Here is a 57,671-nt window from a genome sequence, read left to right as displayed (position 1 = left end):
ATGTTTGGGACGACTTTGGACTCTCTTTCGTGCGCTTTTTAACTGAAGCGGTTAACCACGAAGAAGCCCTAAAACGATTTACTTCGAACGAATAAAACTAAAATATAACAATTTAAACCCAAACAAGATGAAACACAATCCCTATTACAAGCGAATGCAAAAGGACGCATTCAGAACTGTAGCTATTGCATTACTAATCTTGTTATTCTCACCTACTGCGTGGTCACAAAGTGAAAAGTCAGTTGGCAACACAGGTGATGCATATATTGAACGTACCCAAGAGAAGAAGACTCCTCTTATTCTTCCTGGTGCTGGAAAAGTCAATATTGAAAAATTGAAGGGTAAGATTGATACGCAGATGGATATCTCTAAACTCAATCTTGTAGAGCTACGTGCAATCAGAAACGCCTTTGCTGCAAGGCAGGGATACCCTTTCAAAGATGCAACCTTACGTGCATTATACAATACAACAACATGGTATAACGATGCACTTTGGGATGTTGGTGAAAAAGAAGAGACCACTGGTAAGAAGTTCTCACCAAGTTATACGAAAGAACAACTTGCCTTTACAGAGCGCATCCGTGCAAGAGAAGCTGAATTACGAAAGCTGAACTTTAAACCCGCGAACAGTAAGGACGTGGTGAATATGAAGAATCTTATCAACCCTTTCCAGCTAAAAGAGTTTGACCCAAAGCTATATAGCATGTTGGGACAGAATGGTTTTGCTATCGTTCCTGCTGAACATAATCAGCTTTTCCACGTATATGAGAAGAATGATTATGCTGATTTCCCAAGTTTCGTTACCACCGATCTCTATCTACAACTTTTCCATCTCTATTTTGATTGTGTGTTGCGTGATGTGGAAGAGAAGCACTTGGACTCCCTAATGATTGTCTTTTCTTCCAAAATGGGAGCAGAGATGAAGACGCTGACAAGCAGTCAGAATACAGAAATAAAGGCTGCTGCGGAATATGGTCAGGCATGGTTTACCGTCGCATCTTGGCTCTTTAGCCATGATAAAGCTCCTACGTCAACTGCCACATTGAATGTTCCTGAAGCCTACAAAACAATGGTAATGGAGGAAATTAATAAGGCTTTTGAGGCTGAGAATGGGTATTCAGAGATGCTGGAATATGCTCCTCCAGGAGGATTGTTTGCTTATTCGCTCTTCCGTCCACGCGGTCACTATACCCGATCTAAGGTTTGCAGTCGTTACTTCCGTGGTATGATGTGGTTGCAAACAGCCCATTTTGGCACGGACAAGCTTGCAAAGATGAAGCAGATTGCACTTATTGCCAATGTCTTCAATCAACAACCAAAGATCAAAACCATATACAACAAGGTAAGTGAACCTATCACTTATCTTATGGGAACACCTGATAATGTTACCCTCATACAGGTTGCAGAACTTATTAAGGAAACGAACTTACCTATAGAAAAGCTATTGTCTTCAAAAAAAGATATGGCTAAGCTGACAGAAGACATCGAAGAAATTGCAAAGAAACAAACACGTATCGAGTTGAAGAAAACACATGGTAGCAAATATGTCGTAGACATTATGCCACAGCGTTATCAACCTGATGCAGAGGCATTGATAGCTACTACGGACCAAGATAGCCCTGTTTCCCTCCGTCCATACCCTAAGGGACTCGACTGGATGGCTGTGATGGGACTGCCAGGTGCCGAACCTATTCTCATGGATGAGCTGAAAGAAGCACAGAAGTGGGCGGATTTCCCTAAGGCATTAACCACAGCTCGTAAGAAAGTTGCTGATACTCCGTGGGAGGCTTGTGTAGCAAATCAATGGATGTACACGCTCCAGTCATTAGGTGACACCGCACAGTCACTTCCTTATTTCATGCAGACACCACAGTGGCAGAAGAAGAATTTGAACACAGCACTTGCTTCTTGGGCAGAGTTAAAGCATGATGCTATCCTCTATGCAAAGCAGCCGATGTTAGCAGAGTGTGGTGATGGTGGTCCAGAACCACCTGTAGTGAAAGGTTATGTTGAGCCTAACATAAAGTTTTGGGAGAAAGCTATTGCACTTGTAACAAGAATGGATAAAGTCCTCACAACTTATAATTTACAGACAGAAAAAGCAAAGACTGTATATGAACGAATAAAGGAAATGGCTGAATTCTGCCGTGATATCAGTAAGAAAGAACTGAATGGTGGGAAGATAACTGACGAGGAATACAACCAGATTGAGATTATTGGTTCGACCGTGGAGAATATCTCTTTGGAGCTTGTCAGCGAAGATAACCAGATGTTACAGGGCTGGTCGGATGTGGTGAGTACAGACAAAAAAGTCGCTGTTGTTGCTGACGTATTCACAGCTGCAGGTGAGAATGTTGCCATAGACGACATGTGTGTACTTTATGAAGGTGTTGGTTCTGCTTACGAAATATACGTAGTTGTTGAGATAGACGGCTCCCTTTATCTCACTCGTGGCTCTGTTTTCTCTTACCGTGAGTTCACTCGTTTGATGTCAGATCCACGCATGACGGACGAAGAATGGCAACAAGAACTGAAGAAGTCACCAACAGGTGGAACGCCATCATGGATGAAAGAGATCATAGCTCCAGTAAAAGGAATGAGTGCTGATGATGAAGAGACATTCTATAGCTCAGGCTGTTAAAGTTATTATATGCTTATTAACTCCTATCCTACTATCTTTCAGCGGGATAGGAGTTAATGATATAGACAAAAAGAAGTCTACTTCTAAAGAGGTAAACGACACCTTACGTATCGTTATTACAGGTGACCTTCTACTTGACAGGGGGGTAAGACAGAAGATTGATATGGTGGGAGTCGATGCTCTCTTCTCACCTACTATCGACTCGTTGTTCCACTCTTCCAACTATGTAATTGCCAATTTAGAGTGTCCAGTGACCAAAATAAGGGAACGAGTGTTCAAACGTTTCATCTTTAGAGGCGAACCCGAATGGTTGCCAACACTACGTCGTCATGGCATAACTCACCTCAACTTAGCCAATAATCATAGTATTGACCAAGGAAGAAGAGGACTTTTAGACACGCAAGAACAGATAAAAAAAGCAGGAATGATACCTATCGGGGCTGGTAAGAATATGGAGGAAGCAGCAGAACCAGTACTCATTTCTACAAGTCCACGCCATGTTTGGGTAGTTTCATCCCTACGTTTACCCTTAGAAAACTTCCTCTATCTTCCTCAAAAACCTTGTATTAGTCAGGAGAGTATAGATAGTCTTATCATGCGAGTTAAACGCTTACGAGCCACAGATAAGAATTGTTATATTCTCCTTCTACTACATTGGGGATGGGAACACCACTTCAGAGCCACTCCACAGCAGCGTGAAGATGCACACAAACTAATAGATGCAGGGGCTGATGCTATTGTTGGTCACCATAGTCATACACTCCAAACAATAGAGACATATCGAGGAAAACCAATCTATTATGGTATTGGAAACTTTATCTTTGACCAAAGAAAACCGATGAATTCACGGGCTTGTCTTGTGGAGTTAAGCATCACTGCAGAGAAGTGTAAAGCAAAGGCTTTACCTATAGAAATCAAGAACTGCACACCCTACCTTAGTAAATAGCGTTTTCAAATTATGCTTATTTCTCACTTTTGGATAACTTTTCAGCGAAAAAGTTTGGAAGTTTACGTTTAAGTATATACTTTTGCAGCAGGTCTGAGGGTATGGCTTTGCACAAAGCTATACCATAAAGCAAAATGAAAAAGTAAACACAATATGAAGCGACAAGGACAAGCACTATCGTTAAAGAATCTAACAAAAAGCAATGTGTGGGACATTCAGGAAAACGATGTCTTCCGCCTTTGGGCACAAGCAGAACGTGACGCCGACTTAAGGGATAATGAGCGTCATTATATTGATGTAATCAAAAGTGCCTTTACCATAGAAGAAGTTAAGGTTGATAAGCCTGAAGTTATCAAGAAATACGAAGAACGTGGCTGCCAAGTTGGTCAAGTTAGACTTGATGAGGGTACCACTGTAAAATGGGCTTTAAAGAAAAAATCAATCCAACGTATTACTGATTTAACTTGGGAAAACATCCATCATATATCAGCTCAAAAGCTAATAGAAGTACTTGAGCGTAACTTTGGCGGTGGTTGGGAGAGCCTTCCACAGAGCGTACAGGATATTATCTTAAGTGGATTTGATATAAGTACAACTACGCTTCCGACTGCTCGTCTGAAGAAACCAGGTGGTCTTTATGAGAAGAAAGTCGCTGATGGCTTCGAAGTTCTTGAGATTTCAAAGGGCTCATGGACAGAAGCTATCTTTGCTAAGGAAAAGCCAATTTCAAACGTAGCTACTACTAAACTTTCATCATTTGATGAGATTGGAGAAGAAGAAAACTTGAAGGATTTGGATGATGAAGACGAAATGATGCCTGAAGAAGATAGAGGTACAGATGATGAGGACGATGAGGATTTCGATGAGGACAAGCTCACTGAAGAAAGCTATCGTACCACATTCGACACCAACCCAGAGGATTTGGAAATGCAAGCCGATGAGGTTGGAGAGGATGTCGACTTCTAAACAAGCATAATAAATATAGTAAGTGATTAACTAAATCACTATAAGAAAAGAGGGTGTGTCAAAATGCAAATATCATTTTGATGATCTTACAGTTTGAAACAATCCAATAAAAAATGACCATTTCTATACTCGATTTTGAGTAAAGAAATGGTCTTTTCTTTGCCTTTAGAAGAATCCTACTTATAGATTGAAAGTTGTCAAGTTATTAATTTGCATTTTGACACACCCTCTTTTCTTGCTTTCTAAGATTAATCTTCTACACGTTTTCTTACCTAATTCGCATTACCGAGCTACGAATAGCCACGAACGCGAGGCGTTTGTTTTAGTGCTTTTTAGCCTTCTGAGCCAAAGCCTGACGACGAGCATTCTGAATCTCGAGGAAACGAGCATCCATACTGCTGTCAAACTCTTGGTTCTTAATAATGAGCCTATCCATAAATGTATGTTATCTTAAATACTTAATCGGTTGCAAAGATACGTTTTCTAAGTAATCATAACAAATTTATACGACCTTTTTTGAACTCTTTTTAGTTACTTTTTGACCATAGTCAATACTATTGACTTACATCAAGCATCCACGTGTTATATTGCAAACAAGACTAAAAAAGTTGGCTATGTCAAATATCATTCCTACCTTTGCACGGAATTTGCAAAGAAAAATAAGTAATAACCGCAGAACCAAAGGGGTTCCGCACAAAAGAAGAAAGGATAACATTATGTTGACATTTGGTATTGTTACTATCGTTGCAGCAGTAATTGCAGAGGCATTGATTGTTTCAAAGAAGATTAATCTTGATTAGTAATTATCAAGTAACCAAAAGACCAGAAATCAAATCGTAAGCTGTTGAAATCGATTAACAGCAGACAAATAAAAAAGAAAAGAGGGTGTGTCAAAATGCAAATATCATTTTGATAATCTTACAGTTTGAAACAATCCAATAAAAATGACCATTTCTGTACTTGTTTGTGAGTAAAGAAATGGTCTTTTCTTTGCTTTTAGGAAAAACTACTTATAGTTTAAGAGTTGTCAACTTATTAATGTGCATTTTGATACACCCTCTACTTGCATATAGCTCTCGCTACCAGCTCCCCTCTCTTTCATCACCAACTAAACCATTTAGTTTCCATCCTCCTCTAGCAAACTGCGCATTTCACTCCCCTCTCCTCTTGGAGAGGGGCTGGGGGTGAGGCCTTTTATCCCGCCTCTGGTCCTCCACCTTCTTTCTTTTTCTTTTCTTCCTTTCCCTCTTTAGTCTTCCTCCTCGCAGGATTATCCACATCCACTTCAATCTTCTTCAACGCTTCTGTGACGGCAGACTTCCAGCGAACAAGGACACGGGGACGTTTCAAGGATTCGGCGGTGACATCTTTCTCGTTGTCGACCATCTTTGAAGGTATCGTGGTACGGAACGAGAAGAGGTCGCCAAGGTCTAGTGAACCGCCAAGGCTAATCACCTCAATAGTAATATTACGCAGGGTGATAATCACGTTTCTTACGTCTCCCTCACTCAACGAGGTTTCGCGAACAATACGGTTAACAAGCCAATCAGATGAAAACTTCATCGGCGCTTTTGGCACGGCATTAAAGGCTTTCTGACCTTTCTTTGGACCAATCCTGTGGACGGTCTCAACTACTTTAAATGAAATCATAAAATAATAAATTTAAGTTTTTAAAATATGGAGCCTCGCCTTTCAGCAAGGCTCCGATAGTTATATTTTGTATTTCTTAGTGTTCCTTATATCAAGGCGTTTCTTTTCATTATATGAAGACCGTTGCCTTGATATAAGGAAGACAAGCCTCTTGATATAAGGAAGATAACTGCCTTCATATAATGAACACAAACATCATCTAACTTAGAATGGGCGGTATTCATCTTCATTGGAAGATTTAAAGAGCTTTCCTCCTGCATTTCTCGCAAACCATGCTATAAATATATTATGATCGGAAAAGCTAAATCCTGCAGAAGCATTATTCCCTGTACTAGGAGTACTTCCCCAATAGTAGCCCGCTTTATCAATGTATAATTTTCCGAATGAATTCTGACCTAAAGCAGGAAGATAAAAATAATTATTAATATTCGTTGGTATCCCTTGTGCTATACTATTAACAGTAAAACTACCCGAACCTTTCATCGTTGCGGATGGCGTAGATGTTAAGTCTCCTCTATTATCATATCCAAAAGGATCTTTGTCTTTTAACTGCAGAACAGTTTTGCTATTTTCGGAAGCAATTACACTTTGCTTTTTAATCCATAAACCTCCTATACGAAGATGTCCCATCGTAGCCCAAAGTGTGTTGCCGTCCCAATGTGGATCGCCTTTCTCTGCATACCAAATCATTTCATTGATATTAAAAGTTCCTACTGCAGAGTAACTTGGATCTTGTAGTATTCCCAACGAAGAAAGACCCATAATATCGTTATAATCACGCGGAGTATGTGCTGAAGCACTATATGTGCTTTGTGGTGCATCAGTACTATTTTGTTGTCCATCTAATGTAGGCTGCTTTGGATTAGCACCATCCCATTCATATCCTGCCCAGTAATGCTGCTGTGCATCCCACATGTAATAGTCATTAGCAGGGTATATCTTAACTTTTAAGTCTGCCCTTACTGGCGTATTCTTACCAGCATCAAGAGTTACAGAAGGATATGTTTTCGTTATCACTCCCGTAACATTGGTTACAGCATCGTGTAAAGTGTATTCTATTGTCAGATTACTATATGTACCAGGATTAACAACCATCGTTGCAGCATTAGTTGCATAAGTAGAAACACTAGGAATAGAAAAGTTGTTTACATTCAGCTCTACACTGTTTGATGTGGTTGCACCATTGCTTAGTGTACCATTATCTGCTAGATCGAATGTGCCTGCAAGTTGGTCAGAAGTGTTGCTTGTGTAAATGCGAATCTTTTGAAGTTTAGCAGCAGTCGTAATGACACTTTGTGTAGTATAAGGCATGAAAGTAACATACGCTGCCTTGTGATTCAGTGTAAAGTTATACGAACCACTGCCCGTTGCATCAGCTACACCGAAGTCTCCATCCTCTGCTATGTGGGCAGCATCGTTAGGAGTGCTTTGGGTTTGCGAAGCCTTGATGGTTACTTTGTCCTTTGTGCCGTTCTTACCTGTATAACGTACCTTGTGTGTGGAACCTGTATAGCTTCCATTTACCCAGAATTTCGCCTTGTCGGTAGTTGTGCTGCCAGGTACGGCAGCGATGCGACTGCTGATATCGTCAGAGGCACTCTGATTGTAGTTCCCGTTGTCATCCTTTACCCAAATCTTATCGCTTGCTGTCCAATAAAAATCGAGACCGCTGCCTGTGTAAGTGGCAGATGTGCGAGTTGAAGGCTCTGTTTCTGATGAGAATACGGTTCCTGTCTTTGGCGTATCCTTACCTGCTGTTTTGTCTGTGGCTGTATCGTCGTTGGCGCAACTGCCTAGGGTGAGTGCTGCCAACACGAGTGTACCAAAATAAATACTTTTCTTGTCCATTGTTTGTTCTTTTTTAATTTAGTTTGTTACTTGTGGAGTTGGCAGACTTACCACCAGCTAGCTTCTCCACCTTTCTTCTCGTCTTCGAGGCTTTCCTCTTCAGTAAATGTACTTGCTTTTGCGTTCAGTCCTCCCGTGTCACCAGCGTGGGCATGACCGCTACCGCTACCTCCAGGGTTATTGAACGAGGTTCGCATGAACCCTTCGTTTTCGACTTTCAGAAATGAGCACCAAGGTGCTTGATAGTCCTTTCTTTCTTTTGTTTTCATCATCTTTTTGATTTGATTAAAAATAGTTGTTATCTACTCTCTATGTGGCTTCTTTTCGTCACCTTTTATATTATAAACATCCTGATAACCTTATCATCTATCCCTCTTAACCATCTACACGTTTCCTCTCTACAGGCAGACAGTATCTTACCACTGCCTGCCCGAGAAATCAACGAGAGAAAACAAACTATTATCAGAGAATTACAATTACTTGTTACGATAAAATCTGTGCTTAAAACGTCCTTATTTTGCTTTCTTGACAGCTCACAAACGGGCACAAAAAAGCGAACAAAGGAAACTCCGAGAAGTCCTTTGTTTACAAGGATTACGACACGCTTCGCGCGCGCGTAGGATGACAGAAAAAAAGTATGATTAAACGCTAGGTGCGCCTGTGTGTGTGTGTGTGTGTGTGTGTTAGCAAAATTTCTGAAACTACCAAATATAAAGCACTAAAAAAGGCAAAGAAACTAAGATTTCTTTGCTGTGCTAAATTTATCTGATATGTCGTTGCTAATTTGTTCACGGCCGCAAAGGTAAGAAGAATAAATTGAATGGGCAAGGAAAAGAAGAAAAAACTCACCCCGCGAGGAATGTGTCGAAATGCAAATACCCTTTTGATAATCTTACAGTCTGAAACAATCCAATAAAAAATAACCATTTCTGTACTCGATTTTGAGTAAAGAAATGGTCTTTTCTTGCCTTTAAAAGAATCCTACTTATAAATTGAAGGTTGTCAAGTTATTAATTTGGATTTTGACACATCCTCTTTTTCTATGGGTAATATTACTCTTATCTAACGATTATCTTCTCTCAATTCTACACCCTATTCTATCGTATTTTGTCATCAATATCATTGGTGTCAAGCATCCGCACATGTCGTGCTAAGCATGCGCACATATGGTGTTAAGCATCCGCACCACATGTGCTAAGCAGCAATATGCCATTTGAAAAGTAGCTATACGTTGGTAGAGCATAGGAAAAAAGACTGTAATAGTTCTTCTAACAAAACATTATAAAGCCTTAAAAAGAAGACATCCTTACTTTAGCTTATTGATAAAAGAGTAGTTTTTCGACTATCACTTTATATTAAAGGATATTAAGATCAGCAAGCGCTTTCTGTGCTATAGTATCGAAGTCTTCTCCTAATTCGCAGAAACTTAGAACACAATTATATGCAGCATGTCTCAATGGTAGGCTCTCACCTGCTAACGTTGTGTGTGCCTGATCAAGGAACTCATTAATCCCTCGCTCATTAGGTTCCATACCACGAGCAAACAAACGAGCAAGCAACTGATAGCCACAAAGCTGATACATATCACGGTTTGAAGCTATCCATTTGTATGCCAAAGCTGGTGCGAAGTCAAGATACTGAAGAAGATTAAATGCCAACAACTCAGCCATTTCCTGTGTGCGAAGGCGCTCCATCCATACGTCCACAAGGTCTTCATCCATTTTCTCAGCTGGCATAATAAGCGTAGCTAGTACCTGACACTCACGAATATCCTCTTTCCATAGTTCTATAGCAAGCTCATAATCCTTACCATATTCAGCTGCCATCTTCTGCAAATCAGGGATTGGCACTCCCCAGTTTATCTTATATGTAACACCCTTTTGACGCATAGAGTGCGATGCAACTCCATTCATCAAGAGGCGGAAAGACTGTTTAATCTCTTTCAGTTTCTCGTGTATCTGTTCATTCATTATCCTATTAATCTATATAAATTGATAAATTATATTGTGGTTTTTCTATACCACAACAGTTTAATTATTAAGTATTTGAACACCTATTGATAGTTGATATTAACCAACTAAACTCAACATTAAGAAGCAGTCAGTTTCAGAAATACCGTACATCTCCAATGTGTCAGCATCACTACGGAACTCTTCTAATAATTGTTCAGTACTCTTTCCACTCTTTACCATCCATTCTCGGAACAGCTCAACAGCACGTTGGACGTTGCCCATAGCCCACTGACAATAACCTGCATTCAAATAATCCTCATGCGCTGGAGTTGCTGCAAGAAGGGTGTCATATAACTGTGAAGCCTTATCAAGGCTATTATCCGACAGCATTGCCCATCCAAGAACACGCTTCACATTCATGTCTTCCGGATATTGATAGTCAAGACGGAATAACTCTTCACGCACCTCGCTCGTCCTACCTAACTTCAAAAGAGCAACACAACGGTTCATTGTGTAATTCTTATGACCTGGTTCTAATTTCAGCAACTCAGTATACACCTCTTCTGCAGTTTTATAATCCTCTGCGTCAAGCGCTGCTCTTGCTTTTCCTTTCAGCGCCCACTGATTATCAGGCTCAGCCTTCAACGCATAGTCGAAGAACTGATAAGCAAACTCAGCCTTACCCATATGGATATTCGTATAGCCCATTAAGATGGCACATCGTGGGTCTGCACTCTGGAAAGTAGTGAGCAATTCTGCAAGTTCCGTCATCTGCTGATGCTTATACAAGTGTGAAGCCAAGCGCAACTTGACATCATCGAGCCCTGTACCCATGAAGGATTTATACGTAAAGAAGAAGGTGTCAGCTACAAAGTCCCCCTTACCATTATCCTCAAATGGATTGATAAAGTCATGAGCTGTATGATAAAGGCGGAAGAAACGGTAAAGATCTTGTAAGTAGGTACGACGAATACTGATAGCATCTTCCATATCATCACTTTCTGCCAACGGTCCTAACATTGCATCAGAACCTATTACCTCCTTAATATCAGATGGTAACTGATTGATGATTTGTTCTAAAGCAAAAGCAAAAGAGTATCTGTCCGACTCACAGAAATTACTTCTTTCCATGAGAGTATTTAAGAACTTCGTATCACCTAATTTACTTATCACAGGACGTAAAGCAGGGTGATTCAAGTAGAAAGGAGTAAACCAATTCACCATATCATTGAAGAAAGGGAATCGTTTCATCTGACTGAAACCACCAAAATAGATATCAGAACCTTGTTTCTGCATATCCATCATCTTGCGCACCTTCTCTTCCATCTGCTCCATGCGCTTCTCATCAGCATCTTGGTGAAGAATACTCTCTATCGCATCTTCTTCCTTTTCCATAATACCAAGACGCCCGATTGTCAGATTAGAGTTACGCATGATATCAGGCATAATATCACGCTGAATCTTGTCATTATCCTTCTCAGCATCCTTACTATAGAAGAACTGAATCTGTAAAGTCAGTAATTCACGAGTGATAGTAGGGTTTTTACAGAGCTCACGTATCATCGCATCTTGCTCTGGGAAGATGTCCATTCCTTCGAAGACTGCCAACACCCAGCCCACCAATGCACGCTGTCTTACATGCTCGTCTGTAGCCTGCTGATACACATTGACAAGTGTTTTGAACTTATTAATATCAAACTGATTCATTGCGCCAAGGCTAATTGCACTTACAATTACCTGCTGATCTGTTGACATAACAGTAGGAGAAAGGAGCAATTCTGTATAGAATTTACAATCATCATCAGTCCATTGACACGATGTCCATAAGGCACTAAAAAGACGATTCATAAACGATTGGTGACGATCATATAACTCAGTACTCTTCTGTTCTCTTGTTTCTTCTGGTTGAAGTGAGAGCATAGCGATGTCTGAAACAAATGATTCTAACACCGTACGAACGAAGTCATGGCTGGTATTTAGATGATCGATTACCCTAAAAGAGTTAACGTATGCACTAACATTCTTGCATCGCCAGCTGATTTCAAGGTCAGCTGCAACACGGTAAAGTCGCTGCAACAATGTGCTGTAGAGTGATTCACGATGACTATCTGAGAAGCCCCTTCCCATATAGTCTACCATCAACTGATAATCAGTTTTGATAGCTTCAAACTCACTGTGTCCCATAAGTGATGGACGCTGAACATAAAGTTGCTCTAATACCTCAATGGCATTACTCAATCTTCTGTCCATTAAACAGTTTATAGCCTTGCTAAGAATCTCCTCTACATTCACTTCCCTACTCCTTTATATGATTACTATTCAGTTCTTACTTAAACCTTACCACTGCTAAGAAAGTTGCGTGCCATGAGCAAGTCTGCCTTACGTGGTGGTCCAATCTTCGTATATTTGATATCAGGTAATGCACGTACAAAAGATTCATCAACCTTCATATACTTCTGAATCAAGGCAGAATAATACTTCACACCATTCTTATTGATTTGCTCTACAGCCTTATCATAAGCCGCTGCAAAGGCAGCTTCTTCATCTTGACGACGCACTTTATCCATTATAGCCACCACACCAAGGTGTACACCAGCATCTTCCGAATTGAAAAGGGAGTTATTATCTGCTGATAAAGCCTTTGTTATCTGTGGTTCAGCAAACCAGTAAGCATCAATCTCATGGTTCTGCAACATAGCAAGTCTCACCAGTACATCATTAACCTGTACACGAAAGACTTGATACTTAGGCTTAGCCTTCTTCACCGCCATATCAGTCAGAAGGTCAGTTCCAGAGAAACGAGTCATAGCAACAATCTTATCACTTAGGTCAGAGAGTTGCTTCAACTTCGAATCCTTGTCAGCAATCAGTTGCCAATTAAGATTCGTATCTGTCAGATAGTGCATCAGCACCTTGTTTCTATGTTTCAGTCTTTCTGTACGGACGAGGTCACTAAAAGCAGCTTGTACACTTCCCCCAATCATAGCCGTATCACAATCCATCTGTGCATTAAACCAACAAAGTCTAATGTCAACCTTCGCTGTATCATACAACAAGCTATCCTTCAATAGATACGCCGGAAGGCAATCCATCGTAGGCATCACAGCTATTTTATAAGCTTTCTGATAAGCTTCACGCTCAGCCAACTTCTGTGCCTGACGTTCAGCTTGCAGTTCCTTGTCGCTCTTACCGCAGCTGACAAAGGTAAGCACAGCCAGTATGAGCAGGTAATTAATACGTTTCATATAGTTGCAAAATTAAGAATAAATTTTGTAACTAAGAAAAATCTTATTACTTTTGTCTTACTTATGGCAAAGGACAAGATAGCTTTCGTCTGCAGTAATTGTGGACAAGAAAGTCCAAAATGGATTGGTAAATGCCCCAACTGTGGGCAATGGAACACATTCAAGGAGTTCCGTATCGCTGCTGATACGGGTTCACTGGCTGCACGCAATGCCGCAACAACATTGCGCAATGCGGCTTCTGGTGGCTCTGTTTCGGCTTTAGCAAATAAGCCACAGCGCCTTCGTGACATTTCATCTCACGATGACCCACGCATAGACATGCACGATGGTGAACTTAACCGTGTGTTAGGTGGAGGCTTGGTACCGGGTAGTATCGTACTACTTGGTGGCGAACCCGGTATTGGTAAGAGTACACTGACATTGCAGACAATACTCCACATGACGCAACGTGTACTCTATGTCAGCGGTGAGGAAAGTCCTCATCAGATAAAGATGCGTGCCGAACGTATTTCCAAAGATATTGCAGAAAACATCATTATCTTGTCGGAAACATCCTTAGAACACATCTTTGAGCATATTCGTGACGTACAGCCAGAGCTTGTAGTTATCGACTCTATCCAGACTATCTCAACGGAAGACGTTGACAGCAGCCCTGGTAGTATTACCCAAGTGCGCGAATGTGCATCAGCCCTTCTACGCTTTGCCAAGACAAGTGGCGTTCCTGTGATTCTCATTGGTCATATCAATAAAGAAGGAAGTATTGCTGGACCGAAGATATTAGAGCATATTGTTGACACCGTGATTCAGTTTGAAGGCGACCAACATTATATGTATCGAATCCTCCGAAGCATTAAAAACCGCTTTGGTTCTACTTCAGAACTCGGTATTTACGAGATGGAACAGCAGGGACTTCGTAAGGTTAGCAACCCTTCCGAACTTCTACTTACCGAAGATCATGAGGGATTATCGGGCGTTGCTATCTCAAGTACTATTGAAGGCGCACGTCCTTTCCTTGTTGAGACACAAGCACTTGTATCATCAGCTGCCTATGGAACTCCACAGCGTTCAGCCACAGGTTTCGATCAACGCCGCCTTAACATGCTCCTCGCTGTCTTAGAGAAGCGTGTCGGTTTTAAGCTGATGCAGAAGGATGTCTTCCTGAACATTGCAGGTGGTTTACGTGTGACAGACATGGCGATGGACCTCAGCGTCATTGCAGCCGTACTTTCATCGAATGTTGACACACCAATAGAACAAGGTTGGTGTATGTGTGGTGAGGTCGGATTGAGTGGCGAAGTACGTCCTATCAGCCGTATTGAACAGCGCATTGCAGAAGCTGAGAAATTAGGTTTTAGCCATATCATTATTCCAAAGTATAACCTTTCTGGACTTACAGGTAAGTACAATATACAACTTCACCCCGTAAGAAAGGTTGAAGAAGCACTTAGAGCATTGTTTGGCTAAAACGAAAATGAATACTTTGAGACGAACTCTCACAACACACAACATCTCACCTTTGTAATAAAAATTCAGTGCCCAATATTCTAAGTGGTGCTTAATTGGACTTGAATTAAGGCTTAATTGGCTTTCAAAAGACGCCCTTTTGAGGTCTAACTAACGCCCTTTTAAAGTCCAACTAAGCACCTTTTCGAATGGCGTCTTGTAACATCCTTATTACAAGAGAATTACAGAGGTGTACGAAATGACATGATTTTGCCATTTTACGAGTAAAAAGCAAGAGGGTAAATGTAAAGAAAATTCACTATACAAAAAACGGAATTACACACTAAATAAAGCATCATAACCTTCTAAACAGAAGTAAACAAAGAAAGGCAGTAGTCGACGGATAAACCGCTGCTACTGCCTTTAATATTTTTCTTTTAATACTATTGCTTTAGAACTTAGCCATCTTTATAGCATCAATCGCACACTCATCACCCTTGTTTCCAAGTCTGCCACCACTGCGATCCTTAGCCTGCTGGAGGTCATTGGTTGTCAGAAGACCATAGATAACAGGAATATTTTGTGATGCGTTGAGATGAGCTATTCCGTATGTCACACCCTCACAGATATAGTCAAAATGAGGTGTTTCACCGCGGATAACACTTCCAAGAATAATAACAGCATCGAAACCGTCATTCTTAGTCATCATCTGTGCACCATAAATGAGTTCAAAGCTACCAGGAACAGTCTTAATATGAATATTCTCTGGAATAGCACCATGCTTCTCGAGTGTCTTTACAGCACCATCAAGCAAGGCACCAGTAATCTCCGGATTCCACTCAGCTACAACGATACCAAAGCACATGTTACTTGCATCTGGTACACTCTGCGCATCGTAGTCGGATAAATGATGAAGTTCTGTTGCCATGTTTGCTTAGTTAGAAGCACGCTCAATATACTTGTCAATATCCTGATAGATAGGAGAGTTGACGTAAGTCTTCTTGATATCCTTGTAAATCTCAAGTGCTTCAGCCTTCTTACCTTCGCTCTCGAGGAGGATACCAGCCTTGCGCAATGCTAATGGAGCAATAGTGAGATTGGTGTTATCAGCAGCCTCAGAGTTAGCCATCTTTGCAGCTTTCTTGAAGCACTCAACAGCCTTATCATTCTGGTTGTTGTTAGCATAGATATCACCAAGTGCCATCTGAGAAGCCGGACTAATCATCTCATCGTCGCTTGTGCTAAACTTCTCTGCATTCTCCAACGCCTTTGTCCAGTTTGGCTTAGCCTGATGTGCATAGCAAAGTGCAACATAAAGGTTTGCAAGGTTGCCAGCATCAGTGCTGCTATAGTCACTCTGAACCTTCTGGAAACCAGCGAGAGCCTGGTCATACTGCTGACTGTTGAAGAGTGTCTGACTCTTAGCCAACTCAGTACTTGCCTCTGCCTCACGTGGAGCAGAAATGTAGTTTTTGTAAAGGATAAAGCCAGCTACAACCACTACGATAGCAACGATAGCGATAAGGAAAGGCTTCTTGTACTTCAAGAACGTAGCCTCTGATTTGTTAAGGGTATCTTCGTATGTACCCTGTTCTTTGTTGTTTACCATTTTTACGTTATGATGTTTTTATTTTATTCTAAACTGTAAGGTGCGCATTATAGCGGGACAAAATTAATCAAAAAGTCGCATATATTGAAATTTATCAACGACTTTTTTCTTTTATTGAACGGAAATGAGTTAACTTTGCAGAGAATGGAAAGGAATAATATAGCGTTTAAAGGTTAATCGGATTAACTCTACTTTTTATTCTCTTAACAGAGGAGGAGCTGTTTCTTTACAGTTCTTTTAGTCATAAGGAGCATTCATTCACATTCATCTCCTTAACATTCAAGCAACAAAATAAGACAATGCAATTAGAGAAACTATCCATTATCAACTATAAGAATATTCAGGCGGCAACATTAAACTTGTCGGCTAAGCTTAACTGTTTTATTGGACATAATGGTGAGGGAAAGACTAATCTGCTTGATGCAGTCTATTATCTTTCGTTCTGTAAGAGTGCTTTTAATCCAAAGGATTCGGAAGTGATGCGCCATGATGCAGACTACTTTGTACTGGAAGGTGATTATTGTACGGATGCAGGTGAGCATGAACAGGTGTACTGCGGTATGAAGCGTGGCTCAAAGAAGCATTTTAAACGCAATAAGAAAGAATATAAACGACTGTCACAGCATATCGGACTGGTACCGTTGATTTTTGTTTCTCCAGCTGATGCGACCCTTATTGAAGGAGGAAGCGAAGAGCGAAGAAAGCTGATGGATGTGGTTATCTCGCAATACGACACACCTTATATAGAATCACTCAGCCGATATAATAAGGCTTTACAACAGCGTAATAGCTTGCTGAAGCAAGAGGAAGAACCAGATGCTACTCTTCTGGAACTACTTGAGATGCAGATGGCAGAGCATGGTGAAGCAGTATATAAGAAGCGAGCTGCCTTCGTAGAGGAACTTACCCCTGTTTTCCAACGTATCTATCAGACAATCTGTAGTGAGCGAGAACAGGTATCACTCGAATATGTCTCGCATTGTCAACGTGGCGATTTGTTAGACGTTATTCAGCGTGATCGAGCAAAAGACCGTATTATGGGCTATTCACTTCATGGCACGCATAAGGATGACTTAGTGATGAGACTTGGTGGCTATCCTATGAAACGAGAAGGAAGTCAGGGACAAAATAAGACATACGTATTAGCGCTGAAGCTTGCACAGTTTGATTTCCTTAGACGCACAGCAGGTAATAACACACCATTATTATTGCTTGATGACATCTTTGATAAGCTCGATAGTAGTCGAGTAGAACAGATAGTGCGCTTGGTTTCTGGTGATGATTTTGGACAGATTTTCATTACAGATACTAACCGTGATCACTTAGATAAGATTCTACAAGGAAGTGCCTTCAATTACAAGTTATTCTCTGTAGAAGGTGGAGAAATAAACGAAAGAGAAGGATAAGATATGTTTAGACGGAAAGTACAACCATTAGATGACTTGCTCAATCAGTTCTTACGCCAAGAAGGACTTGAGTCTCCCCTATTACAGAAACGTATTATTGCTGCATGGGACACTGTGACTGGTGAGACTGTTGCTCGATACACACAAGAGAAGTTTATCAAAAATCAAACTCTATTCGTAAAGATTATAAACCCAGCTTTACGTGCCAACCTCTGCATGATGCAATCAGACTTAGTCAAAAAGCTTAACGCAGCTGTTGGCTCTATGGTTATTTCCGAAGTAAAAATCTACTAAATTATCCTTTCTATCATAGGATACAACAACCTTATATAGTCAAAGAAGTAATGGAGTAATTACTTGTTATCATTCCTTTCTCTTTACAACTGTTTTCATTATTTGTAATTGATACAAATCAAGAAACAACAAATTGAAGGAAATTTATGCGTGAATTATTTGGTGTGTGCGCAAACAATGCTTACCTTTGCATCGTCAAAAGACAAATAATAGATTGTTTAGGTTAGTAGTAATAGATTTAGGTTTTTAGTTATTTAGTTTAAGGTAGAACAAGAGAGATTGTTCAAATAACACAAATAGGTTTTTAGTTAAGGTAATAAAAAGGATTGATTAAGGGTAACAATGATGCAAGATGATTGGGGATTGCCGTGAGGCATGAACCAAAAATCAAGCATAAAACAGAAATTTCACACAAGAAATAGGAAAGAGCATGGTAGAGTTTCTATCGTGCTCTTTACTTTTATAGCCAATATAAAAGGGCAGTCACCTGCCCTTTTGTTATACTACGATTCTGATAAATATTATTTTTAGATTCTCATTCCTTTAAGAATCTCATTCATCTTCTGCTTTGTCTCAATACGTGTTGGAACCAAAGGAAGACGCAATACATTCTCTATCATACCCATATCATTCAAGAGAGCCTTACAACCTGCTGGGTTACCATCCACAAAGAGAAGCTTGTAAAGCTCAGTAAACTGGTGATGTATCTTGCGCGCAGGCTCATACTCACCCTTAAATTCCAAACGAATCATACGTGAGAATTCCTTAGGCAGAGCGTTACCAATAACTGAAATAACACCTACAGCACCACTTGCTATCATTGGGAAGGTCAACGCATCGTCACCACTAATAACCTCAAAGTGCTTTGGTTTATTCTTAATAATCTCATCAACCTGCTCCAAGTTACCTGACGCCTCTTTGATAGCAACGACATTGGTAAACTCAGAAGCGATACGAACTGTTGTCTCTGCAGTCATGTTGACACCAACACGACCAGGCACATTGTACAAAACAATCGGCAGTGGGCTTGCCTTTGCAATAGCCTTAAAATGCTGATAAAGTCCCTCCTGACTTGGTTTATTATAATAAGGACAGATACTAAGAATACCATCAATACCACTCCAATCAGTCGTTTTGATTTCTTCTACAACAGCTGCAGTATTGTTTCCACCACAATACTTTAGGATTGGCACACGACCATTAACTATTCGTTTAATGACAGCAGTCAGTTGATCCTTTTCTTCACGTGAAAGACAAGGAGACTCACCAGTAGTAGCAAGAATGCAGAAGAAGTCAGCACCGTTATCTAAATGGTAGTTAACCAAGTTTTCAAGTGCTTCATAATCAATACTGAAATCTTCCTTAAATGGAGTTATCAATGCTATACCTAATCCATGAAAAACATTCTGCATAGTAATTATCGTCTTTTAAGAGACTCACGGTAAAGACTCCATGGGGAGTTAATGTGCAGTCCTATTCATATTAAACGCTGAAGGGCGTCTACCAATATCGTTGCAAATATAGCAAATATTTATCAATAACCAAAGACTTTTATCCTTTATCTTAAAGAGTAAGTCATCATCTTAACGTGAGCCAATCCATAGAAATATCATTCCAAGGAGAACAAAACATAAGTCGATTGCCTTTGCTTTTAAGTTCTTTTCTCTAAACAGCAATGCACCACATAAGAACGATACGAGGACGGAACCACGACGTACCATTGACACAATGGAAATCATTGCGCCTGGTAATGAGAGTGCATAAAAGTAGGCAAAGTCTGCCATTGATAGGAATATAGATATGAGCAGGATAGACCACTTCCATGAAAAATGGGCTGTACGCTCTGCTTTCTTTCTCTGATTGAAGATATAGACAAGGAGAACTGCACCCATCATCATACATTGATAGATATTATACCAGCTCTGTGCCATCATGCGGTCGAGCCCTACCCCACCATTCTCAGGGCTTGCCATCAGATATTTGTCAAGCAGTCCACTGCATGTTCCCATCATGGCTGCCAATACCAAGAAGAAGATCCACTTGTTATGCTTGAAGTCTATACCCTCTCTCTTACCGCTTCTTGCCAATAGGAACAGGGAAATAATAGCCAGACTGACACCAACCCATTGCCAAGTATTTAGTCGTTCGCCAAAGACAAGCATAGCACCGACAAGTGTCATCACTGGGCGTGTAGCATTGATTGGACCGACAATCGTTAAGGGTAGCTGCGCAATCGCAAAATAACCGAATACCCAAGAAAGGAGTACAATAACGCTCTTTAGTATGATCCATCGGTGCATCTCCCACCCACCAGCTCCGACATGAAAGATACTGGAATCGAGTACATGGGTATATTGTGACAATAATATCAATGGCAGAAAGATTGCCGAACAAAAGAGTGTATTAAGAAAGAGCACAGGTATGACGTCATTCCCACGAAGAGAAAACTTCTTCGATGTATCATAAAGTCCTAGCAATGTTGCTGAAACAAAAGCCAAAAGAATCCACATAAGCTATATTCTAATACTTTACTTCCCAAAGGAAGAGGGCGTTGCCAGGCATACTCTCACCAGCATCGCTTCTTGTTCCACCGTCTACAATCTTCTTAAAATCATCTAATGAAAGACGTCCTCGTCCCACTTCTACTAAAGTTCCAACAACAGCACGCACCATATTGCGTAAGAATCGGTTAGCAGTTATCACAAAACACCAATTCTTAACAGTATCATCTGTAGTCAAAGCAAACTCATCATTGACTGGAATCCATCGTGCCTCTGTCAGATTACAGATAGTAGTCTTTACATCTGCACCCGCTTTACAGAAACATTTAAAGTCCTTCTCGCCTATTAGATAGGCTGCAGCTTCATTCATCTTATCAAAGTCTAAGGCATAACGAAGCTCACACGAATACTGTCGTGAGAAGGGTTGTTTGCCCGTATGGACATAATAATGATAAGTACGTGAGGTCGCTGAGAAACGTGCGTGAAGTTCTTCACTAACAGGTTCAATCCTACTTACAGAGACATCACGTGGTAACAAACGATTTACTTTATACACTAATTGTGCACTGTCAAACGACAATTCCGTGTCAAAGTGTGCAACCATCATTCTGCCATGTACACCAGCATCGGTACGTCCTGCACCTGTAATAGCAATCGATTCTCTTAGTATTGTAGACAAAGCGTGTTCCAATACTTCTTGTACAGAAATCCCATTGGGTTGAATCTGCCAGCCATGATAGGCTGTTCCATCGTATGAAAGGGTGATTAAATATCGTTGCATAACTATCTGCAAAGGTACAAATAATTACTTAAACTCTATCTTCCCTGCTAAAAAACTCCATAAAATCCAAATAGCTATCAGCATGAAATAGTATATAAAGAGCTGGAAAATGGTTACATGAACATCCTCTATGCATGCACAAGGTAGGCCCGCAAGCCAATGAAGTGAGGTATTCAATCCTTCTGTAATAACACAGATGCACTTCCCAATAAACGATGATAAAGAAGGCAATGGACTAAGAAGTAACAAACAGAATGACGCGGATACGATTAGCATTGTGCATGGTACAGCTATAAGACTACTAACAACAAAGATTGTGGAAATCCTTCCGAAATAGAAAGCTATCAAAGGTGTCGTCCCCAATTGTGCAGCCAATGACACAGCAATCATCCCCCACAACCACCTAATAACAAATAAACTCTTCTTCTGCTGTAAAGGGATTAACTCATAGATGAGTGGATAGAACAATAGAATTGACCATACAGAGATAAAGGATAGTTGAAAACCTATATCGAAAAGACTATTAGGATTGCTAATAAGCATAATGATAGCGGTTAGTGCCAAAGTATTAACTGACAACCGTTCCCTATTCAAAAGAGTTACAAAAGAGTAGATAGTCAGCATAACAGCAGAACGAACAACAGACAAAGACATCCCTACCAAGACAACATAACTCCATAAAATAAACAGAATAAGTAATTCACTGACTCCCCTTTTGAAGACCCTTGGCACAACACGCTCACACCAACTCAGAATAAACAAAAGCAAACCATACAAGATAGTTAGATGTAAACCTGACAAAGCTAAGACATGACTTGCACCTGTTATGGAGTAATCTTCCTTTATATTTCTACTAATCAATTGTTTATCTCCAAGTATCATTGCAGACACAACAGCTAAATGAGTGCTATCAAGATTACTTTCTAATACTCTCATTAACTTCTCTCTATGGAGCGCAGCAGACAAGGATGTACGTTGAAGAAAACTCATTTGACGAAGACTCACTTTGGTTTTCTGCCATTGATTATAAAAGATAAAGGTTTCTGCAGAATAGCCATGTAACTTCAACCAACGGGCATAATCAAAGGTAGCATCCGAAAAGTTCATAGGTTCTTCAAGGTAAGCTGCAGCTTCTATTCCGTCTCCAAGGTGTAGTGTTCGATAACGATTTGTTATCGTATCACGAAGTATTGAAGCCTTAACCTTCATCGGTTCGCCTACAGTCATAACCATTAAGTCTGTTTGTATGACTTTACCATGAACGACAGGGTTACTAAGAAGAACTGCCTTAAAGGTTATTTGCTTATTGGGAAGCTGTATCTTTGCAGCTTTCCGGCTCACTGAAACAAAAGTTCCACCAACAAGAAAGACCGTAAAGAGTAAAAACAAACTTTGAAGATACTTCTTCCTCCACACCACAAAGGTAATGACAATCATACTGATCGCCATAAACCACCAAAACATAGAGGATATATCTTCTTCTAAAGCATCACCAACAGCAATACCCAACACCAAAGGTAAGAGTAACTTTACTGAGGGATACATCAGTAAGTCCATTTTCTTATTCACAGCATTAATGTTTTCATGTACTTCTTGCAAATGTAAGAAAAAGAACTGAAAAACAACAACATTGCACTTACTTATCTTGCAAGATTTACAAAATATCAGTACCTTTGCCACATGATATTCTACTTTTCTGGTACAGGTAATAGCAAATGGGCTGCAAAGACATTAGCTTTAGAAACTGACGATACACTCGTTTCAATCCCAGAAGTAATCAAAAGCGATTGTTCTTTTACATTAAAAAAGGATGAACACGTAGGTTTTATCTTTCCGATACATGGATGGAGAGTTCCAAGCATTGTAAAAGACTTTATAACTAAATTATCAATAAAGACTGATGGAGAAGACACCTCCCTCATAAAGCATTATTGTTTCTGTTTAGTTACAGCTGGAGATTCTATTGGCAAAGCTATGGAACGCTTTCAACAGCAACTAAAGAGCGTTACTGTAAGTGACGCACTGTCACTTAAGGCGGTATGTTCTTTAATTATGCCAGAGTCATATGTTGGCTTGCCAGGTATGGATGTAGATACGAAAGAGAAAGAATTAGAAAAGAAGGAACTTGCTTCAGAGCAGATAAAAGAATTCTCTAAGATTCTTAAACAGCGTCCTCATACGGATAGCAATCAGATTTGGGGCTGGAACCAATTAATAAGAGGTCCTATTCCTTCTTTCTTCTCTGGTCCTGTAGGAGGCTTCTTTGAACGCTTCCTCATCACTGATAAGCCCTTTCATGTAGACAGTCGTCGATGTGTGAAGTGTGGTATTTGTGCTAACGTTTGCCCCGTTGATGACATCAAAGGTGGCTTAGGATATGAACCAGAATGGCTACACAATGGCAAATGCCTTACCTGTTTCTCGTGTTATCACCACTGTCCACACCATGCTATTGAATTTGGTAAACGTACACAGAAGAAGGGACAATATTTCTATAATAAATTAAGTAAACTAAATTAAGAAAAAGATATGATTAAACAATTAAAACAACTATCTCTTATTGTATGTCTAATGCTTTGTTCCCTTACCACTTGGGCGGCAAAGGCAGAATCAATCCCTGTACAAGTAAGACAGGCTGATGGTTCTGTTATTACTGTCATCTTGCGTGGTGACGAACATATCAACTGGTACACAACGCTTGATGGCGTATTGCTTGTACAAGGTGCGGATAACAACTACTATATCGGTAAAGTAGAGAAAAGTGGCAACCTTATTGCTACCCAACAGCTTGCACACGAAGCATTAACTCGCTCACAAGCAGAGCGTAACTTGATTGCTAAGCAAGACAAGGATAAGTTCTTTGCTTACGTTAATAAGGTTGCTGAAGAATCTGAAAACGCATACGATAAAACTCCTCTTACACGAGGCCCTATCATAGATACAGAATGGGGAGGCATACCTTATTTCCCTCATACAGGTAGCCCAAAGGCACTTGTCATACTTGCTGAGTTTCAAGATACAACTTTCACGATCCAAGACACTAAGAATGTGTTCACAAACTATTTAATGAATGAAGGGCATTTCACAGATACTCGCTACAATCAAGATAAAAACTACAAAGGTGTGCGTGGCTATTTCAAGGATTGCAGTTATGGGAAGTTCACACCTACCTTTGATGTTGTAGGACCTGTAAAATTGCCTAAGCCACAGGCTATCTATGGCGCTGGCCAAAATGACAGGGTAGACTTATTGATTGCTGATGCCTGTAGTGCAGTTGATGGAACGGTAAATTTTGCGGATTATGATGCTAATGGTGATGGTCTAGTTGATCTCGTTTATGTTATTTATGCAGGACATTCTGCCAATATTACTGGAAATAAAATAACTGATATATGGCCTAAATCTGGAACTGTTAATATCTCAAACACTTTTGATGGAAAAAGCATCCGACGCTTTGGTGTAAGCAATGAGTTGGCAGGTTTAGAAAATAAGGCAAAAGACAAGGAAACGATTAACGGTATTGGCTTGTTCTGTCATGAGTTCTCACACACACTCGGACTTCCTGACATATACGCTTATCATACTGATGCAGAAAATCAGGATGATCAAGGTATGGAATATTGGGACATTATGGATGGCGGAACGGGAATCCGTGGTGGACGTATACCAGCTTCTTATCTTGCTTGGGAACGTGAAGTAATGGGCTGGATGAATATTGATGAACTCAAAAATGATAGCACGATTAACAACCTAAAGACTATCGACAATGGCGGGAAAGCATATAAGATTGTCAATAGCAAAAATAAAAATGAGTACATTGTATTACAAAGTATTCAAAAAGGTGCTTGGAACCAAGGCTGGGGAAATGGTACTTATGGAAAAGGCCTACTTGTCTATCGTATATCATATCAATCTGACAAAGTAAATATCTTCGATTATCCTAATAATATAAAAGGTAAACCACGTGTGATCCCAATCCCAGCTGATGGTAAAATATTAGCAGCAGCTAATGCTGGAGGCTTATTAAGTACATACGTACAACAGCTCAATGGCGATCCCTATCCTTACAATGGAAAGAACAGAATTGATAACTTTAAGATGTATGATGGCAGCATACTAAATAAGTCAATATTTGACATCGTAGAGAATGATGCTGCACGATATGTTAGTTTCAAGTTTAAGAACAATGAAACCAACGGTATTCAGGCACCTTCAATCTTTGAAAGGAGTACATCTGACAACCGTATCTATAGCCTTGACGGCAGATATGTAGGTACTGATGCGTCTATCCTTCCTCATGGAATCTACATTCAGAACAACAAGAAGTTTGTAAAATAGCACAAACTCTTGAACAAATAAAGAGGGTGTGTCAAAATGCAAATTAATAACTTGACAACCTTCAATTTATAAGTAGGCTTCTTCTAAAGGCAAAGAAAAGACCATTTCTTTACTCAAAATCGAGTACAGAAATGGTCTTTTTTAATGAATTGTTTCAAACCGTAAGATTATCAAAATGGTATTTGCATTTTGACACACCCACTTTTTCATAGTAATTTAAGATGAAACAAAGATTTCTATCAAGATTATTTGGCTGAATTAAAAGAAAGCCTTACCTTTGCCGCCGTGAAACAGTTAGCAACGACATATCAAGGCAACAACGTACTGCAAAGAATTATCCAATTCTTTGCATCTTTTTGCACTTTATCCTTGGTCAATCCAAATAATTTGCTAACACACACACACACAGGCGCTACTAGCGTTTAATCATACTTTTTTTCTTCCATCCTACGCGCGCGCGAAGCGTGGCGTAACCCCTGTAAACAAAGGACTTCTAGGAGTTTCCTTTGTTCGCTTTTTTATGCCCTTTTGTGAACTCCGTTTAGAGCAAAATAAGAACGAAATAACAGCTATTTTGATTAATAACCAAACAGGATGCGCTGACTGCGTTTCCCCTAAAAATTAAACGAAATGATAGTAATTGAAAGAAAGATTTATCAAAAGCCCCAGTGCAACATTGTTTGTACGGAGACAGAAGCCCTATTGGTTCATGCCAGTGGTAATGCAGGAACTATTCAATCTGGTACAACAGTGGGCGATGCCAAGCACAACTTTTTTAATGAAGGAGAAGACCAAGAAGAGACTTCTTGGGATAGTACAGAAAACTATTAAGAATTATCAGAAAGGAAAAGACAATGAATAAGTTTATGAAGAGAACGACTATCGGTTCAGTAATGCGAGGTATATGTTACGGCTTCGCTGCTTTATTGTTTGCTGCCAGCTGTGCAAATGATGACGTTGCACAGGATGAAAAGCAGAAGAAAGATAACATCCCAGCGGGTACAACCGTATTTACAGGTACTTCCCAACCAGAGACAACAACACGTACAGCCATCCTTAACCACACAAAAGGCGCAGGTGCTTCCGTAAATTGGAGTAGCACGGACAAGATATGGGTAAAGGACGATGGAGGAAATTGGCAGCAGAGCACAACGACGACTATCCCTTCCGCAGCAAACCCATCATTTGCTAAGTTTGCTCTTTCGGGCACATATACCGGTCTTTCACACGATGTTTTATATACAAACACGACTGTTGGTACGCAACCACAAGTAGAGATAAAGGCAGCACAAACACAGTCTGCCCCAAACAACTTTGACCATGCAGGCGAATCGGGCGATTGCGGAATTGCTACAGGTAACAAATCTGGTAGTGATTATGCATTCACCCTTAATCATAAGGCTTCTTATCTCTGTTTTATTCCTCGGTCTAGTAATCCATACGTAAATCGCAGTAAGTTGATTAAGGTTGAGATTATGAGCGACGACGATATTGCCGGTACTTACAACATAGCTGCCAATGGAGCTCTCACCCTTGCCTCAGGCGGTTCAAAGACAATTACTGTAAGAACAGGTTCAGGCTTTGATATAGATAACTCTGCTGATGATATGAGCAAGAATGCAACCTATGCTGTCGTAGCCCCAGGTACACATAAATTCCGTATTCGTTACTGGCTTCGCAATACAACAGATAACCCTAAGGGACCGATTGAAGGAACAGTATCAAAGATCGTTACGCTTAATTGTACGGCAGGTTCGATCCATGATATAACTGCTAATCTTGACCCACATGATTACGATGGCGACCATTATTATATGTGGGATGCTCAGGAACAATACTGGAAGGGGCACGAATGGTGGTCAGCCAATAAAGACCAGCCAGTGTTAAACGTTGCCGGTAACGGCAACTACGCCAAGAGCAACACTGACTCTCGTTGGTACCGCGAGGGCGGCGGTACAGGTGTTAGATTCGACGCTACCCAGACATGCGCCACTCTCCCCAACGTGAACGAGATGACGTGGTACGCCGCAAGTGGTGACCCCCGTTGGGACAAGGACGAATTATGGACAACTATGGGTCATTTATATAAAGGTGGCATGTGGTTTAAGAAAAAGTCACAGATAAGCGGATTCAAAGCAAACAAAGCCTACGACGGTACTGATTGGCGCACAAATAGCAACAGTTACAGCGGGACCCCATCTCATACTCTTCCTTCCGCAGCCGATGCAAACAATTACTTCTACCTGCCCGCCTTGGGTCACTACAACACCACTGGTCAGCTGTACAACGTTGCCCTCAGCGGCAGCTATTGGTCGTCAAGTGCTTACCCGGGGAACAGCTACAGCGCGTACTGCCTGGACATCTTCAGTGGTTACGTCTACGTGGAAAACACCAACCGCAACGTCGGGAATAGGGTCGACGGGTTCGAGTAGTCCGTGCGCTTGCCCTTTTACAGGTGTCTACCTCTAAAAGGCGAGGATTAATGCGAAAAAACATGACAAAAAGGGGTAAAAAGTAAACCTCTTGCAACCAATTGATAGTCAACGCATTATAGAAGAGGGTATCTCGGTATAGGACTAAGCCCCCCTCGGTATAGGACTAAGGGTACCTCAGTATAGGACCGAGGTACCCTCTGTAACGGACCGAGATAGACTGTTACTTGAAAATAATTTATACATCGTTTATTATAAATCTATTTATTAATCTTTAAAAGTTTGAAACTATGGCTTTTTTTAAGAAAGTGAAGAAGAAAATTACAGGTTTGTGGTATCCACAGGTAGTAGTCGTGGGGAAGCCCGTAACAACCGACCAAGTGGCTGATCGATTGGCATTGATTTCGACCGTGAGTCGTGGTGACACGTATGCGGTGTTGAAAGACTTAGGTGTCGTTATGGCTGCTTTTATGGCCGAGGGTCGCACGGTGAAGTTGGAAGGCGTAGGTACGTTTTACTACACCATCAATGCCGACAAGGGAATCGCGAAGCCGGAAGAAGTAACGGCAAAGCAGATAAAGAATGTCCGTGTCCGTTTCATTCCGAGACTTCGCGCACACAGAGCAACAAGGTTGCTACCCGTTCATTGGTTTCTGATTCTATTCACTGGGAGGAGTGGAAGGAAGAAAAGGAGAAAGAAAAAAAGAAGCAAGAGGGAGGCGGAAGACCAGAGGTGGGATAACGCCTAGCCCCCCACCCCAGTAGGGGAGGGAACTTAATTCCTAAAAGCCTCTCCAAAAGAGACGGAGTAAATAACAGAATCCCCGATGAGTAGTTTACTCCTTGATTTTTCAAATCATAAGGAGGTTACTAAACATAAAAGAGCCATATCTAACTCTACGTTTGAGTTTGATACGGCTCTTACCATTTAATAGTGGTTGAACTTGAAATAAAAGTTTGGTTCTTCCGAAATATGGAGTGACAAAGTAAGCCTACTACATATAAAAGGCACACAGAGAGGGGGAGAATACGGAGGTGAAAGCAGACAATATCACGGAAGTGCCGAAGGCGCAAAGAGCGACAGAGGTGTAGTGTACGTGTTGCTGATAGCTTTGGTAAAAAACGTTTTAAGAGATCTTGCAAACCACTGCTTTGTAATGAAATAGACAAAAACATTAATAAAACTCGCAAATATCCTCTGTTTCTACACGCACCAACGGTGCCTCTGTGCCTAACGATTGCTGCTATATAAAACCTCTGTGCTCTCCATTTCTCTGTGTGACCTATCTTCAAAAGTTCTAATCTCAAAAGGTATCACTCCAAATTGCTGAAGGCCCAAAGGAAAGACAATTTCTTTACTCAAAATCGAGTACAGAAATGGTTATTTTTTATTGGATTGTTTCAAACTGTAAGATTATCAAAATGGTATTTGCATTTTGATACATCCTCTTATTCTATCTTAGGAAAAGGTTTATACGGAGGTTATTTGTTTTGTAAGAAGAAAAATAAGCTTTAGCACATACTTTTTCAAACGTTCCTTACGCTTATTTTTCCTGATAGAGATAACGCTTAATACTCTTCTTCGGAGTCTTGGCAAACTCCTCATCACGCAACTCTATTGCCGAGAGGTGGCAGAAAGATGGCAACATATTGTTCAGTTCCAGACGGTTCTGCTCCATAATTTCTTGCAAATCTGATTGTGAGAAGCCCATCTCTTTTGCCTCATCAAAATCAGGATAGACCAAGCCAACAATCTTGTCACCACGCTGAACAACAATACACTCACTCACCATAGACATAGAGTTTAGCTTGTCTTCAATCTCTTCTGGATAGACATTCTGACCGTTAGAGCCTAAAAGCATATTCTTTATACGTCCGCGAATAAAGAGATGACCATCAGCACTCATCGTTCCAAGATCACCCGTATGATACCAACCGTCCTTATCAAGAACTTCTTTAGTAGCCTCCTCATTCTTATAATAACCAAGCATCACGTTCTCTCCTCTGGTAATAACCTCACCAGGAACATTTGCAGGATCAGGACTGACAATCTTTACCTCCATATTCAAGACAGGTGTACCACAAGAGCCTGGAACAAAGTCTTTGTAATCACTATAAGTTACCATCGGACCACATTCCGTTGCTCCATAACCACTGGTCACAGGGAAATTAATACTTACCAAGAAGTCTTCAATCTCCTTGTTAAGAGCAGCTCCGCCGGTAACAAGTTCATACGCATTGCCACCAAAGGCTTCCATAACAATCGCACTGATTCTTTCCTTCACCTTCTTGCTAACAACAGGCATCTTCAGCAGCATACGAGTTGCTGTACTTTGTACCTTTGGAAAGACATTCTTACGAATAATCTTCTCAACAACCATTGGTACTGCAATAATAATAGCAGGACGAATATCTGTACAAGCCTGAGCAATCAAAGAAGGACTCGGCAGTCGTGTAAGGAAATATAGATGACTACCAAAGCTAAACTGGCAGATAAACTCACAAATCATTCCATACATGTGAGCCATTGGAAGCATACAAAGAACTTTACTACCAGGCTTAATATGTGGTTTCAAATCGGCTGTTGCCCAAGCAAGATTACTACGCACAGAACGATAACTGAGCATCACACCCTTTGAAAAACCAGTTGTTCCGCTGGTATAATTAATCAGTGCAAGGTCGTCAGCCTCGTCTTTGAAATAATTTACATCCTCCGCACGGAAGAACTTTGGATACTTCTTTCCAAAGAGTGCATTCAAGTTTTCACGAGCATTTGTCAATGATTCTGAACGAGAAAGAATCAATGAGAAGTCTGGTAAATATATTATACCTTCCAACTGAGGCATCTGTTCTCCATCAATAGTTGTTGCCACAACATCACCTACAAAGAGGAGTTTTGATTCAGAGTGATTAACAATATTGTAAATCTGCTCTGGCTTGAACTCATGCTGAACAGGTACTGCTACAGCTCCATAAGAAAGCGTTGCAAAGAATGCAACTGCCCATGACGAAGAGTTTCTTCCACAAAGAGCAACCTTATCACCTTTCTTCAAACCACTATTCTCAAAAAGAATATGTAATTTCTCTATTTTGCGAGCTACATCATGGTATTGAAGTGTAGCGCCAAGATAATCCGTCAGAGCATCTTTATCCCAGTTATCCTTGATACTCTTTTCTATACACGCGTTGAAACTTTTAATAGAATCCATTGCACAAAAGTATGATTTGCGTGCAAAGTTAAATAAATTCCTGCACATTCACAAAAACTTTGTGCAAGAAAAATATGCTCAGTAAACAAAAAGAGGAGAAATATTCCTTTTTTATCTTCGAATAAAAGAATTCAAAGTTGATTTTAGTTTTTCATCTTTTTATACTTATTTTCTTATTTGAAAAGCGTACTAAACAATTGAAATATATTTACATAATAGACTGCAAATCACCTATAAAAGTCATATATTAGCGCTATTTCTCGTGCCTTTGCAACTTACACGATATCAATAGGTTACAAAGTTACTTTATAAAAGATGCTTAGTTAGACTTCAAAAGGGCGTTAGTTAGACTTCAAAAGAGCACCTTTTGCAAGTCAATTAGGCGTCTTTTAGAAGCCAAAAGAGCATGTTTAAAAAACAAAGTTATGAAAAATTACAACAAAACCGACTTTTATTATCTTTCTATAGGATAACAATAGGAGTAGAAACGCCAACAAACAAGAAACAAAAAGAGACTATATCAAAAATGTAGAAACACATGATTTGTGTATCTGTCAGTAGCACTTTATTGGGAAATATAAGTTTAATTTCCCAAGAAAAGTCCTGACTACATCTTTGAAATAGTCTCTTTCTATATTCTTAAAATCAATTACACCTTATTATATATAGGCGCATAGAGGAACGAAATTAGTCCTCTGCTGGCTTCATGTTAGTATAAACATTCTGCACGTCGTCGAAGTCTTCCAAACGCTCAACCATCTTATCGATAGTCTCACGCTCTTCAGGTGTTACGTCCTTCAAGTCGTTAGGAATACGAGTGAACTCAGCAGAAGTAATCTCGAAGCCATTGTCCTCTAAGTGTTTCTGAATCTCACCAAAGCTTGTTGGCTCACCATAGATTGTGATTTCGTTCTCTTCCTCATCCTCATCGAATTCGTCCTCAACACCATAGTCAATCAAGTCGAGAATCAACTCTTCCATATCCAAGCCGTCCTTCTTCTTAAAAGTGAAGACTGCCTTATGGTCAAAAAGGAAGCTGAGAGAACCCTGTGTACCAAGATTACCATTGAACTTGTTGAAGATTGAACGAACATCACCTACAGTACGTGTGGTATTGTCGGTCAATGTCTCAACGAACACAGCAATTCCGTGAGGACCATACCCCTCGTATGTTACCTCCTTGTAGTCGCTGGTGTCTTTACCCATTGCGTTCTTAATAGCGCGCTGGATATTGTCCTTCGGCATGTTCTCACGCTTACATGTTGCTATAATCGCACGAAGGCGTGGGTTGTTCTCAGGCTCAGGACCACCTGCCTTAACAGCAATAGCGATTTCTTTACCTAACTTTGTGAACGTACGGGCCATATGACCCCATCTCTTGAGCTTACTTGCTTTGCGATATTCAAATGCTCTACCCATTGGATTTGTTTGTTAACGGAGTTCTGCTCCGAGTTTATTTGTTAAATTCTTAATTAATTTCTGCATGATGGCATCAATTGCCTTGTCGTTGAGCGTCTTGCTTTCATCCTGAAGAATGAAGTTTACAGCATAACTCTTCTTACCCTCAGGAAGGTTCTTACCCTGATAAACATCGAAGAGTTCGACACGCTTCAAGAGTTTCTTATCTGCCTGACGAGCGATCTCTTCAATCTGTGCAAACTCAACATTGTTGTCAACCAACAAGGCAAGGTCACGGCTTACAGCAGGATACTTAGATATCTCCTGAAACTGAAGTTTATTCTTGCGGATGGCCTTCATCAATCCAGCCCAATCCAACTCTGCATAATAAACCTTCTGATCAATATTGAAACTCTTCAAAAGCTTGTGGCTAAGAATACCCATCTCAACGAGTATCTTACCTGCACGTGTCTTCAGTGCTATCGCCTTATCAAAGACGTTGTTATCAGACTTTTCGATAACGAGCAAGCCCTGTGCAATGCCGATACGACGAAGAATATTCTCTACGTATGCCTTTAGTTCATAGAATGTACTTTCCTCATCAGGATGTGCCCATGAACCTTGTACGCGCTTACCTGTCACCCACAATGCCATGTGATAATCCTGACTATAAGCCTTAACAGGACTTTCCTCTGACCACTTTTCCTTATTGAACTTGTAGACATTACCTACTTCAAAGAAGCGAAGGTTCTGTGCCTTACGGTTTACATTACGTACAATACTCTCCAAACCACCAAAGAGAAGGGTCTGCCGCATCACACCCAAGTCTGCTGAAAGTGGATTCATCACCTTCACAGTCTCCTCCCAAGGATAAGCATTAAGGCCTGTCTCCTCATAGTAAGAACTCTTTGTGAGCGAGTTATTCATAATCTCTGAGAAGCCAGCACCTACTAACTGCTCACCGATGATATTCTCACGATGATAGTTCTTGTCAGCCTCTTCTGCGATTGTCAATGAAGACTTCAACTCTGTAGGAATCTCTACATTATTATATCCATAGATACGAAGGATGTCTTCAACAACATCACAAGGACGCTGTACATCAACACGATAAGGAGGAACGAGGAGATTGAGTCCCTCTGCATCTTCCTTCTCTACCTTCATTTCAAGACTTTCAGCAATACGCTTAATCGTTTCATTACCGAGTTTCTTACCGATAAGACGGTCGCAATACTCATAGTTCAAACGAACTGGGAAGCCTTCCATCTTAGTTGGATACTCATCACGAATCTCCATACTTACCTTACCACCTGCAAGTTCCTTACAAAGGATTGCAGCCTGCTTTAGCGCATAGATGACACCATTTGGATCAATACCACGCTCAAAACGGAAGCTGGCATCAGTTGAAAGACCATGACGACGAGCACTCTTACGAATCCATGTTGGATGGAAGTAAGCACTCTCCAAGACTACATTTCTTGTTGTTTCGTAAGTACCACTACCCTTTCCACCAAAGACACCTGCTATACACATAGGGTCTTCCTCATTGCAGATTGCAAGATCGTGCTCACCAAGTGTATGCTCTTCACCATCCAAAGTAACGAACTTCTTACCCTCATTCTTATCTTTAACGATGATGTGGTGCCCTTTAACCATGTCTGCATCAAAACAGTGCATAGGCTGGCCGTAAGCCATCATGATATAATTGGTAATATCAACGATATTGTTAATTGGTCGTAAACCGATAATATTCAGTTTATCCTTCAACCATTGTGGACTTTCCTTTACCTCACAATCAGTAATGCTCAAACAAGCATAACGACGGCAAGCATCTGTATTCTCGATGGTCACATCAATAGGAAGGTCATGATTGTCAACCTTAAATGCATCACAAGATGGACGATGCAATGAAGTTTCATAACCATTCTGTGTCAACCATGCATAGAGGTCGCGAGCTACACCATAATGGCTTAACGCATCTGCACGGTTAGCAGTGATATCTATTTCAATCAACCAGTCACTATCTAATTGGTAATACTCTGATGCAGGCTGACCGACTGGTGCATCCTCTGGCAACACAATGATACCATCATGACCAGTGCCAACACCAATCTCATCCTCGGCACAAATCATACCAAGACTTTCTACACCACGCAGCTTGCTTCTCTTGATAGTAAACTCATTGTCGCCATCATAGAGTACACAACCTAAATCAGCAACGATTACCTTCTGTCCTGCTGCAACATTCGGTGCGCCACATACAATCTGCTGTGGTTCTCCCTTGCCAAGGTCAACGGTTGTTACGTGAAGGTGATCAGAGTTTGGATGTGCCTCGCAAGTAAGCACCTTACCAACATATAAACCCTTTAATCCACCACGTATCGTTTCAACTTCGTCCAGTGAGCCTACCTCCAAACCTATGGAAGTGAGCGCAACTGCAATCTCTTCTGGACTAAGATTGAAATCAACGTATTCCTTTAGCCATTTGTATGAAATCTTCATTATATAGTTATATTGTTTGTTCTGAAAATACATGCAAATTTACGAAAAAACTCAGATATAGCAAAAGGATAAAAGAAAAAAGCCGTTGCATATAGAGAAAGTCTCTCTTTCTATAATCGTAACAAAGAAAAAGTAGACTATTTTTTACGCACATAAAGCTATCTTTCAAAGTCATTATCACATAGCTTTAATCCATGAAAACATCAGCTTTATAGTATGAAACGCATACATTTAAGTTATAGGAACAAGGTTGTAATACTTGCAGATTTCAAGATAATGCCTTACCTTTGCCAACATAGAAACAATTAAGCTTAAAAAACAAAGGAAATAAAATGAGACTTACAGGACGCAGAGAAAGTAATAATGTAGAAGACCGTCGTGGCATGGGTACGGGCGCTAAAGCTGGTATTGGTGGCATCGGAGGTATCATTGTCATTGCGCTTATCACCTTTTTAAGCGATGGAAACATGGGAGACGTGGTCAACAACATCGTTCAACAGCAGATACAAGGACAAACTGAGATACAAACTGGTGGAGAACAACATCAGTTTACAGAAGAAGAAGAGAAGCTTGCTGACTTCTCAAAACAGATTCTTGCAGGTACAGAAGACGTATGGACGGAGCAGTTTCAGTTACACGGCATGAGATACCAATACCCTACGCTTGTTCTTTTCACAGGTGCAGTACAAACTGCTTGTGGTAATGGCTCTGCCGCTATGGGTCCATTCTACTGCTCTGCTGACCAACGCCTTTACCTCGACTTGAGTTTCTTTAGCGGTATGCGTAAGGACTTAGGAATACAAGCAAAGGGCGACCTTGACTTTGCTTATGCCTACGTGATTGCGCATGAAGTGGGTCATCATGTGGAATATCTCCGTGGAATCCTTGGCAAATGTCATGCAAAGATGGCACATGTTAGTAAGGAAGAAGCGAACAAACTGAGCGTGAAATTAGAGCTTCTTGCCGATTATTATGCTGGTTGTTGGGCACATTATGACAATGAAAAATATCAAAGTCTTACTGATGGTGATATCGAAGAGGCGATTGATTGTGCGGAGAAAATCGGCGATAACTATCTTCAGAAGAAAGCTCGTGGCTATGCACTCCCTGAGACTTTCACCCATGGAACTTCCGAACAGCGTATGTACTGGTTAAAGAAAGGTATCGAAACTGGTGATTGGAATACAACAACCTTTGCACCAGGGGATTTAGACTAAGGATATTAAACATCCTTATCTTCATCTAAAAGTATACTTAAAGTATAATGAGGATGTGATGAATAGAAAGGAATTATAGATGTAAACTTTATTTTTAAAGAGTCTAATACGCATTTTGTATATTCCTTGTTTAAATTTGTTTGTTTTTTGTTGATTTTTATTTATCTTTGCACCATTGAGAACTAAACAACTTATTGATAAAGAGTAGTCTACAATACCTATTCCCCGCTTAATGGAGTATATGTAAATTGACTACAAACTTGATTAATAAAATATTAACTTAAACAATTACTAGTATGAAAAAACAAGTAACATGGATTGGGCTTTTATTGTGCCTATTTTTCTTTGCAGCCTGCGAAAAGCCAGTATTAGAGAGTAATGATGGTAACAAAAGGTCAAACAATGCAAAAGACAAGTTGACCAGAGTTGTACGTATTCATCCTAAGGAGTTACGTGTTGAAACGGTAGAAGAGGCAATGGCGGCAAAGCCACAGCCTCTGAGCAGAGCCGCAAGAGAAGAAAGTAAGAAAAAGTTTTATGCTGTCAATGTCTATGAGAAAAAACCTAACGACGAAGACTATTCTATGTATGCTTACGGTTTGTTTACTAACCTCTCAAAGATTGCGTTAAAAATGAACGTAGAAAATCGTTATAAAGTGGAATGCTTGATAGTTACGGAGGAGGATGATCAGGTTTACGCAAAAGATGGAGCCTATTTAGCCCCTTTCTTGCATGGAGCAAACAAGGGAACAAAGGCCACAAATACTTTTGTCTTCTCAAAAGATGAAAACCTGAATGGTTTAACAAAAGGAGAAACAACCATTGCTAATGGGAAAAACGTTCAATATCCACGCCTTGTAAAACTTTATGGTACAATTAATGATTTCAGTCCAAAAGCCACAAAAGATCTAACAATTGACATGAGGAGGGCTGTCTTTGGGCTTCATTTTAAGGTTACACCGCCAAACGAAGGTAAATTAATTATTACCTATGCAGGGTGGCATATTACTTTAACTAAGAGCAGCGCCGCCTATGACAACAGAGCTACTTACTCTTTTAGTGACATTCTCAAAGCGTGTCAAGATGGCTATCAAACAACAATGGAGGTCAAGGCGGTATGGACAAAGGATGACGGAACTGTCGAAGAAGAAAGCAAACAATTGCTGCTCAAACGTAATGTAATGACCGTCGTTAATATAAAAGTAGAAGGGCAAAAGCCTAAAAGTTTTACATTTAAGGAGGAAGAAAGTAACATGACAACAGAGAATGTTGAATGGGATTTGATTTTATAATTTCGCTCTTATAATAACAAAGATAAAGATTTGAAAAAGCAAACACACATCTTAGTGAGCCCTCCACTTTGAACCCTAAAGATAAAAGACCATTTCCTCACTCGAATGCGAGTTTTGAAATGGTCTTTTCCTGTAGAATTATTTCAAGCGACAAGCTTACTAAAAGCTATTCCCTCACTCTTGAGAGTCGCTAACGGCAGATATCAAAAAAATCGTTTTAAAGCAGGCAATCTAGATGCTTATCCCCCAACTAGGCTCTCTCTCGGGGGAGTTGGCGAGGACTACCCTGGCAAAGGTCCGGGAGTCTTTCCGCCCCCTTCTTCCTTTCCGCCCGACTTTTCCTCCTTCACCGTCTCATACGAGTTTTCGCGCAGCGCAGCTTTCAGTTCTACGCCCGGTGTAAACGTTACGCGCGGCTTGATAGTCTCTGTCTTAAACGCCTTTTCCGTTGCGGCCCCCTCGCTTGACAGTGTTAAGCGCATCGTGCCAAACTCGCCCAACTGCACGCTAAAGCCATCGCGGAGATAATGAGGCAGACAATCCATAAAGTTCGCCAGCACGTTTTCGATATCGCCACGTGTCAGCGAAGAACGCCCCGCAATGTCGCGCGCAATATCCCGCAAGGTTTTCTTACCAAGATTTACAGGATTAGCATAATACTTTTCTTCTGTCCGCTTCTGCGGATTCTTTTTCTTTTGGAGTTTAATCTTCATAATTGTTTTGTTTTTAAAAGTAAATATTTAAGTTTTTACGGCATTTCCATTCCTTGGAAATTCTCCTTCCCCCTCATCTATTTCCACAGCCAAAGGTAAGTCTTAAAATTACCTACGGTCAGAAGAAAATTTTCCTTTGTGAAAAATTTCTTTCCAACCGTAGGTACGTAAATTTCTCACCGTAGAGAAATTTTCTTCCGACCGTTAGAAATTTCTCGTTAACCCATTCCCCGTAAATTTCTAACACGTTAGAAATTTTCTTGCAACGGGTTAGATTTTCTCTCATCCTCCCTTATCCTGTTAGGCTCCCTCCCCTTTTGGGGAGGGTCGGGGTGGGGCTTTTAGGACTACTCAATCCCGCCGACTCTGTACCCGTAGTTGCGGTTGCTGTTGCCCACGTTGACGTAACCACTGACGAAGAACAGGTAGTACGCGTTGCTGCCGCCGTCCGATGGGAGAGCACTTGACGACCAATAGTAGCCGCGGAGGCCAACGTTGTACAGATAACCAGATATGTAGTAACCCAGGGCGGGCAAGTAAAAGTAGTTACCTGCATCGGCAGCGGAAGGAAGACTGGAGGTGTTGTTGCTGTAGCTCTTGAATGTTGTACGCATGTCGGTTGTACCGTCAGCAGATTTCTCGGTGTCGTAATGATTTTCCGCTTGCAATATAGACTTCTTCTTAAACCACACGCCGCCTTCATATAAATGACCCATAGTAGTCCATAATTCGTCATCGTCCCAACGTGGATCGCCGTACACTACATACCAAGACATCTCGTTTGCATTAGGGAGGTCCTTACATGGTGCGTGAGTAGCGGGGTTATTTACGCCAGAAGTAAATGCTTCGTTGTAGTAACGTGGGTCAGTATTGCTCTGGGCGTAGTTTGATGAGCCGCTACCGCCACCGACTGTTGGCTGACCAGTGTTTCCTGATAAGTGCTTTGTCCATTCGTAACCATACCAATATTGCTGCTGGGCATCCCACATAGAGTAATGGTCGCCATCGTAATCATGCGGATCGAGATTCGCTGTTATATCATGAATTGAACCTGCTGTACAATTAAGGGTAACGATCTTTGATACAGTTCCCTCTATCGGTCCATAAGGATTATCTGTCGTATTACGAAGCCAGTAACGAATACGGAATTTATGTGTGCCTGGGGCGATGACAGCATAGGTAGCATTCTTGCTCATATCATCAGCAGGGTTGTCTATATCAAAGCCCGAACCAGTTGTTACTGTGATCGTCTTTGAACCACCCGAAGCGAGGGTGAGGGCTCCATTGGCTGCTATGTTGTAAGTACCGGCAATATCGTCGTCACTCATAATCTCAACCTTAATCAACTTACTGCGATTAACATAAGGATTACTTGAGCGAGGGATAAAACAGAGATAAGCAGCCTTGTGATTAAGAGAGAATTTGTAATAACTGCCTGCCTTGTTACCTGTAGCGATACCAAAATCGCCCGATTCACCTGCATGGTCGAAGTTATTTGGGGTAGACTGTGTTTGTTCTTTCTTAATCTCTACTTGTGGTTGCGTTCCTGAAACAGACTTGTTTGTATAAAGGACGTCGTGTGTAGCACCCGTATAAGTACCTGACAGAGCAAACATTCCTTCCGCCTTATTTGCAGCAGAAGGAATTGTTACGGTTCCACTCTGTTGCCAAGTTCCTCCATCGTCCTTTACCCATATCTTGTCCGTGCTACTCCAATTTACGGAAGCACCTGTGCCCTTTGTATGGTTAAGGATGGCTGTACGTGTTGTTGCATCTGGTAGGGAAGTACCTGTAAATACGGTTGTACTTGCTGGGATGTTATCTTTCTTCTGCTTTTCATCCTGTGCAACGTCATCGTTCGCACAGCTGGCAGCAAACAACAAAGCTGCGAAGCCGTAACACATGCCTCGCATTACTGAACCAATAGTCGTTCTCTTCATAAACTTATTCATTTTCTTTTCCTTTCTGATAATTCTTAATCGTTTTCTGTACTATCCCAAGAAGTCTCTTCTTGGTCTTCCTCTTCTTCGTTAAAAAAGTTGTGCTTGGCATCGCCCACTGTTGCGCCAGGCTGAATTGTTCCGGCATTACCACTGGCGTTACCCAATAATGCTTCTGTCTCCGTACAAACAATGTTGCACTGGGGCTTTTGATAAATCTTTCTTTCAATTATTCTCATTTCGTTTAATTTTTAGGGGAAACGTAGTTAACGCATCCTGTTTTGTTTATTGATTAAAATCGCTGTTATTTTGTTCTTATTTTGCTCTAAACGAAGTTCACAAAAGGGCATAAAAAAGCGAACAAAGAAAACTCCGTGAAGTCCTTTGTTTACAGGGGTTACGGCACGCTTCGCGCGCGCGTATGCGAGAAGAAAAAATGTATGATTAAACGCTAAGTGCGCCTGTGTGTGTGTGTGTGTGTGTGTTAGCAAAATATCTGAAACTACCAAATATAAAGCACTAAAAAAGGCAAAGAAATCAAAGTTTCTTTGCTGCGCTGAATTGGCTGGATATGTCGTTGCTAATTGTTTCACGGCTGCAAAGGTAAGACATCTTTTTAGAATTGGCAAGGAAATCTAAAAGAAATGTATAAATTGGATAGATTAATCGAGGGAAGACAACGCAGAAAGAAAGAAGAATGAGAGACAGAGTGGCGGATGGACTTTCTTCTTTTACTTTTAATTGAAATCAATTGCCAGAGCCTGAACAAAGTTTGTTTAATATAGAGGTAACACTGTATTATAAGGCGGGTGAACGTTATGCACAAATGAATAATTTCGGTTTAGTATTATCGAGCAGGAATATTTTTATACATACACGAAAGGGCATACATAGCGTACGTCCTTTTCTTTTTGATATATAATGCTTTACTAATGTCTCTTTAGATGTTAGCGATACTCATGATATTCGCAAACACTCCGGCTGCCGTTACCGATGCACCGGCACCATAACCCTGTATCTGCATAGGATACTCCTTATAACGGTCAGTGGTCAGTAGGACTATGTTGTTAGAACCTTCAAGATTATAGAAAGGATGGGTAGAAGCCACTTCCTTTAGTGCAACATTCGTCTTGCCACGTTCCATTGTAGCAACGAAACGCCAGCGTTTACCCTCCTCTGCTAATAGCTGACGACGTTGTTCAAAGTTAGCATCAAGTTCAGGAAGACGTTTCCAGAAGTCTTCTACTGAACCTTGGAAATAATCATCAGGAACAAATAGATGCTTCTCAACATCCTCTTGTTCCACCTTGTATCCAGCCTCACGTGTGAGGATAACCAGCTTACGAACAACATCCGTTCCACTAAGGTCAATACGGGGATCTGGCTCACTATAGCCCTGCTCTTTAGCACGTTTAACAGTTTCAGAGAAGGGAACATCAGCTCCAATCTCATTAAAGATGAAGTTAAGCGTACCTGATAATACGGCTTCAATCTTTAGTATTTTGTCACCCGAATTGCGCAAGTCATTGATTGTACCAATGATAGGTAGACCTGCGCCCACGTTTGTTTCAAAGCGGAATTTGACACCACGTTGAATGGCTGTCTGCTTTAAATGGTAATAATCATCGTATGCTCCAGATGCTGCAATCTTGTTGGCAGCAATCACAGAGATATTATTTTCCAATAAAGACTGGTAGAGTGCAGCCACTTCTTTAGAAGCAGTACAATCCACAAACACCGAGTTAAAGATATTCATCTTTAGGATAACATCACGCAAATGCTCTGGACTTGAAGCCTCACCTTCCTTGAGTTCTTTACGATAATTATCAAGATTTAAGCCGTCGTGATTGAAAATAGCATTCTTAGATGAAGCAATTCCCACCACCTTCAACTTTAAGTTAGAATTTTGCTTCAACTCTTCATACTGGCTCTTGATCTGTTCAATGAGCTTACCACCTACTGTACCAATGCCGCAAATAAAGAGATTCAGTACTTTATATTCCGATAAGAAAAGTGAATCATGGAGTACATTCAGTGCTTTCCTTAGGTCAGAGCCTTTCACAACAAATGAGATATTCATCTCAGATGCACCCTGCGCAATAGCAATAACACTAATACCAGAACGACCAAGAACCTCAAAGAGTTTACCACTGATACCTGGTGTTCGCCTCATGTTCTCACCAACGACCGCTACTGTTGCCAGTCCACTTTCGGCATGCATAGGGAACATACGTCCATCTTCTATCTCAAGACGGAACTCTTCATTAAGTACCTTCACTGCATTGTCGGCATCTTCATCCTTCACACCGATAGAGGTATTGTTCTCTGATGCTGCCTGTGATACAAGGAAGACACTAATACCATTGTTGGCAAGAGAACTAAAGATACGACGGTTGACACCAACAACACCCACCATAGAAAGACCTGTCACGGTAATAACCGTAGTACCTTTGATAGATGATAAACCCTTAATAGGTTTTTGATTGTTCTCTATGTGTGCTTTAATAATCGTACCCTGTCCATCAGGATTGAATGTGTTTTTTACCTTGATTGGGATGTTTTTTACACAGACAGGGTATATCGTTGGAGGATAGACGACCTTTGCACCAAAGTTACAAAGCTCCATAGCCTCAGTATAGGAAAGCTCATTAATGGTATAGGCACTCTTGATGACGCGAGGGTCAGCTGTCATAAAGCCGTCAACATCCGTCCATATCTCCAAGACTTCAGCGTTGAGAGATGCGGCAAGGATGGATGCCGTATAATCACTTCCACCACGCCCAAGATTGGTAATGTCGCCAGAGTCACGGTCTTGTGCTATAAAACCAGGTACAAGAGAGATGCGAGGAAGGTTAGAGAAAGTATTTACTACAAGTTTGTTGGTTAGTTCTGAATCGAGACTTCTTTTGCCGTGTCTCTCCTCAGTCTTAATAAACTCACGAGCATCAAACCACTTTGCTCCACGAATAAGCGTAGCTACTATTCTTGAACTTAGACGTTCACCATAGCTTACAATAGTATCTTCTGTCTTATGACTGAGGTCGTGAATTAAGAATACACCGTAATAAATAGAATGAAGTTGCTCAAAAAGACTATCCACTTTGTTGAATAGCATCTCACGGTCATGTGGGTCGGTAATAATCGCATCAATCATCTTATGATGTCGTGCAACGATAGAATCAAACTCTGTTTTCCAACTTTCATCACCCTTCAAGGCAAGTTGAGAAGTAGCTATGAGCTGATCTGTTATACCACCTAAGGCACTAACAACCACAATAATTGGTTGATGTTTAGCCTCCTTTTCTACAATCTTTTGTAGACTTAAAATACTCGAAACAGAACCTACGGATGTTCCGCCAAACTTTAATACTTTCATTCCTGATGTTTATTTTGTTATTATTTGGCATCCCCTTTACAATGGGGGAGGTGCAAAACTTAGCCACAAAAATAATAAGAAATATTGCAATAGCCAACGAATTTCTCGATATATTTGAGTAATTTTGTGGCAAAAAGAAGAAGTTATACTATATATGACAGAGGAATATCAGTTACGCGTTTTGCCCCAAGTTGCCTATAATGAAAATAACATGAAGGCATATCTTGCAAAAGAAAAGGGGCTGGATGAGCGTACCATTTATCGTGTTCGGGTATTGAAGCGTTCTATTGATGCACGCCATCGTGACATATATGTTAATCTGAAAATTCGTGTTTATATTAACGAATTTCCACAAGACGACCCTTATGTGAAGACTGAATACCAAGACGTAAGCAGTCGTCCTTCGGTCGTTGTGGTAGGTGCTGGTCCTGCTGGTTTATTCTCTTCTCTGAAGCTAATCGAATTAGGATTGCGCCCAATAGTCCTCGAACGTGGAAAGAATGTACGTGATCGTAAGTTAGATATGGCTTTAATCTCAAAGACACAAGAGGTTGATCCTGAGTCAAATTACTGCTTTGGTGAAGGTGGTGCTGGAGCTTATTCGGATGGAAAACTTTATACACGAAGCAAGAAGCGTGGTCCTGTTGATAAGATTCTAAATGTCTTTTGTCAACATGGTGCATCACCTTCTATCCTCGCTGATGCCCATCCACACATTGGTACAGACAAGCTTCCTCGTGTCATAGAGAATATGCGTAACACAATACTTGACTGTGGTGGTGAGGTTCATTTCCAAACAAAGATGACTTCTTTAATACTCGATAGTGATAAAGTTGTTGGTGTAGAGGCTGTTGATAACAGTGGAGCTGTGAGTGTGAAGCGTGAGTTTCATGGTCCAGTCATTCTTGCTACGGGTCATTCTGCACGCGATATCTATCGCTATCTTGCAGAGGCAGGAATTGAGATGGAAACAAAAGGAATCGCTGTTGGAGTGCGATTGGAGCATCCTTCTCACTTAATTGATCAAATACAGTACCATAATAAGAACGGCAAGGGGAAGTATCTTCCAACAGCAGAGTACTCTTTTGTGACACAAGCACAGGGTCGTGGTGTCTATTCTTTCTGTATGTGTCCTGGCGGTTTTGTGATTCCTTCAGCAACTGGTCCAGAACAAACTGTAACCAATGGTATGAGTCCTGCCAATCGTGGAACGCAATGGTCTAACTCGGGTATGGTTGTTCAATTAAATCCAGAGGATGTTGAAGGCGATGATGTTTTGCGTATCTTGCGTTATCAGGAACAGTTAGAGCGAGACACATGGCAGCAGGGAAACCACAAACAGACTGCTCCTGCACAGCGTATGGCAGACTTCGTGAACAATCGTCTGTCGTATGATCTTCCTAAATCGAGCTATGCACCAGGACTTATTTCCAGTCCACTTCATTTCTGGATGCCATCATTTATCACAAAACGACTCCAAGAAGCATTCAGAACCTTTGGTAAACAAGCGCATGGCTTCCTTACGAATGAAGCAGTAATGATTGCTTCCGAGACTCGTACAAGTTCTCCTGTTCGTATCCTCCGTGACAGAGAACACCTCATGCATGTCCGCCTTGAGGGTCTTTTCCCTTGTGCAGAAGGTGCAGGTTATGCAGGTGGAATCGTTAGTGCAGGCATTGATGGAGAGCGCTGTGCTGAAATGGTTTCGGCTTATCTTCAGCAGTTATAAAGTCGTTTGCTTCTGTTAGTAAGTAGCTTAATAGACTTTGTTTATAGCTTGATAGAGAATGTATTAGATCTCTCGCAGTACTTTTTTCTACTTCTATAGACTCTATCTTATCGAATTACTTTCACGAAAAGAAATAATTATTTACGTGAACAAAAAGATTTCTTTTCATGAAGAAAAATCTTTTTCTTCATGAAAAGAAATCAGAGGTATTGGTATTTAACTACGAATTAGTCTTTTGAAACAACAGCCTTGAAGCTCATATCAAGTCCTTTAACACTGTGTGTTAGTGCGCCAAAAGAAATGAAATCAACACCAGCTTGTGCATAAGGAATCATCGTGTCAAAGGTGATTCCACCACTTGACTCCGTTTCACAGCGTCCAGCAACCATCTCAACTGCTTTGCGAGTATCCTCTGGTGTGAAATTATCAAACATGATACGGTCACAGCCTTCACTTAATGCTTCTTCCAATTCGGTAAAGTTTCTTACCTCACATTCTATCTTAAGATCATCCTTGCCATGGTCCTTACAATACTGCTTTGCCTTAGAGATCGCATTATGTACACCACCACAGAAGTCAACATGATTATCTTTCAGGAGAATCATATCAAAGAGACCAATGCGATGATTCATACCACCGCCAATCTTCACAGCCTCTTTTTCCAGCATTCTCATACCCGGTGTTGTCTTACGTGTGTCTAAAACGCGTGTCTTCGTACCTGCATCAATGAGTGCTTGTTGATACTTATGGGTCATCGTTGCAATACCACTCATACGCTGTAAGATGTTAAGCATAAGACGTTCTGTCTGCAAAAGGCTCTGCGTTCTGCCCTTCACACTCATGACAATATCACCAGGCTTCACATGAGAACCGTCTTCCACAAAGACTTCTATTTGTAGTTCTGGGTCAAAATGATGCAACACTCTTTTGGCAACATCCACTCCTGCCAAGACTCCCTCTTCCTTAATCAGTAATCTACTTTCACCCTTAGCATCAGCAGGGATGCAGCAAAGCGTTGTATGATCACCATCACCTATATCCTCACTGAAAGCGAGTTCGATGAGTTTATCGTTTAGTTCTTCTACTGACAACATAATAATATCTTTAAATTATAAACCTAATCTGTTTGAAATATCCAACATTCTATGAATTGATTTGACAGCCTTCTTTGCCATTTCTGGCTCAACTTCAATAGCAGGCCACTCATACTTCAAGCAATTATACAGCTTCCTCAAAGTAATATATTTCATATACTCACACTCGTTACAAGGGCTATCGCTATCATTAGGAGGGGCAGGGATAAAGGTTTTTTGTGGAGCCAATCGCTGCATTTCAACAAGAATACCACTCTCCGTCACCACTATAAACTCCTGAGCATCATTCTCAACACTATACTTCAATAAGGCAGATGTACTTCCAACCTTATCAGCTAAGCAGAGGACAGTAGGTGGACATTCAGGATGAGCCAGTACTTTTGCTGCTGGATGCTCGCGTTTTAACTGCTGAATCTTCTCTACAGAGAATCTATCATGAACTTCACATGCACCATCCCAAAGCAACATCTCACGTCCTGTTTGCTCGCTGATATAATGTCCTAAGTTCCTATCTGGTCCAAAAATGATAGGAGTATCCTTTGGTAAAGACTCAACAATCTGTTTTGCATTACTGCTCGTCACCACAACATCTGTCACAGCTTTGGTTGCTGCAGTTGTATTGACATAGCTTACCACGGTATGATTAGGGTGTGCTTTTACAAACTTCTCAAACTCATCGGCTGGACAACTCTCTGCCAAAGAACAAGAGGCGTTAAGGTCAGGGACGAGTATTGTCTTCTCTGGACATAAGATTTTATTCGTCTCACCCATGAAATGTACGCCGCACATAACAATTATATCGGCATCTGTAGTAGCAGCCTTTTGTGCCAAAGCCAAACTATCTCCTACGAAATCTGCCAACTCTTGAATTACGCCTTCTGTATAATAATGTGCCATGATAAGCGCATTCTTCTCTTTACACATCCTGCGTATTTCAGCCTTTACATCAGTCCCTTCAGGAATAGGTTCATCTATAAAGCCCTGTTCCAGCCATTTTTTATCTATCATGTTATTTTATATTATAAACTGAGAGTACAATGGTTGTTGTGCTTCTCTCATCATCTATCTATACTCTTTTACTACTTCTCGTCATATGCATGCTTCGGATAATCTACCGTGTAGTGCAATCCTCGACTTTCCTTTCGCTCTATGGCTTGTCTTGTTATCAGATAACCGACATTTATCATATTACGAAGTTCGCATATATCCTTCGTTGCCGTCACGCGCTTAAAGAGGCTTTCTGTCTCCTCATACAATAAGTCGAGTCTTGCCCAAGCACGCTTCAAACGTAAATCACTTCGAACAATACCAACATAGTTGCTCATGATTTCGCCAACTTCCTTAATACTCTGTGTGATTAAAACATGCTCTTCATTGGTCATTGTGCCTTCATCGTTCCACTCAGGAATATTTGTGTTAAAGTCATAGTTGTCTATCATCCGTAGAGTATGTTCCGCTGCAGACTTAGCATAGACGACTGCTTCTATCAGCGAGTTGCTGGCAAGTCGGTTTCCTCCATGCAATCCCGTACATGAACATTCACCAACGGCATAGAGTCTATGAATAGAGCTTTCTGCATTCAAATCGACCTTTATACCCCCACAGATATAGTGAGCACTTGGACAAACGGGGATATATTCCTTTGTTATATCAATCCCAATGCTCAAACATTTCTCATAAATATGTGGAAAATGATGCTTCGTTTCTTCAGCATCTTTATGTGTTACATCAAGACAAACATGATTTAGTCCGTGAATCTTCATCTCATGGTCGATAGCTCGAGCAACGATATCACGTGGAGCAAGAGAAAGACGTTTATCATACTTCTGCATGAACTCTTGACCGTCAGGAAGTCGCAACACCCCACCATAGCCACGCATAGCCTCAGTAATCAGAAATGCTGGATGCGTTTCAGAAGGATTATAAAGAACCGTCGGGTGGAACTGTACGAACTCCATATCCTTTACTGTTCCCTTGGCTCGATAAACCATTGCTATACCATCGCCAGTAGCTATCACAGGATTAGATGTCATTGCATAGACTGCCCCTACTCCACCTGTAGCCATGAGTGTTACCTTACTTAAGAAGGTATCTACCTTTTTCGTTTCAGGATTGAGGATATACGCACCATAACATTCTATATCTGGCGTTCTGCGTGTCACCTTTATACCCAAGTGGTGTTGCGTGATAATCTCAACAGCATAGTGATTTTCGAAGACTGTAATATTTGGGTTAACTCTCACCGCATCCATCAATCCACGCTGTATCTCAAAGCCTGTATCATCAGCATGATGAAGAATACGAAAGTCGCTGTGCCCTCCTTCACGATGTAGGTCGTATGTACCGTCTTTATGCTTATCAAAATTTACACCCCAGTTAACAAGCGCCTTGATAGCTTCTGGCGCATTACACACAACTTGTCTTACAGCTAAAGGGTCAGAAATATAATCACCAGCGACCATAGTATCGTTGATGTGCTTTTCAAAATTGTCAATGGCAAGGTTCGTTACTGCTGCTATTCCTCCTTGTGCTTTAGCCGTATTGGCTTCGTCCAAAGAAGTTTTGCAAACAAGGGCAACCTTTCCCTTACCACTATTTGCCACACTCAGTGCATAACTCATTCCTGCTATACCGCTGCCGATAACCAGGAAATCAAATTTGTGTATCATAATATGATTCCTTCTGATATCAAAAATTAATCGGTACAAAAGTAATAAAAATTACCATAACAATGGTAAGAAAAGAGCATATATATTTGTGCGTGCATGAGAAAACTTTTTCTTCTCCTATCGAACACAAAAATTTTTCTCTCTGAATTAAGTATAAACAATCCTCTTTCAGCACGTTTCCAATCCCTGTGTTGATGCTTTTTATATGCTATCCGAATACTGCGCACATCATGTGCGGAGGCTTAACACATATAGTGCGAAGGCTTAGCACCATTGGTGCGGAGTACAAACACACAATGAAGTTTACTATAACTTGTGAAGTACAAATGAGGATTTCCTCTTTATATCATGCTAAACCCTTACCTTTCCACGCCCTTATTGAGCAAGAAAAACGCTATTCAATCCCCTTAAAAGAGGAAAGAATAGCGTTAATATTTAGTGGTTCAAGTAAAGAGAAACTTACAGAATAAAGTTTTTACTGCTCGTCTGGTACGATGAGTTTATAACCCTTACCGTGAATATTGATAATCTCAACCTGTGGGTCTGGCTTCAAATGCTTACGCAACTTAGTGATATAAACATCCATTGAACGTGCATTGAAGTAGTTATCGTCAATCCAAATAGTCTTCAAAGCATAATCACGCTGAAGAATCTCATTAGAGTGTGCGCAAAGCAAAGCAAGCAATTCATTCTCCTTTGTTGTAAGCTTAGTTGCCTTCTCAGGGTTGTTATCTAAGGTAAGCAACTGCTTTTGTGTATCAAAGGTGAAACGACCAATAGTGTACATTGTTGACTCCTTGGTCTTTTTTCCTCTTACACGACGAAGGATTGCCTCAATACGGAATACGAGTTCTTCCATAGAGAATGGCTTAGTGATATAATCATCAGCACCAATCTTGAAACCTTCCAAGATATCCTCTTTCAACTGTTTTGCAGTAAGGAAGATGATTGGAACTTCTGCATTTGCCTGACGAATCTCCTGCGCAAGTGTGAAACCATCTTTCTTTGGCATCATAACATCAAGCACGCAGATATCATACTTGTTCTTCAAGAAAGCTTTATATCCAACCTCACCATCAGGGCAAAGGTCAGCCTGATAGCCTTTTGCCTGCAGATATTCACTCAACAGTGTTCCGAGATTCTCATCATCTTCACACAACAGAATTTTCAGTTTATCATCCATAACTTATACGTATTAAATTGTTTATACTCTAATTATCTATTACTCTTCATCTTCCTCATCCCTTATTACGGGGAGTTTAATGACAAATTTTGTTCCTTTACCATACTCGCTCAGCACCTTAATCTCACCTTCATGGAGGTCAACCATCTTCTTTACGTATGCCAATCCTAATCCAAAGCCTTTGACATCATGGAGGTTTCCTGTGTGAACACGATAGAACTTATCAAAGATTTTCTTTAAGTTCTCCTTCTTTATACCTTGACCCGTGTCACGTATTGAAAGATAGAGGTTCTCATTTGTATTCCATGTCTTCAGATAAACATCTAATGGTTCGTCTGGTTTTGCATATTTAACGGCGTTATCCAAGAGGTTAAAAATAACATTCTGAAAATGCATTTCATCAACATACATGAGCGAGTCAACCGCTTCAATCTCTGTATAAACCTTACCACCTGTATGCTCAACACGCAAACTGAAGGAATGAGCAATCGTCTCAACCATCTCATTAAGGTCGGTATATTTCTTCTTTAACACTGCCTTCTTGCGGTCGTACATACTCATCTGGAGTACCTTCTCAACAAGGAAACGCAGACGTTTTGACTCATCATTGATAACACCTCCTAAGTGTTCTATCATCTTTGGACTCTTTGTCAATGTCTTATCGTTCATCATCTGAGCAGCCAGAGAGATACTTGCGATAGGCGTTTTGAGCTCGTGCGTCATGTTATTGATAAAGTCATTCTTTATCTCACTGTAACGTTTCTGTCGGAAGATAGTCACGATTGTGAAGATAAAGGTAACCAATAGCACGAATGTAAAGATGATTGACGGAATCATAAACCGTACACTGGAGAAGATGTAGTTGTTCATCTGTGGGAAATGAACCTTTACAACACCCATTCTGTTTACAGGGTCATTGCGGAACAACACCTGAGAATAAGTATTCTCCTCACCATCACTTACATAATCAGGACATTTATATACCTCACGCCCATCCTGTGTCGTCACTGTGAAATGATAAGGAATATTGATTCCATTGTTCATCATCTCCGCCTTTAAGTCCTGATCCAACAGCTTGAAGTTAATTCTATTGCGCAATGGCTTATCTGAAGCAGAATACAGGATATTGTATATCACCTCTTCCAACATTGCTTTCTGATAGACATAACGGTTACGAACAATCTCCTGCATGTTACGTTTTGTAGCAGACAGTGTACTACTATCATTGCGAAGAATCATTGCCTTTGGTGTCAAAGAAGGCTTTGCTTGAAGCAACTTTGCCTCAAATGAGGTATATGCCTCACCTTGATTATCCGTGACAGGAACTTGATGAGCAGCAGTAGATTTATCTTTATCTGTATTCGGCTCTTCATCTTGTGAACGTTCCTTCTTGTTTACATCATCCTCCAAATAACGAAGAGTCTCATTCAACTCCATATTGCGAGAAGCCTGATAGAGGGCACGGTTGACGGATTCATCAAACTGTTCCTTCTTCATCTCAGCCATCTCTTCAATGTAGTTGAGCTGGAGCAGAAGCAAACCAAGGAACGAGAGTCCCATGATTATGGCTATTGTCCAAATTGTTTTCTTCTTCATTACTCTCTATTTATATTCATACTGCTCATAGAAAACTCCACTCACAGCATCAAATATTTAATTTTCGACTGCAAAGGTAGGACTTCCTTAAATAATTAACATATAAAAGTTAAGAAAATACTCTTAATTGATTTTAGTTAACAAAATACCACTTATTAAATTAATAATTATCAAGTATAATCTTCAACATACAGTTTTAATTACTCCAAAAGATATACAAGAAAGTAAAAGAGCTAATAAAGCATTTGTTTAGATTCACAAAACAAAAGTAAGTAAGTCTTTCTATAAATCAACAAAAAGCATTAGCTGAAAACAAAACGTTTATTCTTTATACAAAAAACACCTAAGAAAAATATTATTTTATTATCTTTGTAGACTCATTAAACCTATTGCCTACAAACAAAAATAAATTAATATGCTATCCAGTAAACATCTCTCACATAAGTTAATCTTTCATGTATTACAATATTATAATGATAATAATAACCAAACTTCTCATATTTTACCGATGTGGTGATGCCCAACACAAGTGGTGATGGTGGTAAACACCAATCGTGTTGAGTGCTTAGTATACTATAAAAATAGATATAAATATAACAAACCTCATGACAATTCAAAGATTACAAACAAGACCTTTCGCAACACACATCATCTTAGTTATAACTCTATTGTTGCTAAACACATCCAATCTTATGGCTCAACAGACCGTAACCTTTAGTATCCAACAACAAACAAAGGAACCTATTGATGCTGCAACAATTATCATTTCTAATCAGAAAACAGGAAAAGTAATTGCCAATGGACTTACCGAGACAGACGGAAAGTTTAACTACACCCTCATAGATGGTAGTTATCAACTATACTGCGGAGCCATCGGATGCCGTGATACTACTATTCTTTTCTCCATTCCGAATAATAACTCCATTTACAACATCTATTTATATCCTGACGGTACAGAGCTGAAAGACGTTATTGTCACAACCCGCAAACAACACTCACTCATCAAAATGGAAAGTGGGAAGATACGCATTTCAGTTGCAGAATCCTATCTTGCCAATCTTGGCAACTCTTTAGATGTTCTGCGCCACACCCCAAGTGTAAGGCTTGATAATAAAGGAAATCTATCGCTTTCTGCACTTGGCAATGCCGCCGTTTATGTGAACGGAAAACGCATACGACTTCAAGGCGAGATGCTTACAGCCTACCTGCGCACTATTCCATCTTCTAACATTGCAAGCATAACTACTTCAACCAACCCTGATGCAAGTTATGATTCAGAAGGAGCAAGTGGTATTATAGACATAAAACTAAAAGACAACAACGAACGAGGACTTTACATTTCGACCTCTCATGGTATGTCTTTTTGGAATCACATACGCCAAAGTTCTGATTTTAGTATGACTTATAACAAACAGACATGGCAGCTGGGCATCAACTATAGTCATAACATTGGACACTATGACATGAAATATGGTACTAACAGAATACAAGAAGGAGACCGAAACTTCTCGGAAACCGATGATACAGACAAGCGAAACACTTACGCAGGGGGACTGGCTTTTGTATTCCAACCTAACAAGAAACACAAACTTATGCTGAACACATCAGTTGATGCCTTAACAGGTCCCGGAATGACAGTAACAACTACTTGGATATATAAAGGTAGAGACACGCTTCATGAAATACTTAAAGCAAGGAATGATTATACCAAACAAGAGAACACAAAATATACGACAGGCATAGGCTATCAGTTTAATATTACAGAACAGCAGACCATCACTGCAAATGCAGACTGGATTCACGTTGATGTTGTGAGTAATAACAATCAGCCCAATGCGTTTTACTCTCCAAATGGAACATTACTAAGAGAAGACGACTATCCAGCTAAATCCAAGAAGAAAATAAACATCATCTCATCTGCTATCGACTATAAACTAAAGAATAGTCATGACGGAGAACTCCTTACAGGTATTAAAGCTGCTAAGGTGGAAAGTAACAATCGCTTTGGCTTCTATGCAAAAGGTGTGCTTGACAACACAAGGTCTAACAGGTTTACCTACCAAGAGTCGAACCTTGAAGGCTATATACAATATGCCCAGAAATGGAAACATATACAGGCAACTGCAGGTATGCGGATTGAATATATGCAGACTATCGGGACTTTAGAATCCTATTTGGACGGAAAACTGATGGAGGAGAATAAGAACAATCACACAAGACTCTTTCCTAATCTTTCCATCAGTTATGACTTTAACGACAAAGCAAAGCTTACACTTGCCTACAGTAAACGGCAAGACAAAGCAAGATACGAAGACCTTAACCCCATTGAATATCTGTTAGATGAACTAACCTATTGGAAAGGGAATCCATTTATTCAGCCACAAATAAATCATAGGGTATCTTTAGATTACACAAAGAATAATCTTAGTGTAACGCTCTCTTATAATCAGCTAAACAATTATTTTACGCAGCTTCCCGATGCATACAAGAAAGACTGCATAGTCATGACAACCAAGAATATTGGTAAACAGAAGCAGCTGGCACTTGACCTTATCTATAACAAACGTCTCACCTCATGGTGGGATGTCAGTGCAAACATCGGTGCTTACTACTTTATCAACCATCTTGATTATGAATCTTATAGAGAAGACTACCGTCGCCCCTCATGTAACCTTTCACTTTCAAACGACATACAACTACCTGCAAAAGTTCGTATGGAACTGTCTGCAAGATACGCAAGTAAACGACAAGGCAGAAGTTATGAGGTCCTCAAACCAAATGGAGGTATAGATATTGGACTGAGTAAACGATTACTCCGAGACAGACTCTCCCTATCTTTAATGATTACCGACCTACTCCACACTGAGCGTTGGGATAGCTATGGACGTAAGGGAGCATTAGATTTAGACATTTGGGGGCACAGCGAAAGTCGCCAAGTTATCTTCCGTGTACATTACAACTTCGGAAGTAGTAAGTTTGAAACAGGTAAGAACAAAGTAAAAGAGGCAGAGCGTCTGTAGCTATCTGTTAATCACTATCAACCTTTTTGTTGAAAGCTTAAGAGCTTTTTGGTGAAAACTTAAGAGCTTTTTGGTGAAAGCTTAAGAGCTTTTTGATGAAAGCTTAAGAGCTTTTTAATAAAAGCTTAAGAGCTTTTTGATGAAAGCTTAAGAGCTTTTTGGCTAAAAGGTCAACTCTTTCTGCGAAAACAGTCGACTGTTTTTGAAAAATAGTCAACTGTTTTAAAGAAATGGTCGACTGTTTTGATTATGATTATTAAGACCATTCCTTCACTACACAAGTAGATAAAGATTAGAATAAACAGAAAGCTCTTCTACATTACAAAATCTCAATCTGTAGGCAAGAACTGCTCTGTGGGGTCAACTTAAAACAATCATTGATACGAAGACCGAGCACCCAAAGGATAGTACCAGTGGCATCAAAGAGTACTAACTGGTTACGTTTCTCAAAGCGGTTACGCTTGAGATTGGTAAGGAAATCACTCACAAGCTGAGTTCCACGCATTCCAAGAGGAGTAAAACGATTGCCTTCTGCAACACGCCGTAATGTCAATGGGAAACGTATAGAAGCTGCATCAAGGTCAACAATCATAGGATTCTTTGAATAAGAAACGTTTGAAGATGGCGATAACGCTCGTTCAGTCAGTCGAAGAGACAGTTGCTCATCATAGACATAACGCCCTGTTTCAGGGATTACAAGCTCACGTGGTTCAGCTTCCTCGCGAGGCAAAACCATAAAGAATCCACGATCATGAGTAAGTTCATGTGTTGACGAATACCACAACTGCCCTATCTGACCATCAAGATGTGAAACCATCTCGGCTATCTGAGAAGATGAAAAGCCAAGCGGTTTAAGCACATGAAAAAGGAAATAAGAAGGAGAAGGAAATGCTCGAACAACTGACAAGTCGAGTTGGAAAGGCTCATTACTTAAACTGTTTAAACTAACTTGAGTCACAGGATTGATAAAGCTAACAGCCTTTCCCAAAGCCTCTTTGAGCGACTTCTGCACAATAGCATCTACCTCAGAGAGATGATTAGCAGTAGTAAGGATAGTATCCGTAACCGACGGATTAATCTCAGATAACTGTGGAAGAACATTCAACCGAATCTTATTCCGTACCACATCATCTACAAGATTAGTGCTATCAATAACAAAAGAAACAGCATACTTTTGGAGATAATCTTCAATTTCTTGGCGTGTCACACATAGCAAAGGGCGGATAACATCATTATTACGAGGACGAATACCCATCAAACCATTAAGCCCTGTTCCTCGAACAAGGTTAATAAGAATCGTTTCGACAGAGTCTTCTTTATGATGTCCCACACAAACACCATCAGCACTCAACGCCTCTTTCAACTGAAAGAAATAACGATAACGCAGTTCACGCGCTGCCATCTCAATACTCACCTTATGCAAGTCGGCATAAGCCTGCGTATCAAAATGGGCTTTATGGAATGGGATATCCTCACGTTGACATAACTCCTCACAAAACTGTTCATCCCTCAAACTCTCCTCTCCACGTAGGTGGAAATTGCAATGAACAGCCTCAACACGATAGCCCAACTCCTTGAGACAAAGCAAAAGGGTAACACTATCTGCACCTCCAGACAGCGCTACTAAATAAAGAGCATCTACCCGTAGCAGATGCTCAGAGGCTATGAATCGTTTGACTTTATTCAACATAAAGGACTAATCCCTTCAAATATTCGCCTTCTGGATGATAAATGTTAATTGGATGGTCAGCAGGTTGATGAATCTGATGCAGGATGCGCACCTTACGTCCTGCTTGTGCAGCAGCGGTGAAGACAGCCTGTCTGAAATTATCTTTAGTTACTACCTGCGAACAACTGAAGGTAAACAAGATTCCTCCTGGCTTAATCTTTTCAAAGCCTTTGACGTTCAATCGAGTATAACCACGCAATCCATTCTTCAAAGCACTACGATGTTTTGCGAAGGCTGGTGGGTCGAGAATAATAAGATCATACTTACCATCGTTGTCATCAAGATATTTAAAAGCATCCTCACAGATTGCCTCATGGCGTGAATCATTAGGGAAATTAAGTTCAACATTCTTATTCGTCAATTCAATAGCCTTAGCAGAACTATCCACAGAATGCACCACTTCTGCACCGCCACGCATAGCATAAACAGAGAAGCCGCCCGTGTAACAGAACATATTTAGTACACTTCTTCCCTTCGCATAATACTCCAAGAGAGAGCGGTTCTCACGCTGATCAATGAAGAAACCAGTTTTCTGACCTTTCAACCAGTCTATATGGAACTTTAAGCCATTCTCAATCGCAATGTTATTGTCAGTTTCTCCATAGATAAAACCATTCTCCTGACCAAGGTCCGCCTTAAAAGGAAGAGTTGTTTCACTCTTATAATAGATGCTATCCAACTTATCGCCCATCACCTTAACAAGGGCTTTCGCAATCTCCTCACGGCATACATGCATACCAACTGAATGAGCTTGCATAACAGCAGTCTTGCCATATATATCAATAATCAATCCAGGAAGATTGTCGCCCTCACCATGAACAAGACGATAAGTTGTGTTTGGGAACAGTCCTACTCCTGTTGATTCTTCCCGAATAACACCAATAGCCTGACGAACTTGAAAAGCCGCTTTCAAACGACTTTCCCAAAACTTATCATCTATCTTTACGTCGTG

The 57,671-nt window shown here is 40.5% G+C and carries 43 protein-coding genes and 1 pseudogene (2 of these 44 running past the window's edge); 17 read left to right on the top strand and 27 right to left on the bottom strand.

Going from position 1 to position 57,671, the window contains the following annotated elements:
• The 5 genes from J4861_RS03225 to J4861_RS03205 form a co-directional block, all read left to right on the top strand.
• A protein-coding gene (locus J4861_RS03225) for a hypothetical protein (protein WP_211816635.1) crosses the window boundary here: on the top strand, window positions 1-95 show its 3' end. 442 nt of this gene lie to the left of the window's left edge; 95 of the gene's 537 nt are visible here — the last part of the coding sequence; the start codon falls outside the window, past its left edge; its stop codon occupies window positions 93-95.
• 32 nt (window positions 96-127) lie between these two features.
• On the top strand, window positions 128-2,641 hold the full coding sequence (locus J4861_RS03220) for a DUF3160 domain-containing protein (protein WP_211815776.1): 2,514 nt from the start codon (window positions 128-130) through the stop codon (window positions 2,639-2,641).
• Window positions 2,607-3,587, top strand: a complete 981-nt coding sequence (locus J4861_RS03215; protein WP_211815775.1) for a CapA family protein — start codon at window positions 2,607-2,609, stop codon at window positions 3,585-3,587. The genes J4861_RS03220 and J4861_RS03215 overlap by 35 nt, the downstream gene beginning before the upstream one ends.
• A 153-nt stretch (window positions 3,588-3,740) precedes the next feature.
• Complete coding sequence (locus J4861_RS03210) at window positions 3,741-4,553, top strand: hypothetical protein (RefSeq protein WP_211815774.1); 813 nt, start codon at window positions 3,741-3,743, stop codon at window positions 4,551-4,553.
• A 614-nt stretch (window positions 4,554-5,167) separates the two neighbouring features.
• Window positions 5,168-5,353, top strand: a complete 186-nt coding sequence (locus tag J4861_RS03205; RefSeq protein WP_211815773.1) for a hypothetical protein — start codon at window positions 5,168-5,170, stop codon at window positions 5,351-5,353.
• 394 nt (window positions 5,354-5,747) lie between these two features.
• On the opposite strand, the gene J4861_RS03200 is transcribed toward J4861_RS03205, so the two are convergent.
• The 6 genes from J4861_RS03200 to J4861_RS03175 form a co-directional block, all read right to left on the bottom strand.
• A complete protein-coding gene (locus J4861_RS03200; protein WP_211815772.1) occupies window positions 5,748-6,203 on the bottom strand; it encodes an HU family DNA-binding protein in 456 nt (151 codons plus the stop codon).
• A 204-nt stretch (window positions 6,204-6,407) separates the two neighbouring features.
• A complete protein-coding gene (locus J4861_RS03195) occupies window positions 6,408-8,051 on the bottom strand; it encodes a hypothetical protein (protein ID WP_211815771.1) in 1,644 nt (547 codons plus the stop codon).
• A gap of 47 nt (window positions 8,052-8,098) precedes the next feature.
• Entirely contained in the window at window positions 8,099-8,248 is a 150-nt protein-coding gene (locus tag J4861_RS03190; RefSeq protein ID WP_249110723.1) for a hypothetical protein, read from the bottom strand.
• A 1,158-nt stretch (window positions 8,249-9,406) separates the two neighbouring features.
• Entirely contained in the window at window positions 9,407-10,021 is a 615-nt protein-coding gene (locus J4861_RS03185; protein WP_211815769.1) for a DNA alkylation repair protein, read from the bottom strand.
• Between the two features lie 99 nt (window positions 10,022-10,120).
• Window positions 10,121-12,295: a tetratricopeptide repeat protein gene (locus J4861_RS03180; protein WP_211815768.1), complete on the bottom strand. Its 2,175-nt coding sequence runs from the start codon at window positions 12,293-12,295 to the stop codon at window positions 10,121-10,123.
• A 38-nt stretch (window positions 12,296-12,333) separates the two neighbouring features.
• Entirely contained in the window at window positions 12,334-13,248 is a 915-nt protein-coding gene (locus J4861_RS03175) for an ABC transporter substrate-binding protein (RefSeq protein ID WP_211815767.1), read from the bottom strand.
• Between the two features lie 63 nt (window positions 13,249-13,311).
• Between J4861_RS03175 and radA the strand changes: the two genes are divergently transcribed.
• The gene (gene radA, locus J4861_RS03170) at window positions 13,312-14,712 is read left to right on the top strand and encodes a DNA repair protein RadA (RefSeq protein ID WP_211815766.1); all 1,401 of its coding nucleotides are present in this window, start codon (window positions 13,312-13,314) and stop codon (window positions 14,710-14,712) included.
• Window positions 14,713-15,142: 430 nt separating this feature from the next.
• Here the strand turns inward: radA and ribH are convergent, their stop codons facing one another.
• Together ribH and J4861_RS03160 are read right to left on the bottom strand one after the other, a co-directional pair.
• On the bottom strand, window positions 15,143-15,619 hold the full coding sequence (gene ribH / locus J4861_RS03165) for a 6,7-dimethyl-8-ribityllumazine synthase (RefSeq protein WP_004359555.1): 477 nt from the start codon (window positions 15,617-15,619) through the stop codon (window positions 15,143-15,145).
• A gap of 6 nt (window positions 15,620-15,625) precedes the next feature.
• Complete coding sequence (locus J4861_RS03160; protein ID WP_211815765.1) at window positions 15,626-16,300, bottom strand: tetratricopeptide repeat protein; 675 nt, start codon at window positions 16,298-16,300, stop codon at window positions 15,626-15,628.
• Between the two features lie 299 nt (window positions 16,301-16,599).
• Between J4861_RS03160 and recF the strand changes: the two genes are divergently transcribed.
• Window positions 16,600-17,706, top strand: a complete 1,107-nt coding sequence (gene recF / locus J4861_RS03155; RefSeq protein ID WP_211815764.1) for a DNA replication/repair protein RecF — start codon at window positions 16,600-16,602, stop codon at window positions 17,704-17,706.
• 3 nt (window positions 17,707-17,709) lie between these two features.
• Window positions 17,710-18,000, top strand: a complete 291-nt coding sequence (locus J4861_RS03150; RefSeq protein ID WP_211815763.1) for a DciA family protein — start codon at window positions 17,710-17,712, stop codon at window positions 17,998-18,000.
• 527 nt (window positions 18,001-18,527) lie between these two features.
• On the opposite strand, the gene dapA is transcribed toward J4861_RS03150, so the two are convergent.
• The 4 genes from dapA to J4861_RS03130 all read right to left on the bottom strand — a co-directional run bounded on the left by dapA (window position 18,528) and on the right by J4861_RS03130 (window position 22,851).
• Window positions 18,528-19,412: a 4-hydroxy-tetrahydrodipicolinate synthase gene (dapA, locus tag J4861_RS03145; protein WP_013265295.1), complete on the bottom strand. Its 885-nt coding sequence runs from the start codon at window positions 19,410-19,412 to the stop codon at window positions 18,528-18,530.
• A 171-nt stretch (window positions 19,413-19,583) separates the two neighbouring features.
• Window positions 19,584-20,510: an EamA family transporter gene (locus J4861_RS03140; RefSeq protein ID WP_211815762.1), complete on the bottom strand. Its 927-nt coding sequence runs from the start codon at window positions 20,508-20,510 to the stop codon at window positions 19,584-19,586.
• Between the two features lie 10 nt (window positions 20,511-20,520).
• Complete coding sequence (gene truA, locus J4861_RS03135; protein WP_211815761.1) at window positions 20,521-21,282, bottom strand: tRNA pseudouridine(38-40) synthase TruA; 762 nt, start codon at window positions 21,280-21,282, stop codon at window positions 20,521-20,523.
• 24 nt (window positions 21,283-21,306) lie between these two features.
• On the bottom strand, window positions 21,307-22,851 hold the full coding sequence (locus J4861_RS03130) for a ComEC/Rec2 family competence protein (protein ID WP_211815760.1): 1,545 nt from the start codon (window positions 22,849-22,851) through the stop codon (window positions 21,307-21,309).
• Between the two features lie 111 nt (window positions 22,852-22,962).
• Between J4861_RS03130 and J4861_RS03125 the strand changes: the two genes are divergently transcribed.
• From J4861_RS03125 to J4861_RS03105, 5 genes and pseudogenes are all read left to right on the top strand, one after another.
• Window positions 22,963-23,802, top strand: coding sequence for an EFR1 family ferrodoxin (locus J4861_RS03125; RefSeq protein ID WP_211815759.1), 840 nt, complete (start codon window positions 22,963-22,965; stop codon window positions 23,800-23,802).
• Window positions 23,803-23,811: 9 nt separating this feature from the next.
• Window positions 23,812-25,620 carry a M6 family metalloprotease domain-containing protein gene (locus J4861_RS03120; RefSeq protein ID WP_211815758.1) on the top strand — a complete coding sequence of 603 codons (1,809 nt, stop codon included), beginning with the start codon at window positions 23,812-23,814 and terminating at the stop codon, window positions 25,618-25,620.
• A gap of 630 nt (window positions 25,621-26,250) precedes the next feature.
• Window positions 26,251-26,451 carry a hypothetical protein gene (locus J4861_RS03115; RefSeq protein ID WP_211815757.1) on the top strand — a complete coding sequence of 67 codons (201 nt, stop codon included), beginning with the start codon at window positions 26,251-26,253 and terminating at the stop codon, window positions 26,449-26,451.
• A gap of 23 nt (window positions 26,452-26,474) precedes the next feature.
• The gene (locus J4861_RS03110) at window positions 26,475-28,052 is read left to right on the top strand and encodes a hypothetical protein (protein ID WP_211815756.1); all 1,578 of its coding nucleotides are present in this window, start codon (window positions 26,475-26,477) and stop codon (window positions 28,050-28,052) included.
• Window positions 28,053-28,342: 290 nt separating this feature from the next.
• Window positions 28,343-28,794: pseudogene (locus J4861_RS03105) on the top strand (HU family DNA-binding protein).
• A gap of 802 nt (window positions 28,795-29,596) precedes the next feature.
• Here the strand turns inward: J4861_RS03105 and J4861_RS03100 are convergent.
• The 3 genes from J4861_RS03100 to pheT form a co-directional block, all read right to left on the bottom strand.
• A complete protein-coding gene (locus J4861_RS03100) occupies window positions 29,597-31,261 on the bottom strand; it encodes an AMP-binding protein (protein WP_211815755.1) in 1,665 nt (554 codons plus the stop codon).
• A gap of 687 nt (window positions 31,262-31,948) precedes the next feature.
• Window positions 31,949-32,680, bottom strand: coding sequence for a YebC/PmpR family DNA-binding transcriptional regulator (locus J4861_RS03095; RefSeq protein ID WP_004359579.1), 732 nt, complete (start codon window positions 32,678-32,680; stop codon window positions 31,949-31,951).
• A gap of 12 nt (window positions 32,681-32,692) precedes the next feature.
• Window positions 32,693-35,161, bottom strand: a complete 2,469-nt coding sequence (gene pheT, locus J4861_RS03090; protein ID WP_211815754.1) for a phenylalanine--tRNA ligase subunit beta — start codon at window positions 35,159-35,161, stop codon at window positions 32,693-32,695.
• A 332-nt stretch (window positions 35,162-35,493) separates the two neighbouring features.
• Between pheT and ypfJ the strand changes: the two genes are divergently transcribed.
• Together ypfJ and J4861_RS03080 are read left to right on the top strand one after the other, a co-directional pair.
• On the top strand, window positions 35,494-36,378 hold the full coding sequence (gene ypfJ / locus J4861_RS03085; protein ID WP_211815753.1) for a KPN_02809 family neutral zinc metallopeptidase: 885 nt from the start codon (window positions 35,494-35,496) through the stop codon (window positions 36,376-36,378).
• 296 nt (window positions 36,379-36,674) lie between these two features.
• Window positions 36,675-37,670 (top strand): hypothetical protein, encoded by a 996-nt coding sequence (locus tag J4861_RS03080; protein ID WP_211815752.1) that lies wholly within the window; start codon window positions 36,675-36,677, stop codon window positions 37,668-37,670.
• 281 nt (window positions 37,671-37,951) lie between these two features.
• Here the strand turns inward: J4861_RS03080 and J4861_RS03075 are convergent, their stop codons facing one another.
• The 5 genes from J4861_RS03075 to thrA form a co-directional block, all read right to left on the bottom strand.
• Window positions 37,952-38,383 (bottom strand): HU family DNA-binding protein, encoded by a 432-nt coding sequence (locus tag J4861_RS03075; protein ID WP_211815751.1) that lies wholly within the window; start codon window positions 38,381-38,383, stop codon window positions 37,952-37,954.
• Window positions 38,384-38,730: 347 nt separating this feature from the next.
• Window positions 38,731-40,335, bottom strand: coding sequence for a hypothetical protein (locus tag J4861_RS03070; protein ID WP_211815750.1), 1,605 nt, complete (start codon window positions 40,333-40,335; stop codon window positions 38,731-38,733).
• 23 nt (window positions 40,336-40,358) lie between these two features.
• Complete coding sequence (locus tag J4861_RS03065) at window positions 40,359-40,562, bottom strand: hypothetical protein (RefSeq protein WP_211815749.1); 204 nt, start codon at window positions 40,560-40,562, stop codon at window positions 40,359-40,361.
• Between the two features lie 27 nt (window positions 40,563-40,589).
• Window positions 40,590-40,916 (bottom strand): hypothetical protein, encoded by a 327-nt coding sequence (locus J4861_RS03060; protein ID WP_211815748.1) that lies wholly within the window; start codon window positions 40,914-40,916, stop codon window positions 40,590-40,592.
• A 347-nt stretch (window positions 40,917-41,263) separates the two neighbouring features.
• On the bottom strand, window positions 41,264-43,699 hold the full coding sequence (thrA, locus tag J4861_RS03055) for a bifunctional aspartate kinase/homoserine dehydrogenase I (protein WP_211815747.1): 2,436 nt from the start codon (window positions 43,697-43,699) through the stop codon (window positions 41,264-41,266).
• 154 nt (window positions 43,700-43,853) lie between these two features.
• Here thrA and J4861_RS03050 point away from each other — a divergent pair, with 154 nt between their 5' ends.
• Complete coding sequence (locus J4861_RS03050; protein WP_211815746.1) at window positions 43,854-45,428, top strand: NAD(P)/FAD-dependent oxidoreductase; 1,575 nt, start codon at window positions 43,854-43,856, stop codon at window positions 45,426-45,428.
• A 227-nt stretch (window positions 45,429-45,655) separates the two neighbouring features.
• On the opposite strand, the gene nadC is transcribed toward J4861_RS03050, so the two are convergent.
• The 5 genes from nadC to J4861_RS03025 all read right to left on the bottom strand — a co-directional run bounded on the left by nadC (window position 45,656) and on the right by J4861_RS03025 (window position 51,970).
• On the bottom strand, window positions 45,656-46,522 hold the full coding sequence (nadC, locus tag J4861_RS03045; protein ID WP_211815745.1) for a carboxylating nicotinate-nucleotide diphosphorylase: 867 nt from the start codon (window positions 46,520-46,522) through the stop codon (window positions 45,656-45,658).
• Window positions 46,523-46,537: 15 nt separating this feature from the next.
• Window positions 46,538-47,530: a quinolinate synthase NadA gene (gene nadA / locus J4861_RS03040; RefSeq protein WP_211815744.1), complete on the bottom strand. Its 993-nt coding sequence runs from the start codon at window positions 47,528-47,530 to the stop codon at window positions 46,538-46,540.
• Between the two features lie 71 nt (window positions 47,531-47,601).
• Window positions 47,602-49,191, bottom strand: a complete 1,590-nt coding sequence (gene nadB, locus J4861_RS03035) for an L-aspartate oxidase (protein WP_211815743.1) — start codon at window positions 49,189-49,191, stop codon at window positions 47,602-47,604.
• Window positions 49,192-49,666: 475 nt separating this feature from the next.
• Window positions 49,667-50,374 carry a response regulator transcription factor RprY gene (rprY, locus tag J4861_RS03030; RefSeq protein WP_211806973.1) on the bottom strand — a complete coding sequence of 236 codons (708 nt, stop codon included), beginning with the start codon at window positions 50,372-50,374 and terminating at the stop codon, window positions 49,667-49,669.
• A 39-nt stretch (window positions 50,375-50,413) separates the two neighbouring features.
• The gene (locus J4861_RS03025; RefSeq protein ID WP_211815742.1) at window positions 50,414-51,970 is read right to left on the bottom strand and encodes a sensor histidine kinase; all 1,557 of its coding nucleotides are present in this window, start codon (window positions 51,968-51,970) and stop codon (window positions 50,414-50,416) included.
• Between the two features lie 692 nt (window positions 51,971-52,662).
• Here J4861_RS03025 and J4861_RS03020 point away from each other — a divergent pair.
• Window positions 52,663-54,990: an outer membrane beta-barrel family protein gene (locus tag J4861_RS03020; protein WP_249110722.1), complete on the top strand. Its 2,328-nt coding sequence runs from the start codon at window positions 52,663-52,665 to the stop codon at window positions 54,988-54,990.
• Between the two features lie 319 nt (window positions 54,991-55,309).
• Here the strand turns inward: J4861_RS03020 and tilS are convergent, their stop codons facing one another.
• Together tilS and J4861_RS03010 are read right to left on the bottom strand one after the other, a co-directional pair.
• Complete coding sequence (gene tilS, locus J4861_RS03015) at window positions 55,310-56,680, bottom strand: tRNA lysidine(34) synthetase TilS (RefSeq protein WP_211815740.1); 1,371 nt, start codon at window positions 56,678-56,680, stop codon at window positions 55,310-55,312.
• Window positions 56,670-57,671, bottom strand: partial view of a class I SAM-dependent rRNA methyltransferase gene (locus J4861_RS03010; protein ID WP_211815739.1) — the 3' portion only. 201 nt of this gene lie beyond the right edge of the window; the window shows 1,002 of its 1,203 coding nt (coding positions 202-1,203); its start codon lies beyond the right edge, outside the window; the stop codon is at window positions 56,670-56,672. Before J4861_RS03010 ends, tilS begins: the two co-directional genes overlap by 11 nt.

It is taken from the genome of Prevotella melaninogenica (genome assembly GCF_018127925.1).
Lineage (GTDB): Bacteria > Bacteroidota > Bacteroidia > Bacteroidales > Bacteroidaceae > Prevotella > Prevotella melaninogenica_C.
Note: the sequence above shows the minus strand (reverse complement) of the source record. Positions and strands in the feature narration are given on the sequence as shown.

What these genes read in the sequence shown, in the direction of transcription:
- J4861_RS03220 (WP_211815776.1), top strand. Translation starts at nt 128, where the DNA reads ATGAAACACAATCCCTATTACAAGCGAATGCAAAAGGACGCATTCAGA.
- J4861_RS03215 (WP_211815775.1), top strand. Translation starts at nt 2,607, where the DNA reads ATGATGAAGAGACATTCTATAGCTCAGGCTGTTAAAGTTATTATATGC.
- J4861_RS03210 (WP_211815774.1), top strand. Translation starts at nt 3,741, where the DNA reads ATGAAGCGACAAGGACAAGCACTATCGTTAAAGAATCTAACAAAAAGC.
- J4861_RS03205 (WP_211815773.1), top strand. Translation starts at nt 5,168, where the DNA reads ATGTCAAATATCATTCCTACCTTTGCACGGAATTTGCAAAGAAAAATA.
- J4861_RS03200 (WP_211815772.1), bottom strand. Translation starts at nt 6,203, where the DNA reads ATGATTTCATTTAAAGTAGTTGAGACCGTCCACAGGATTGGTCCAAAG.
- J4861_RS03195 (WP_211815771.1), bottom strand. Translation starts at nt 8,051, where the DNA reads ATGGACAAGAAAAGTATTTATTTTGGTACACTCGTGTTGGCAGCACTC.
- J4861_RS03190 (WP_249110723.1), bottom strand. Translation starts at nt 8,248, where the DNA reads ATGCGAACCTCGTTCAATAACCCTGGAGGTAGCGGTAGCGGTCATGCC.
- J4861_RS03185 (WP_211815769.1), bottom strand. Translation starts at nt 10,021, where the DNA reads ATGAATGAACAGATACACGAGAAACTGAAAGAGATTAAACAGTCTTTC.
- J4861_RS03175 (WP_211815767.1), bottom strand. Translation starts at nt 13,248, where the DNA reads ATGAAACGTATTAATTACCTGCTCATACTGGCTGTGCTTACCTTTGTC.
- radA (WP_211815766.1), top strand. Translation starts at nt 13,312, where the DNA reads ATGGCAAAGGACAAGATAGCTTTCGTCTGCAGTAATTGTGGACAAGAA.
- ribH (WP_004359555.1), bottom strand. Translation starts at nt 15,619, where the DNA reads ATGGCAACAGAACTTCATCATTTATCCGACTACGATGCGCAGAGTGTA.
- J4861_RS03160 (WP_211815765.1), bottom strand. Translation starts at nt 16,300, where the DNA reads ATGGTAAACAACAAAGAACAGGGTACATACGAAGATACCCTTAACAAA.
- recF (WP_211815764.1), top strand. Translation starts at nt 16,600, where the DNA reads ATGCAATTAGAGAAACTATCCATTATCAACTATAAGAATATTCAGGCG.
- J4861_RS03150 (WP_211815763.1), top strand. Translation starts at nt 17,710, where the DNA reads ATGTTTAGACGGAAAGTACAACCATTAGATGACTTGCTCAATCAGTTC.
- dapA (WP_013265295.1), bottom strand. Translation starts at nt 19,412, where the DNA reads ATGCAGAATGTTTTTCATGGATTAGGTATAGCATTGATAACTCCATTT.
- J4861_RS03140 (WP_211815762.1), bottom strand. Translation starts at nt 20,510, where the DNA reads ATGTGGATTCTTTTGGCTTTTGTTTCAGCAACATTGCTAGGACTTTAT.
- truA (WP_211815761.1), bottom strand. Translation starts at nt 21,282, where the DNA reads ATGCAACGATATTTAATCACCCTTTCATACGATGGAACAGCCTATCAT.
- J4861_RS03125 (WP_211815759.1), top strand. Translation starts at nt 22,963, where the DNA reads ATGATATTCTACTTTTCTGGTACAGGTAATAGCAAATGGGCTGCAAAG.
- J4861_RS03120 (WP_211815758.1), top strand. Translation starts at nt 23,812, where the DNA reads ATGATTAAACAATTAAAACAACTATCTCTTATTGTATGTCTAATGCTT.
- J4861_RS03115 (WP_211815757.1), top strand. Translation starts at nt 26,251, where the DNA reads ATGATAGTAATTGAAAGAAAGATTTATCAAAAGCCCCAGTGCAACATT.
- J4861_RS03110 (WP_211815756.1), top strand. Translation starts at nt 26,475, where the DNA reads ATGAATAAGTTTATGAAGAGAACGACTATCGGTTCAGTAATGCGAGGT.
- J4861_RS03100 (WP_211815755.1), bottom strand. Translation starts at nt 31,261, where the DNA reads ATGGATTCTATTAAAAGTTTCAACGCGTGTATAGAAAAGAGTATCAAG.
- J4861_RS03095 (WP_004359579.1), bottom strand. Translation starts at nt 32,680, where the DNA reads ATGGGTAGAGCATTTGAATATCGCAAAGCAAGTAAGCTCAAGAGATGG.
- pheT (WP_211815754.1), bottom strand. Translation starts at nt 35,161, where the DNA reads ATGAAGATTTCATACAAATGGCTAAAGGAATACGTTGATTTCAATCTT.
- ypfJ (WP_211815753.1), top strand. Translation starts at nt 35,494, where the DNA reads ATGAGACTTACAGGACGCAGAGAAAGTAATAATGTAGAAGACCGTCGT.
- J4861_RS03080 (WP_211815752.1), top strand. Translation starts at nt 36,675, where the DNA reads ATGAAAAAACAAGTAACATGGATTGGGCTTTTATTGTGCCTATTTTTC.
- J4861_RS03075 (WP_211815751.1), bottom strand. Translation starts at nt 38,383, where the DNA reads ATGAAGATTAAACTCCAAAAGAAAAAGAATCCGCAGAAGCGGACAGAA.
- J4861_RS03070 (WP_211815750.1), bottom strand. Translation starts at nt 40,335, where the DNA reads ATGAATAAGTTTATGAAGAGAACGACTATTGGTTCAGTAATGCGAGGC.
- J4861_RS03065 (WP_211815749.1), bottom strand. Translation starts at nt 40,562, where the DNA reads ATGAGAATAATTGAAAGAAAGATTTATCAAAAGCCCCAGTGCAACATT.
- thrA (WP_211815747.1), bottom strand. Translation starts at nt 43,699, where the DNA reads ATGAAAGTATTAAAGTTTGGCGGAACATCCGTAGGTTCTGTTTCGAGT.
- J4861_RS03050 (WP_211815746.1), top strand. Translation starts at nt 43,854, where the DNA reads ATGACAGAGGAATATCAGTTACGCGTTTTGCCCCAAGTTGCCTATAAT.
- nadC (WP_211815745.1), bottom strand. Translation starts at nt 46,522, where the DNA reads ATGTTGTCAGTAGAAGAACTAAACGATAAACTCATCGAACTCGCTTTC.
- nadA (WP_211815744.1), bottom strand. Translation starts at nt 47,530, where the DNA reads ATGATAGATAAAAAATGGCTGGAACAGGGCTTTATAGATGAACCTATT.
- nadB (WP_211815743.1), bottom strand. Translation starts at nt 49,191, where the DNA reads ATGATACACAAATTTGATTTCCTGGTTATCGGCAGCGGTATAGCAGGA.
- rprY (WP_211806973.1), bottom strand. Translation starts at nt 50,374, where the DNA reads ATGGATGATAAACTGAAAATTCTGTTGTGTGAAGATGATGAGAATCTC.
- J4861_RS03025 (WP_211815742.1), bottom strand. Translation starts at nt 51,970, where the DNA reads ATGAAGAAGAAAACAATTTGGACAATAGCCATAATCATGGGACTCTCG.
- J4861_RS03020 (WP_249110722.1), top strand. Translation starts at nt 52,663, where the DNA reads ATGGCTCAACAGACCGTAACCTTTAGTATCCAACAACAAACAAAGGAA.
- tilS (WP_211815740.1), bottom strand. Translation starts at nt 56,680, where the DNA reads ATGTTGAATAAAGTCAAACGATTCATAGCCTCTGAGCATCTGCTACGG.